This is a genomic window from Streptomyces sp. NPDC001410 (genome assembly GCF_042895235.1).
Lineage (GTDB): Bacteria > Actinomycetota > Actinomycetes > Streptomycetales > Streptomycetaceae > Streptomyces.
The window spans coordinates 1-57,671 of record NZ_JBIAWE010000002.1; the positions used below are offsets into that span (position 1 = coordinate 1).

General features: G+C 71.3%; 41 protein-coding genes and 2 rRNA genes (1 of these 43 running past the window's edge). 18 read left to right on the forward strand and 25 right to left on the reverse strand.

Annotation, left to right across the window (positions count from 1 at the left end; all coding sequences use genetic code 11):
- Together ACFY3C_RS03510 and rrf are read left to right on the forward strand one after the other, a co-directional pair.
- Positions 1 to 83, forward strand: a 23S ribosomal RNA gene (locus ACFY3C_RS03510); the annotation flags it as partial.
- Positions 84 to 153: 70 nt separating this feature from the next.
- Positions 154 to 270, forward strand: a 5S ribosomal RNA gene (rrf, locus tag ACFY3C_RS03515).
- Positions 271 to 385: 115 nt separating this feature from the next.
- On the opposite strand, the gene ACFY3C_RS03520 is transcribed toward rrf, so the two are convergent.
- Genes ACFY3C_RS03520 through ACFY3C_RS03540 form a run of 5 tightly spaced genes read right to left on the reverse strand, consistent with a single transcriptional unit; the run spans position 386 to position 6,059 of the window.
- The gene (locus ACFY3C_RS03520; protein WP_390769549.1) at positions 386 to 1,696 is read right to left on the reverse strand and encodes a DUF58 domain-containing protein; all 1,311 of its coding nucleotides are present in this window, start codon (positions 1,694 to 1,696) and stop codon (positions 386 to 388) included.
- Positions 1,696 to 2,685 (reverse strand): AAA family ATPase, encoded by a 990-nt coding sequence (locus ACFY3C_RS03525; RefSeq protein WP_386581115.1) that lies wholly within the window; start codon positions 2,683 to 2,685, stop codon positions 1,696 to 1,698. Before ACFY3C_RS03525 ends, ACFY3C_RS03520 begins: the two co-directional genes overlap by 1 nt.
- On the reverse strand, positions 2,685 to 3,881 hold the full coding sequence (locus tag ACFY3C_RS03530) for a DUF4350 domain-containing protein (RefSeq protein WP_390769550.1): 1,197 nt from the start codon (positions 3,879 to 3,881) through the stop codon (positions 2,685 to 2,687). The genes ACFY3C_RS03525 and ACFY3C_RS03530 overlap by 1 nt, the downstream gene beginning before the upstream one ends.
- Positions 3,878 to 4,660, reverse strand: coding sequence for a DUF4129 domain-containing protein (locus ACFY3C_RS03535; RefSeq protein WP_390769551.1), 783 nt, complete (start codon positions 4,658 to 4,660; stop codon positions 3,878 to 3,880). Before ACFY3C_RS03535 ends, ACFY3C_RS03530 begins: the two co-directional genes overlap by 4 nt.
- A 4-nt stretch (positions 4,661 to 4,664) precedes the next feature.
- Positions 4,665 to 6,059 carry a hypothetical protein gene (locus tag ACFY3C_RS03540; RefSeq protein ID WP_386581098.1) on the reverse strand — a complete coding sequence of 465 codons (1,395 nt, stop codon included), beginning with the start codon at positions 6,057 to 6,059 and terminating at the stop codon, positions 4,665 to 4,667.
- A gap of 140 nt (positions 6,060 to 6,199) precedes the next feature.
- Here ACFY3C_RS03540 and mtnA point away from each other — a divergent pair, with 140 nt between their 5' ends.
- From mtnA to ACFY3C_RS03575, 7 genes are all read left to right on the forward strand, one after another.
- Positions 6,200 to 7,333 carry an S-methyl-5-thioribose-1-phosphate isomerase gene (gene mtnA / locus ACFY3C_RS03545; protein WP_390769552.1) on the forward strand — a complete coding sequence of 378 codons (1,134 nt, stop codon included), beginning with the start codon at positions 6,200 to 6,202 and terminating at the stop codon, positions 7,331 to 7,333.
- A gap of 187 nt (positions 7,334 to 7,520) precedes the next feature.
- Positions 7,521 to 8,210 (forward strand): two-component system response regulator MtrA, encoded by a 690-nt coding sequence (mtrA, locus tag ACFY3C_RS03550; RefSeq protein ID WP_187279108.1) that lies wholly within the window; start codon positions 7,521 to 7,523, stop codon positions 8,208 to 8,210.
- A 1-nt stretch (position 8,211) separates the two neighbouring features.
- Positions 8,212 to 10,317: an MtrAB system histidine kinase MtrB gene (mtrB, locus tag ACFY3C_RS03555; RefSeq protein ID WP_390769553.1), complete on the forward strand. Its 2,106-nt coding sequence runs from the start codon at positions 8,212 to 8,214 to the stop codon at positions 10,315 to 10,317.
- Entirely contained in the window at positions 10,307 to 12,151 is a 1,845-nt protein-coding gene (locus ACFY3C_RS03560; protein WP_390769554.1) for an LpqB family beta-propeller domain-containing protein, read from the forward strand. The genes mtrB and ACFY3C_RS03560 overlap by 11 nt, the downstream gene beginning before the upstream one ends.
- Before the next feature lie 186 nt (positions 12,152 to 12,337).
- Entirely contained in the window at positions 12,338 to 13,207 is an 870-nt protein-coding gene (locus tag ACFY3C_RS03565) for a ComF family protein (protein ID WP_390769555.1), read from the forward strand.
- Between the two features lie 313 nt (positions 13,208 to 13,520).
- Positions 13,521 to 14,210 (forward strand): ribosome hibernation-promoting factor, HPF/YfiA family, encoded by a 690-nt coding sequence (gene hpf / locus ACFY3C_RS03570; RefSeq protein WP_386581113.1) that lies wholly within the window; start codon positions 13,521 to 13,523, stop codon positions 14,208 to 14,210.
- 203 nt (positions 14,211 to 14,413) lie between these two features.
- Entirely contained in the window at positions 14,414 to 15,160 is a 747-nt protein-coding gene (locus ACFY3C_RS03575) for a response regulator (protein ID WP_386581088.1), read from the forward strand.
- Between the two features lie 3 nt (positions 15,161 to 15,163).
- Here ACFY3C_RS03575 and ACFY3C_RS03580 read toward each other — a convergent pair whose 3' ends face one another.
- Both ACFY3C_RS03580 and ACFY3C_RS03585 read right to left on the reverse strand, forming a co-directional pair.
- Positions 15,164 to 16,366, reverse strand: a complete 1,203-nt coding sequence (locus ACFY3C_RS03580) for a winged helix-turn-helix domain-containing protein (protein WP_390769556.1) — start codon at positions 16,364 to 16,366, stop codon at positions 15,164 to 15,166.
- Between the two features lie 63 nt (positions 16,367 to 16,429).
- On the reverse strand, positions 16,430 to 17,002 hold the full coding sequence (locus ACFY3C_RS03585; RefSeq protein ID WP_386581084.1) for a GNAT family N-acetyltransferase: 573 nt from the start codon (positions 17,000 to 17,002) through the stop codon (positions 16,430 to 16,432).
- A gap of 253 nt (positions 17,003 to 17,255) precedes the next feature.
- Here ACFY3C_RS03585 and secA point away from each other — a divergent pair, with 253 nt between their 5' ends.
- On the forward strand, positions 17,256 to 20,066 hold the full coding sequence (gene secA, locus ACFY3C_RS03590) for a preprotein translocase subunit SecA (protein ID WP_390769557.1): 2,811 nt from the start codon (positions 17,256 to 17,258) through the stop codon (positions 20,064 to 20,066).
- A 126-nt stretch (positions 20,067 to 20,192) separates the two neighbouring features.
- Here secA and ACFY3C_RS03595 read toward each other — a convergent pair whose 3' ends face one another.
- Positions 20,193 to 20,675: an Rv3235 family protein gene (locus tag ACFY3C_RS03595; protein ID WP_390769558.1), complete on the reverse strand. Its 483-nt coding sequence runs from the start codon at positions 20,673 to 20,675 to the stop codon at positions 20,193 to 20,195.
- 291 nt (positions 20,676 to 20,966) lie between these two features.
- On the opposite strand from ACFY3C_RS03595, the gene ACFY3C_RS03600 reads away from it, so the two are divergent.
- The gene (locus ACFY3C_RS03600; protein WP_390769559.1) at positions 20,967 to 21,479 is read left to right on the forward strand and encodes a DUF6912 family protein; all 513 of its coding nucleotides are present in this window, start codon (positions 20,967 to 20,969) and stop codon (positions 21,477 to 21,479) included.
- A gap of 59 nt (positions 21,480 to 21,538) precedes the next feature.
- Positions 21,539 to 22,207 (forward strand): HAD family hydrolase, encoded by a 669-nt coding sequence (locus ACFY3C_RS03605; protein ID WP_386581076.1) that lies wholly within the window; start codon positions 21,539 to 21,541, stop codon positions 22,205 to 22,207.
- A 69-nt stretch (positions 22,208 to 22,276) separates the two neighbouring features.
- Here the strand turns inward: ACFY3C_RS03605 and ACFY3C_RS03610 are convergent, their stop codons facing one another.
- The gene (locus tag ACFY3C_RS03610) at positions 22,277 to 22,843 is read right to left on the reverse strand and encodes a DJ-1/PfpI family protein (protein ID WP_386581075.1); all 567 of its coding nucleotides are present in this window, start codon (positions 22,841 to 22,843) and stop codon (positions 22,277 to 22,279) included.
- A 588-nt stretch (positions 22,844 to 23,431) separates the two neighbouring features.
- Between ACFY3C_RS03610 and ACFY3C_RS03615 the strand changes: the two genes are divergently transcribed.
- The 3 genes from ACFY3C_RS03615 to ACFY3C_RS03625 all read left to right on the forward strand — a co-directional run bounded on the left by ACFY3C_RS03615 (position 23,432) and on the right by ACFY3C_RS03625 (position 30,456).
- Positions 23,432 to 28,393 (forward strand): NAD-glutamate dehydrogenase, encoded by a 4,962-nt coding sequence (locus ACFY3C_RS03615; RefSeq protein ID WP_390769560.1) that lies wholly within the window; start codon positions 23,432 to 23,434, stop codon positions 28,391 to 28,393.
- Positions 28,394 to 28,523: 130 nt separating this feature from the next.
- A complete protein-coding gene (locus ACFY3C_RS03620) occupies positions 28,524 to 29,000 on the forward strand; it encodes a GtrA family protein (RefSeq protein ID WP_386581072.1) in 477 nt (158 codons plus the stop codon).
- Positions 28,978 to 30,456 carry a hypothetical protein gene (locus tag ACFY3C_RS03625; protein ID WP_390769561.1) on the forward strand — a complete coding sequence of 493 codons (1,479 nt, stop codon included), beginning with the start codon at positions 28,978 to 28,980 and terminating at the stop codon, positions 30,454 to 30,456. Before ACFY3C_RS03620 ends, ACFY3C_RS03625 begins: the two co-directional genes overlap by 23 nt.
- 162 nt (positions 30,457 to 30,618) lie before the next feature.
- Here the strand turns inward: ACFY3C_RS03625 and ACFY3C_RS03630 are convergent, their stop codons facing one another.
- The 4 genes from ACFY3C_RS03630 to ACFY3C_RS03645 all read right to left on the reverse strand — a co-directional run bounded on the left by ACFY3C_RS03630 (position 30,619) and on the right by ACFY3C_RS03645 (position 36,347).
- Entirely contained in the window at positions 30,619 to 32,283 is a 1,665-nt protein-coding gene (locus ACFY3C_RS03630; protein ID WP_386581068.1) for a glycosyltransferase family 2 protein, read from the reverse strand.
- Positions 32,280 to 34,475, reverse strand: coding sequence for a CDP-glycerol glycerophosphotransferase family protein (locus tag ACFY3C_RS03635; RefSeq protein ID WP_390769562.1), 2,196 nt, complete (start codon positions 34,473 to 34,475; stop codon positions 32,280 to 32,282). The genes ACFY3C_RS03630 and ACFY3C_RS03635 overlap by 4 nt, the downstream gene beginning before the upstream one ends.
- Before the next feature lie 101 nt (positions 34,476 to 34,576).
- Positions 34,577 to 35,440 carry an ABC transporter ATP-binding protein gene (locus ACFY3C_RS03640; RefSeq protein ID WP_386581064.1) on the reverse strand — a complete coding sequence of 288 codons (864 nt, stop codon included), beginning with the start codon at positions 35,438 to 35,440 and terminating at the stop codon, positions 34,577 to 34,579.
- A complete protein-coding gene (locus ACFY3C_RS03645) occupies positions 35,433 to 36,347 on the reverse strand; it encodes an ABC transporter permease (RefSeq protein WP_386581062.1) in 915 nt (304 codons plus the stop codon). The genes ACFY3C_RS03640 and ACFY3C_RS03645 overlap by 8 nt, the downstream gene beginning before the upstream one ends.
- 201 nt (positions 36,348 to 36,548) lie before the next feature.
- Here ACFY3C_RS03645 and ACFY3C_RS03650 point away from each other — a divergent pair, with 201 nt between their 5' ends.
- Positions 36,549 to 37,175: a TetR/AcrR family transcriptional regulator gene (locus ACFY3C_RS03650; protein WP_386581060.1), complete on the forward strand. Its 627-nt coding sequence runs from the start codon at positions 36,549 to 36,551 to the stop codon at positions 37,173 to 37,175.
- 24 nt (positions 37,176 to 37,199) lie between these two features.
- Here ACFY3C_RS03650 and ACFY3C_RS03655 read toward each other — a convergent pair whose 3' ends face one another.
- The 4 genes from ACFY3C_RS03655 to ACFY3C_RS03670 all read right to left on the reverse strand — a co-directional run bounded on the left by ACFY3C_RS03655 (position 37,200) and on the right by ACFY3C_RS03670 (position 42,200).
- On the reverse strand, positions 37,200 to 38,144 hold the full coding sequence (locus tag ACFY3C_RS03655) for an ADP-ribosylglycohydrolase family protein (RefSeq protein ID WP_390769563.1): 945 nt from the start codon (positions 38,142 to 38,144) through the stop codon (positions 37,200 to 37,202).
- 9 nt (positions 38,145 to 38,153) lie between these two features.
- Positions 38,154 to 39,134: a UDP-glucose 4-epimerase GalE gene (gene galE, locus ACFY3C_RS03660; protein WP_390769564.1), complete on the reverse strand. Its 981-nt coding sequence runs from the start codon at positions 39,132 to 39,134 to the stop codon at positions 38,154 to 38,156.
- A 130-nt stretch (positions 39,135 to 39,264) separates the two neighbouring features.
- A complete protein-coding gene (locus ACFY3C_RS03665; RefSeq protein ID WP_390769565.1) occupies positions 39,265 to 40,884 on the reverse strand; it encodes a glycosyltransferase in 1,620 nt (539 codons plus the stop codon).
- A 44-nt stretch (positions 40,885 to 40,928) separates the two neighbouring features.
- Positions 40,929 to 42,200: a glycosyltransferase 87 family protein gene (locus tag ACFY3C_RS03670; protein ID WP_390769566.1), complete on the reverse strand. Its 1,272-nt coding sequence runs from the start codon at positions 42,198 to 42,200 to the stop codon at positions 40,929 to 40,931.
- 274 nt (positions 42,201 to 42,474) lie between these two features.
- Here ACFY3C_RS03670 and ACFY3C_RS03675 point away from each other — a divergent pair, with 274 nt between their 5' ends.
- Positions 42,475 to 44,100: a glycosyltransferase family 39 protein gene (locus ACFY3C_RS03675; protein ID WP_390769924.1), complete on the forward strand. Its 1,626-nt coding sequence runs from the start codon at positions 42,475 to 42,477 to the stop codon at positions 44,098 to 44,100.
- On the opposite strand, the gene ACFY3C_RS03680 is transcribed toward ACFY3C_RS03675, so the two are convergent.
- Complete coding sequence (locus ACFY3C_RS03680; RefSeq protein ID WP_390769567.1) at positions 44,048 to 44,560, reverse strand: MarR family winged helix-turn-helix transcriptional regulator; 513 nt, start codon at positions 44,558 to 44,560, stop codon at positions 44,048 to 44,050. The two genes, ACFY3C_RS03675 and ACFY3C_RS03680, sit on opposite strands and share 53 nt — an antisense overlap.
- Positions 44,561 to 44,658: 98 nt before the next feature.
- On the opposite strand from ACFY3C_RS03680, the gene ACFY3C_RS03685 reads away from it, so the two are divergent.
- Complete coding sequence (locus ACFY3C_RS03685) at positions 44,659 to 45,072, forward strand: organic hydroperoxide resistance protein (RefSeq protein ID WP_389175648.1); 414 nt, start codon at positions 44,659 to 44,661, stop codon at positions 45,070 to 45,072.
- Positions 45,073 to 45,116: 44 nt separating this feature from the next.
- On the opposite strand, the gene ACFY3C_RS03690 is transcribed toward ACFY3C_RS03685, so the two are convergent.
- The 7 genes from ACFY3C_RS03690 to ACFY3C_RS03720 form a co-directional block, all read right to left on the reverse strand.
- Entirely contained in the window at positions 45,117 to 47,342 is a 2,226-nt protein-coding gene (locus ACFY3C_RS03690) for a CDP-glycerol glycerophosphotransferase family protein (protein ID WP_390769568.1), read from the reverse strand.
- 6 nt (positions 47,343 to 47,348) lie between these two features.
- Positions 47,349 to 49,559 (reverse strand): CDP-glycerol glycerophosphotransferase family protein, encoded by a 2,211-nt coding sequence (locus tag ACFY3C_RS03695; protein ID WP_390769569.1) that lies wholly within the window; start codon positions 49,557 to 49,559, stop codon positions 47,349 to 47,351.
- Between the two features lie 125 nt (positions 49,560 to 49,684).
- Positions 49,685 to 51,949 (reverse strand): CDP-glycerol glycerophosphotransferase family protein, encoded by a 2,265-nt coding sequence (locus ACFY3C_RS03700; RefSeq protein WP_390769570.1) that lies wholly within the window; start codon positions 51,947 to 51,949, stop codon positions 49,685 to 49,687.
- A 154-nt stretch (positions 51,950 to 52,103) separates the two neighbouring features.
- A complete protein-coding gene (locus ACFY3C_RS03705; protein WP_386581107.1) occupies positions 52,104 to 52,994 on the reverse strand; it encodes a carbohydrate ABC transporter permease in 891 nt (296 codons plus the stop codon).
- Positions 52,995 to 53,026: 32 nt separating this feature from the next.
- On the reverse strand, positions 53,027 to 54,370 hold the full coding sequence (locus ACFY3C_RS03710) for a carbohydrate ABC transporter permease (RefSeq protein WP_390769571.1): 1,344 nt from the start codon (positions 54,368 to 54,370) through the stop codon (positions 53,027 to 53,029).
- Positions 54,371 to 54,377: 7 nt separating this feature from the next.
- A complete protein-coding gene (locus ACFY3C_RS03715) occupies positions 54,378 to 55,760 on the reverse strand; it encodes an ABC transporter substrate-binding protein (protein WP_386581047.1) in 1,383 nt (460 codons plus the stop codon).
- Positions 55,761 to 55,915: 155 nt separating this feature from the next.
- Positions 55,916 to 57,671, reverse strand: the 3' end of a protein-coding gene (locus tag ACFY3C_RS03720; RefSeq protein ID WP_390769572.1) for an FHA domain-containing protein. The gene runs 2,009 nt beyond the window's last position; only the last 1,756 of its 3,765 coding nucleotides appear in the window; the start codon falls outside the window, past its right edge; the stop codon is at positions 55,916 to 55,918.

Here is a 57,671-nt window from a genome sequence, read left to right on the forward strand (position 1 = left end):
AGACGACTGGGTTGATAGGCCAGATATGGAAGCCCGGTAACGGGTGGAGTTGACTGGTACTAATAGGCCGAGGGCTTGTCCATTGATGCTCGCGTTCACTGTGTTGGTTCTGAAACCACGAACAGCCGACGGTTGTTGATTGTTTCATAGTGTTTCGGTGGTCATAGCGTGAGGGAAACGCCCGGTTACATTCCGAACCCGGAAGCTAAGCCTCACAGCGCCGATGGTACTGCAGGGGGGACCCTGTGGGAGAGTAGGACGCCGCCGAACAAATTTTGGGAAAACCCCCGCATCTTCGGATGCGGGGGTTTTCTGCGTTCAGAGTCTATTGCCCCCGGTCTATTACCTCCGGCCTGTTACCCCCGAAGGGGCGGGCAGCGGCAGGTCAGAGCCGGCCTGTCGCCTTCAGAGCGAGATATGCATCAGCCAATGCCGGCGCCAGATCGTCCGGTGTCGCGTCCACGACCGTCACCCCATGACGACGGAGTTGTTCCGCCGTGCGCTGACGTTCGCTCTGCGCCTGCGCGGCCGCGGCAGCTTCGTACACCGCCTCGGCGTTTCCTCGGGCCTGGACCATCTGGGCGATGTGCGGATCGGCCACTGAGGCGACGAGGACCGTGTGGCGCTGGGTGAGCTGGGGGAGCACGGGCAGTAGACCCTGCTCCACCGGTGCCGCGTCGAGCGTCGTGAGCAGCACGATCAGGGAGCGTCGAGGAGCCGTACGAAGAGCAGTCGCCGTGAGGCCGCGGGCGTCGGTTTCGACGAGTTCCGGCTCCAGCGTTGCCATCGCGTTGACCAGGGACGGCAGGACATCGCCGGCGGGCCGGCCCTGGACCAGGGCGCGGATCCGACGGTCGTAGGCCAGCAGATCCACACGGTCGCCGGCGCGGGAGGCGAGCGCTGCGAGAAGCAGGGCCGCGTCCAGGGAGGCGTCCAGGCGTGGGATGTCGCCCATGCGGCCGGCCGAGGTGCGGCCGGTGTCGAGGACCAGGAGGATGTGGCGGTCGCGTTCGGGTCGCCAGGTGCGGACGGCCACGGTGGACTGGCGGGCGGTGGCACGCCAGTCGATCGAGCGGGTGTCGTCGCCGGGGACGTACTCGCGCAGGCTGTCGAATTCGGTGCCCTCACCGCGGGTCAGCACGCTGGTGCGGCCGTCGAGTTCACGCAATCGTGCGAGTTTCGACGGCAGGTGCTTGCGGCTGGTGAAGGGGGGCAGGACTCGTACCGTCCAGGGAACCTTGTGGGTGCCCTGGCGGGAGAAGAGACCGAGGGGGCCGTAGGAGCGGATCGTCACGCGGTCGGCCTGGCGGTCGCCGCGGCGGGTGGGGCGCAGTCGGGTCGTCACCCGCCGGCGTTCGCCGGCCGGAATGGTGACGCGGTGGCGCGAGCTCTCGACCTCGGTGCCGGGCTGCCAGCTGCTGGGCGGCCATGCGTCCCGCAGGCGCGCCCGCAGAGGGCGGCCGGTGGGATTCGTGATCGTGAGGGTGACGTCGGCGGTTTCGCCGAGGCGTGCGGAGGTGTCGCCGGAGCGGGACAGGACGAGCCGTCGTACGGGTGCCGCGAGTGCGAAGTCGCAGGCGCAGGCCAGGGCCAGGGGACCGTTGACCGCGAGGATGCCCGTCCAGCCGGGTTCCAGGATGCCGACGGGGATCGAGCCGAGGGCCGCGAGGAGGGCGGCGCGTCCGGTGAGCGCCATCAGCGGGGGACCGGGACGTGGGCGAGGATGGCGTTGATGACGGAGTCGGCGGTCACGCCTTCCATCTCGGCTTCGGGGCGCAGCTGGACGCGGTGGCGCAGGGTGGGCAGGGCGAGGGCCTTCACATCGTCGGGGATGACGTAGTCGCGGCCGGTCAGCCAGGCCCAGGCCCGCGAGGTGGCGAGCAGGGCGGTGGCGCCGCGCGGGGAGACGCCGAGGGTGAGGGACGGCGACTCGCGGGTGGCGCGGCAGATGTCCACCACGTAGGCCGTGATCTCGGGGGAGACGGTCGTCTTGGCGACGGCGGCGCGGGCCGCGTCGAGGTCGGCCCGACCGGCGACCGGGCGGATGCCGGCGGCGTGCAGGTCGCGCGGGTTGAAGCCCGAGGCGTGGCGGGTGAGGACGTCGATCTCGTCCTGGCGGGAGGGCAGAGGGACCGTCAGCTTGAGGAGAAAGCGGTCCAGTTGGGCCTCGGGGAGGGGGTAGGTGCCCTCGTACTCGACCGGGTTCTGGGTCGCGGCCACCAGGAACGGCTCGGGCAGCAGGCGCGGGGTGCCATCGACCGTGACCTGGCGTTCCTCCATGGCTTCCAGCAGCGAGGACTGGGTCTTCGGCGGGGTGCGGTTGATCTCGTCCGCCAGAAGGAGGTTGGTGAAGACCGGGCCGGGCTGGAAGGAGAACTCGGCGGTGTGGGTGTCGTAGACGAGGGAGCCGGTGACGTCGCTCGGCATCAGGTCGGGGGTGAACTGGACACGCTTGGTGTCGAGTTCGAGCGCGGATGCGAGTGCGCGGACGAGCAACGTTTTGGCGACTCCGGGGACTCCTTCAAGGAGAACGTGTCCGCGGCAGAGAAGGGCGACGACGAGGCCGGTCACGGCGGGGTCCTGGCCGACCACGGCTTTGGCGATCTCGGCGCGCAGGGCTTCCAGGGAGGCCCGGGCGGCAGCCGAGTCCCCGGTGTTCCCGGCGTTGTCAGTGGTCGGGTCCATCATGGACGGCGTACCTCTCTTTCGAGGGCGTCGAGTTGGTCGGTGAGTGCGATGAGCGCCGCGTCGTCGCCGGGCGGCGGTCCGAAGAGCAATGAGTGCAGGGCCTGTCCGTCGCCGTTGAGGTGGGCGGACAGAGCGGGGAGCAGAGCTTCGGGCGCGTGCGCCTGGGCGACGGGGACGCCGACGAGGGGGGCGAGGCGCGTGCGGGTGGTGGAGCGAAGAGCGGCGGCCGCGCGGTCGCGGGCGTTGGCCTTGCGGTAGAGGCGGGCGCGGCCTTCGGCGGTTTCGGAGGCGCGGATCGCGACGGGGAGTTTCTCGGGCACGAGGGGGCCGAACCGGCGTGCCCGCCAGAAGGCGGCGAGGGCCGCGGCGATGAACAGCTGCAGGGTGCCCCAGAGCCAGCCCGAGGGGAGCAGGTCGAGGAAGCTCTTCCGTTCGCCGGTGTCGGCGGCGGAGGCGTCGGAGAGCGAGGGGAGGTACCAGACCAGATGGGGGCGGGAGCCGAGGAGTTGGAGGGCGAGCGAGGCGTTGCCCTGTTCGTCGAGGCGCTTGTTGAGGAAGATGTCGGGCGCGCCGAGCACGACGGTGTCGCCGTCCCCGGAGGCCGCCGGAAGGCGGAGCAGGGTGGCGAGGCGTTGGCTGGGGTAGCAGGAGTCGGCGTAGAGGTGCGTGGTGGTGTAGCGGATGCCGCCGGTGTCGGCGCTGCCCGCGCGCCGGGCTTCGGGCAGGGTGCAGTGGGGGGTGAGCGTCGAGTCGAAGCTGGTGGCGGGGTCCGCGGTGACCCCGGGGGCGAGTCGCTCGACGGACGAGCTGCCGGCGGCGACGAGGAGGGTGCGGCCACCGGAGTTCGCCACGGCCGAGTGCAGCCTGGTCTGTTGACGGGGCGTCAGAAGGTCGGGTACGGCCACGAGAAGCGTGGTGTCCGGGCCGGCGGCGGCGCGTGCCGCGCCGAGCGAGGTGACCACACGCGTGGAGACGCCCCGGTCGGCGAGGAGTTCGGCGACGGCGCGGCTGCCGTAGGGGTCTGCGGAGCGCGGGTCGAGTTCGCCGTGACGGGTCTGGGAGCGGACGGCGGCCATCGCGACGCCGGCGATCAGGATCAGCACGACGGCGAGGACGACGCCTCGCCCACGAGTCCAGATCTGGCGGGCGGTGGGCGACGCCGACGTGGTCGGCAGCGTGGCCTCGGCGGTCATCCGGCGGCCCCCTGGCTGGTGTTGTGGGCCGTGCTGGTGGCGCTGTTGGCGAGGACCGGCCGGGTGCGTTCCAGGTCGCGGTCGAGTTCGGCGATCCGCTGGTACGACTGCTCGCTCGCTCTGCGCCCACCGTATGTGACGTCGTCGAACTCCCGGGCGGCGGAGCGCAGTCGGTCCGTGTGCGTGGGGAGAGTGCGGCCGGCCTCGGCGGCGGCTTCGTCGGCGGTGCGGCCGGGCCGGACGTCGAGCAGGGTTCGCTCCTCCAGGGAGCGGACGATGGCCCGCATGCGTTCCTGGACGGCCTGGTTCCAGTGGCCCTGGGCGGCGTGTGCCTCGCTGGCCGCGCGGTGTTCGGCGGCACTGCGGGGGCGCTCGTCGAACAGGGCCGCGGTGGAGACTGGTTGGCGGCGCGGAGTGCCCAGGCGCCACCACAGGGCGGCCAGCACGGCGACGACGAACAGGACGACGACGAGCAGGCCGAGCGTGCCGCCAGGTGTGGCGCCGGCGGCTGTGCTGAACAGCTTGTCCAGCCAGTCCCAGAAGGCGTTCAGGGCGCGCTGGAGCAGGCTGGGGTCGTTCTCGTGGTACATCCGCCTGGACAGCTCACGGCGCGCCGCCTCCCGGGCGGGATCGCGCGGGATGGTCACGGGTGGCTCGTCGCCCGAGCCGCCGGCCGCCAGGAGTGTGGTGTGTGCCGCGCCCAGCAGGCCTCGTACGGCCGATCCGGCGGCGCCCGGCAGGGCCGGGGCCGCCGTGAGAACTCCCCCCGTCAGGCTCACCGCATCAGCTCCCCGGGACGGGGCCGGGCGTGCCGGTGCCGTGGTCCTGGACGCCGGCGGCGCGGGCCAGTTCGAGGTCGAGGGCCTCGCGGCGGATGCGCTGGTCGATGTACAGGAGCACGGTGACGCCCGCGTTGATCGGGAGCGTGATCATGGTGCCGATCACCGAACCGATGCCGCTGATGATCAGGAAGCTCCAGCCGGGGCTCTGGGCCTGGGTGGCGAAGAGGCCCGTCATCCCGTCGCCGCTGACGGCGGCCGCCAGGAGGGTGAAGGGGATCACGACGAGCGACGAGACGATGTTGGCGATGAGCCCGGCGAGCAGCTGGATGCCGAGGACGCGCCACCAGGAGCCGCGGACCAGCTTCGCGGAGCGGCTCATCGACTTCACGATGCTCTGGCGCTCCAGCATCAGGGCGGGCGAGGCCAGGGAGAAGCGAACCGTCAGCCACACCGCGACGACGGCGGCGGCGAGGACGCCCAGGATGACGACCGCGATGCTGGCTCCCTCGTTTCCGCCGGCGACGGCGATGAGGATGCCGGGCAGTGCGCCGCAGAGCAGCACACCGACGGTGATGAGGCCCAGCAGGAGGAGCAGTCCGGCCAGCTTCGGCATCTGCGGGCGGGCGTCCCGCCAGGCCTCGCCGGTGCTGACCGGCTTGCCGAGGACGGCGCGGCTGGTGACCGTCGTGAGCAGGGCGGTCGCGACGATGGTGCCGACGACGGTGATCACGGCCACGAGACTGGTGCCGGCCATCACCGCGCCCACGGCCTGGAGTATCTCGCTCGGCGTGGCGCTGCGGTCGTTGAGGGCGCTGGTGGTCTCGCCGTCGTTCAGCAGGAAGCCCTGCAGGAGGATCACGCTCAGCTGGGTGAGGACCGAGACGGTGAGCGAGATGCCGAGGACCGTGCGCCAGTAGGTGCGCATGGTGGAGACGGCACCGTCGAGGATCTCGCCGACGCCGAGCGGGCGCAGCGGGATCACGCCGGGCTTGGCAGCGGGCGGGGGACCGCCCCAACCGCCGCCCCAGCCTCCGTAGCCGCCGGGGGTGCCGTAGCCGCCAGGAGGGCCGTAGCCGCCGGGAGGACCGCTGTACGAGCCGCCTCCGTGCCCGCCGGGCTGTCCGCCGCCGTACCCGCCGCCCCAGCCCGGGCCGGGCGGTGGAGGTGGCGGGGCCTGGCCGGGGCTCGGGGGACCCGTGGGCGCAGACCACTGGCCGGGCGGCGGCTGTTCCTTGGACCACTTCGGGCCTGGGCCCTGCGGGTCTGTGCCAGGCTGCGCGGCCGGCTCGGCGGGGCCGGGACGGTCGGTGGGCTCGGCGGGGCCGGACGCGCCGGGTTCCCGCCCGTCGGGCGACGGGGCGGATCCGGGCGAGGCCCAGCCCGGAGTGTCTGTCATCGATGCTCCTCTACGGTGCCCGTCCGCGGTCGCGACGGCAGGTTGGCAGACATCGTGCCATGGGGTGGTCATCGCGTGACCGGCCGCGGTAGGAGCTGGACGCCTTCAATTGTCCGCCGGATACGGGGCAGACTGACCGCATGGCTGATCAGTACGCGCAAACCGGCGAGGACAAGCGGCCGACCGAAATACCCGTGCTCCGATGGGAGGAACCACCCGAAGGTCCTGTACTGGTCCTTCTCGACCAGACGAGGCTGCCCGGCGAAGAGATCGAGCTGGTGTGCACGGACGCGCCCGCTCTGGTGGAGGCGATCCGTTCGCTCGCCGTGCGTGGGGCGCCGCTGCTCGGGATCGCGGGGGCGTACGGCGTCGCGCTCGCCGCCGCGCGGGGCTTCGACGTGGAGGAGGCCGCGCGGGCGCTCGAGGGTGCCCGGCCGACCGCGGTGAACCTCTCCGTCGGGGTGCACCGAGCCGAGTCCGCCTACCGCGCGGCGCTCGCGAGTACCGGCGACACCACCGCGGCGGCGACGGCGGCGCTGACCGCCGCGCGGACGCTGCACCGGGAGGACGCCGAGGCCAGCGCCCGGATGGCCGCCCACGGCCTGGCGCTGCTGGACGAACTACTGCCGGGCGGGGGGCAGCGGATCCTGACCCACTGCAACAGCGGATCGCTGGTGTCGGGCGGAGAAGGCACGGCGTTCGCGGTGGCTCTCGCAGCGCACCGTGCGGGGCGGCTGCGGCGGCTGTGGGTGGACGAGACGCGTCCGCTGCTGCAAGGCGCTCGTCTGACGGCGTACGAGGCGGCTCGCCACGGCATGGCGTACACCTTGCTCACCGACAACGCGGCCGGTTCCCTGTTCGCGGCGGGTGAGGTGGATGCGGTGCTGATCGGGGCGGACCGGATCGCGGCCGACGGTTCGGTGGCGAACAAGGTGGGGAGCTATCCGCTCGCGGTGCTCGCGCGGTACCACCATGTGCCGTTCATAGCGGTGGCGCCGGTGACGACGGTCGACCCGCAGACGCCGGACGGGGCGTCCATAGAGGTCGAGCAGCGCCCTGGTTTCGAGGTGACCGAGGTCACATTGCCGCAGGTGCCCGTGACGGGAGCGGGAGGCGGGATTCCGGTGGCACCCCTGGGGTCCCAGGCGTACAACCCGGCGTTCGACGTGACGCCGCCCGAGTTGGTGACGGCGATAGTCACCGAGGAGGGGGCCGTTTCTCCTGTGACGGCCGAGGCACTTGCGGAGCTGTGTGCCAGGTCGCGCCAACGGTGAACCGCCCGTCCAGCGCATCGACACCCCAACCCCCACAATCGATCTGGACAGCCCCGGCACGGCCCGCCGGTGATCATGGGGCGGTCCATGTCGGTGGACGAGGGCAGACAGTGACCGGCTCCTACGACTATCGTCACGAGGCCGTGACCTGCCTCACCAGGGCGCCTGTCGCTGTTATGAGAATGGGATGATGTCGTTTATGAAGGGACGAGTCCTTGTCGTCGACGACGACACCGCACTGGCCGAGATGCTCGGCATCGTGCTGCGTGGTGAAGGTTTTGAGCCGTCTTTCGTAGCCGACGGCGACAAGGCGCTGGCCGCTTTCCGTGAGTCCAAGCCCGACCTGGTACTGCTCGACCTGATGCTGCCCGGCCGGGACGGCATCGAGGTGTGCCGCCTGATCAGGGCGGAGTCCGGCGTGCCGATCGTGATGCTCACGGCCAAGAGCGACACCGTCGACGTCGTCGTGGGTCTGGAGTCGGGCGCCGACGACTACATCGTGAAGCCGTTCAAGCCGAAGGAGCTTGTGGCCCGGATCCGGGCGCGGCTCAGGAGGTCGGAGGAGCCGGCGCCGGAGCAGCTCACCATCGGTGACCTGGTCATCGACGTGGCCGGGCACTCGGTGAAGCGGGACGGGCAGTCGATCGCGCTGACCCCGCTGGAGTTCGACCTGCTGGTCGCGCTGGCCCGCAAGCCGTGGCAGGTGTTCACGCGTGAGGTGCTGCTCGAGCAGGTGTGGGGCTATCGTCACGCCGCCGACACGCGGCTCGTCAACGTGCACGTCCAGCGGCTGCGCTCCAAGGTCGAGAAGGACCCGGAGCGGCCGGAGATCGTGGTGACCGTCCGTGGTGTCGGTTACAAGGCCGGACCGAGCTGACATGTCCGGGGACAGGACCGCTTCGGCTCCCGGCCGGTCCGGGGCCCGTCCGGGGCGGCCTGTCGGCCGGAAGGCGGCGGGTTCGGGCTGGGGACGCTTCTTCGAGGGCGGGCTGCTGCAGGGCGGGGTCCAGGGCAGTCCGGTCGTCCGCCTGTTCATGCGCTGGGTGCGCCGTCCGCTGCTGCCCGTCATGCGGCTGTGGCGGCGCAACATCCAGCTGCGGGTCGTCGCCACGACGCTGCTGATGTCGCTGGGTGTCGTCCTGCTGCTGGGCTTCGTCGTGATCGGGCAGGTGCGCAACGGCCTGCTGGACGCGAAGGTGAAGGCGTCGCAGAGCCAGGCCACCGGCGGGTTCGCGGTGGCCAAGCAGAAGGCGGACGAGGCCGCCAGCGGCACGGGTACGGGTACCGGCAGTGGTGACGGCACCGAGACGGCCGACGGACGGCAGTCGCAGAACGTCATCCCGTGGATGAGCGATCTCGTGGAGTCGCTCTCCAGCGGCGGTGCCGGTGCCTTCGACGTCGTGACGCTCCCTGTGGGTGACGACAGCGGCGGCGGGCGCAGCCCGCGCGGCTCCGGAAAAGTCGACCCTTCCTCCAGCGTGCCCGCCGATCTGCGCGACCGGATCAACAGCAGTACGACGGCCGCCCAGAGCTACACCCGGATCGTCTACTCCAACGGCAAGGAGTCCCAGCCGGCGCTGGTCATCGGCAAGCAGGTCAACGACCCCAACGGTCACCCCTACGAGCTGTACTACCTCTTCCCGCTCACGCAGGAGGAGAAGTCGCTCAGCCTGGTCAAGGGCACGCTGGCGACCGCCGGGCTCTTCGTCGTCGTACTCCTGGGCGCCATCGCCTGGCTGGTGGTGCGGCAGGTCGTCACTCCGGTGCGGATGGCGGCCGGGATCGCGGAGCGGCTGTCCGCCGGGCGGCTGCAGGAGCGGATGAAGGTCACCGGCGAGGACGACATCGCCCGTCTGGGCGAGGCCTTCAACAAGATGGCGCAGAACCTCCAGCTGAAGATCCAGCAGCTGGAGGACCTGTCACGGATGCAGCGGCGGTTCGTCTCCGACGTGTCGCACGAGCTGCGTACGCCGCTGACGACCGTACGGATGGCCGCCGACGTCATCCACGAGGCCCGCGAGGACTTCGATCCGGTCACCGCGCGGTCGGCCGAGCTGCTCGCCGACCAGCTGGACCGGTTCGAGTCGCTGCTCGCGGACCTGCTGGAGATCAGCCGCTTCGACGCCGGTGCCGCGGCGCTGGAGGCCGAGCCGATAGACCTCAGGGAGGTCGTGCGGCGGGTCGTCGGCGGCGCCGAGCCGCTCGCCGAGCGCAAGGGCACGCACATACGTGTCGTCGGTGACCAGCAGCCCGTCGTAGCCGAGGCCGACGCCCGGCGGTTGGAGCGCGTACTGCGCAACCTCGTCGTCAACGCCGTCGAGCACGGTGAGGGCAAGGACGTCGTCGTCAAGCTGGCCTCCGCGGGCGGCGCGGTCGCCATCGCAGTGCGCGACTACGGCGTCGGACTCAAGCCCGGCGAGGCGACCCGCGTCTTCAGCCGCTTCTGGCGGGCCGACCCGGCACGCGCGCGTACCACCGGCGGTACGGGCCTCGGGCTGTCGATCGCCCTGGAGGACGCCCGGCTGCACGGCGGCTGGCTGCAGGCCTGGGGTGAGCCGGGCGGCGGCTCGCAGTTCCGGCTGACGCTGCCGCGGACCGCGGACGAACCGCTGCGCGGCTCTCCGATACCGCTGGAGCCCAAGGACTCGCGGCGCAACCGAGGGCTCGACGACGCCGGCCTGCCCCGCGGGGGCGAGGAGAAGCGGGCGACCGTTCCGGTGCAGCCGGGCGGCGGCCAGGTGCCGCCACTGCCCGCGCGCGCCCCGATCGCCCCGCGCCTGGCCTCCGTCACCCCGGCCGCCGACCCGACCGCGCTGCCCGGCAGCGGCAACGGCGCGCGTGTCGTTCCCCGGCCCGCCGGCGGCGCCCGGCGACCCGACGACAGGCCCGCGGCCGGTCCGGCATCCGACACACAAGCGGGCCGTCCGGATCCGGCCGGGCCCAAGGACTTGACCGAGCCAGGGGAGGCATTTCGTGGGCGCTGACCGCGAGGGGGGCGTCCGGCGCAGGCCGGGACGCGCGGTGGCCTACTCGGTCTGTGGGGCTGTTCTGCTGGCCGGGTGTGCCTCGATGCCCGACAGCGGGGACCTGCGGGACGTCGAGTCCACGCCGCGGCAGGACACCGGAGTGCGCGTGTTCGCCATGCCGCCCGCCGAGGACGCCGAGCCCGGCGAGATCATGCAGGGCTTCCTGGAGGCCCTGACCAGCGACGATCCGCAGTACGACACCGCCCGCAAGTACCTGACCGCCGATGCCGCGCGCACCTGGCGGCCGGAGAGGTCGGCCACCGTCCTCTTGAACGGACCGAGTGCCGTGCCCGGCCAGCAGCATCCCGGCGGCCGGGATGCGACCGACAGCGGCAGCCTCACCTACGTCCTGACCGGCAGCATGGTCGCCACGGTCGGCGCGCAGCAGGCGTACAAGCCCGCCGCCGGGTCCTACAGCGAGAAGGTGCACCTCACCAAGGACGCCAAGAGCGGGCAGTGGCGCATCGACGCGCTGCCCCAGGGCGTCGTGATGGGCAAGTCGGACTTCCAGCGCAACTACACGTCCGTCAACAAGTACTACTTCGCCTCCGCCACGACGGTCGGGGCGACCGGGCAGCCGGTGGCGGTCGCCGACCCGGTGTTCGTCCGCAGCAAGGTGGACCCGATGACCCAGATGGTGCGGTCGCTGCTGAGCGGGCCGACCAGGTGGCTCGGGCCGGTGGTCAGGTCCAGCTTCCCGACCGGTACGGCCCTGCAGGAGGGCGTGTCGGGGCTGGCGCCGGACGACCAGAACAGGCTGACGGTGCCGCTGAACTCGAAGGTCTCCCATGCCGGCGCCGCCAAGTGCACGGAGATGGCGACCCAGTTGCTGTTCACGCTGCGGAACCTGACGCCGACGCTGGAGTCGGTCGAGCTGCAGGGGCCCGGCCGGCACCGGCTGTGCGACCTCACCGAGGAGCGCGCCGAGTCCGTCGCCTGGCACGCATCGGCCTCGGCCCAGAGCCCCGAGTACCTGTACTTCCTCGACGGCAAGCACCGCCTGGTGCGGCTGCCCACCGGGAGCGCGGGGACCAGCGCCGTTCCGGTGCCGGGCCCGCTGGGGGAGGGCGAGAAGGAGCTGCAGTCGGTGGCCGTCTCGCGGGACGAACACACCGTGGCCGGGATCGGTGCCGACGGGAAGGCGCTGTACGTGACCTCGCTGGCGTCGGGCGGTTCGCTAGGGGAAGCGGTGGTCAGCAGCCAGGGGGCGACCGCGACCGACCGGCTGACCACACCGAGTTGGGACGCCCGCGGCGACCTGTGGGTGGCCGACCGCGACCCGCGCCATCCGAAGCTGTACGTCCTCGAGCAGGGCGTCGGCAAGCCGGTGGAGGTCACCATCCCGGACGGACGCATCCGCGACGTGCGGGTGGCCGCCGACGGCGTGCGGGTCGCGCTGGTCGTGGAGAAGGACGACAAGCAGCAGTCCCTGCTCATCGGCCGGATCGAGCGCGACGACAAGTCGGGGGCCCGTCCCGCGGTCCGCGAACTGCGCTCCGCCGCCCCCGATCTGGAGCAGGTCACGACCATGTCCTGGGCCGGGGACAGCCGGCTCGTCGTGGTCGGCCTGGAGCAGGGGGGCGTGCATCAGATGCGGTACGTCCAGGTCGACGGCTCCGCCCTGGACGGTCCGGCGCCCGCGGCCCTGTCGGGTGTGAAGGCGATCGCCGCGTCCGAGGACGAACGGGTGCCGATGGTGGCCTACTCGGAGGACGGGATCGTACGACTGCCGTCCGGGGCTCAGTGGCAGAAGGTGGACAAGGACGGGACAGCGCCGGTCTATCCGGGCTGAGAACCCCGTCCCACAGGGACGTCCGCCTCGCGTGGACGTCCCTCCTGCGCAGACGCCCGTTCCGCGGGCATGTCCATACGGCCCTCACTCGTGTGGGTGATGGTCGGTGGGCGTTGTTCCGGACTGTCCACAGGGCGTTTTCCACAGGGGTGGCCGGTCGTCCCGGGCGTTGGCACAGTGGTGGACATGCGGGGGTGGTGGCGGGACCTCACCGACCTGGTGCTGCCGGCCGACTGCGCGGGCTGCGGGGCACCTCGTACGGAGCTGTGCCTGCGGTGCCGCACCGCACTGGGCGGAGCCGCGCCGCGCCGGGTGCGGCCGGTGCCGGAGCCGCCGGGGCTGCCGGTGGTGCACGCGGCGGTTCCCTACGCGGGGGAGGTGCGGGCTCTCCTCCTCGCCCACAAGGAGCGCGGCGCGCTGGCGCTCGCAGGGGCTTTGGGAGCGGCCCTGGCAGGGGCTGTGCGGGCGTGTCCCGGGCCGGGTGGGCCCGGTGCAGGGCCCATGGGACGGCGGGGGCCCGGGAGCGTGCTGCTCGTCCCCGTGCCCTCCGCCCGGTGGGCCGTGCGGGCTCGTGGGCACGATCCGGTGCGGCGGATGGCGCTCGCGGCGGCCGGTGAGCTGCGGCGCACCGGGACACCGGCCCGGGTGGCCGCCGTGCTGCGGCAGCGGCGGGCGGTGGCGGACCAGGCGGAGCTCGACGCCAGGCAGCGCCTGGAGAACCTCGCCGGCGCGCTGGAGGTGACGGCAGGCGGGGAGCGGCTGCTCGCCGGGGGCCGCCTCGTGGTCGTCGACGACCTGATGACGACGGGAGCGAGCCTTGCGGAGGCGGCGCGGGCGTTGCGGGAGGCGCTCGTATCACGCCGCAATGGGGGAACGGCTGTGTACGCGGCCGGAACTCGGGAAGGAAGGGGGGAACGACGGATCGGAGCACGGCCGGACAGGAAGAACTGGGTGCATGGTGCACCGGAAATAGTGGCGCCGAACGTCATCGGAGAGGCGCTCCACGCAGCCGTGGTCGCCGCTCCGAGGGATTCCTTTGAAATAAACAGGAACTGAGCACCTACCTGCATCGTTGCAGGTAGTGAGAGGGTCAATTCACCTGAACGGAGGTACGCATCGGTAGAGGGTGACGACATCCGTCCGGGCGAGATATGTTCGGTTGTGAGGAAAGGCGCAGGCCACACCTCTCATATCCGAATGCTGTGCTGCGGGTTTTCCGCAATCACCCGCAGCACTGGGGTGGAGATCTTGCCCATGGGGGAGGAGGAGGCGAAGTCACCGAGTCCGAGGTTCCGGGGCTCACCGGGACCTGGTGCAAAAGGGAGATGCTCCGCCGATGGAGCGGAGCGATCCGGGAACGGAGTTCTGCGTGGACATCGTCGTCAAGGGCCGCAAGACCGAGGTGCCCGAGCGGTTCCGCAAGCACGTGGCCGAGAAGCTGAACCTGGAGAAGATCCAGAAGCTCGATGGCAAGGTGATCAGCCTCGACGTCGAGGTGTCCAAGGAGCCCAACCCCCGTCAGGCCGACCGATGTGACCGAGTGGAGATCACACTCAGGTCCCGCGGTCCGGTGATCCGGGCGGAGGCAGCGGCCAGCGATCCGTATGCGGCACTCGACATGGCGGCGGAGAAGCTGGACGCCCGGCTGCGCAAGCAGCACGACAAGCGGTTCTCGCGCCGCGGCGCCCGCCGGATCTCGGCGGCGGAGGTTCCCGACCACGTCCCGGGCGTGGCGACACTCAACGGCAACGGCCTCCCCGTCCACGAGGACGAGTCGGACGGAGTGCCGACCAAGAAGATCGGCTCGCTGGAGGTCAAGGGCGAAGGTCCCCTGATCGTCCGCGAGAAGACGCACGTCGCCTCCCCGATGAGCCTCGACCAGGCCCTCTACGAGATGGAACTGGTCGGCCACGACTTCTACTTGTTCGTCGACTCCGAGACCAAGGAACCGAGTGTCGTCTACCGGCGGCACGCCTACGACTACGGCGTCATCCACCTCAGCACCGAAGCGATGGTCGCTGAGGCGCCCCCGGCGGCAGGGGGCACGCTGGGTGGCTGACCCACCCGGCCGAAGCTGAGCGGTGCCCCTGGAAGCGCGCGTGCGCCCCCAGGGGCACCCGTGTGCGACCACTTCGCGCCCCGCTCGTCACCTCGGCGCCGTCCGGGCATGAAATCATGACCGCACCGGCCCAACCGGTGGGCCGCTGCCTTGGGTTGGCGATGGCACAGGACCACAGGCCACAGCCTTCAGGGGGAGGAACGATGGCGGACACCTTCGGACCGATGCGAGGCGATGACGCGGGCGACGATGTCATCGGCATGGGCCCGGACACGGGCTCTTCACGCCAGGAGCCGATCAGAGTCCTGGTCGTGGACGACCATGCGCTCTTCCGCCGTGGCCTGGAGATCGTGCTCGCGGCCGAGGAGGACATCCAGGTCGTCGGCGAGGCGGGCGACGGTGCCGAGGCCGTCGACAAGGCCGCGGACCTGCTGCCCGACATCGTGCTGATGGACGTACGCATGCCCAAGCGCGGCGGGATCGAGGCCTGCACCTCCATCAAGGAGGTCGCCCCCAGCGCGAAGATCATCATGCTGACGATCAGCGACGAGGAGGCCGACCTCTACGACGCGATCAAGGCGGGCGCGACCGGATACCTCCTCAAGGAGATCTCCACGGACGAGGTGGCCACCGCCATTCGTGCCGTGGCCGACGGGCAGTCGCAGATCAGCCCCTCCATGGCGTCCAAGCTCCTCACCGAGTTCAAGTCGATGATCCAGCGCACCGACGAACGCCGGCTGGTGCCCGCGCCGCGGCTGACCGATCGTGAGCTGGAGGTTCTCAAGCTCGTCGCCACCGGGATGAACAACCGGGACATCGCCAAGGAGCTGTTCATCTCCGAGAACACCGTGAAGAACCACGTCCGCAACATCCTGGAGAAGCTGCAGCTGCACTCCAGGATGGAAGCGGTGGTCTACGCGATGCGGGAGAAGATCCTCGAGATCCGCTAGCTCCTAGCCGAGCAGGCCGGCAAGTTCCCTGGCGAGGGGCTCGCGGAGCTCGGGTGCGTCCACCCGTTCCACCCGGACGTCCGTGCAGTTCACCCAGGTCGCCGCCTCGATGAGGGCCTGCGCCACCGCCGGGACCGCCTTCGGGCCGTCCAGAGTGACCTGCCTGGCCACCAGAGTGCTGCCCTCGCGGGCCGGGTCGACGCGCCCGACCAGCAGACCGCCCGCCAGCACCGGCATCGCGAAGTAGCCGTAGACCCGCTTCGGCTTGGGGACGTAGGCCTCCAGGCGGTGGGTGAAGCCGAAGATCCGCTCCGTGCGCGCCCGCTCCCAGATCAGCGAGTCGAACGGGGACAGCAGCGTGGTGCGGTGACGGCCGCGCGGCGGTGTGGCGAGGGCCGCCGGATCCGCCCAGGCAGGCCTGCCCCAGCCCTCCACCTCGACCGGCACCAGACCCGAGTCCGCGATCACCGCGTCGACCTGCTCGCCCTTGAGACGGTGGTAGTCCGCGATGTCCGCGCGCGTGCCGACGCCCAGGGACTCGCCGGCCAGCCGCACCAGGCGGCGCACGCACTCGGCGTCGTCCAGCTCGTCGTGCAGCAGTGCGTCCGGGATCGCGCGCTCGGCGAGGTCGTACACCCGCTTCCAGCCGCGGCGCTCGACGCACACCACCTCGCCGTACATCAGCGCGCGCTCCACGGCGACCTTGGTGCCCGACCAGTCCCACCAGTCGTTGGTCTTCTTCGCGCCGCCCAACTCCGTGGCCGTCAGTGGGCCTTCCGCGCGCAGCTGCTTGATGACCTGGTCGTAGGCGCCGTCGGGAAGCTGGTGGTTCCAGTGCGGGCGGTTGCGGTAGGCGCGGCGGCGGAAGGCGAAGTGCGGCCACTCCTCGACCGGCAGGATGCACGCCGCGTGCGACCAGTACTCGAAGGCATGCGGTCGTGCCGGAAGCGCGCCGATGGACGCAGGCTTCCAGTACGCCGACTCGACGGTCTTGCGGCCGACCGCGCCGAGGCGGGCGTACGGGATCAGCTCGTGCGAGCGGGCGAGGACCGAGATCGTGTCGAGCTGCACCGCGCCGAGATGGCGGAGCACCCCACGGACACCGGCCCGCCGGTCGGGCGCACCGAGGAAGCCCTGGGCCCGAAGAGCGATCCGACGGGCGTCGTCCGCGGTGAGGACGGTGGTGGGGGGCGGCAGGGTCGTCATGCGTCGGACGATAGGGGGTGGCACTGACAGCGCAGGATGACCTGCGGTTTCGTCCGGGCGGGGTCAGGTCCGGGCGGGCAGGTAGGGCGCCGTCGACGGCAGGCCCAGGTCCGACGGGAGCAGGGAGCCGAGCCAGCAGTCCCGGCGTACCCCCTTGTTGTTGATGGCCGAGCGCAGCGTGCCCTCGATGGTGAAACCGGCGCGCTCCGCCACCGCGCGCGAGGGGCCGTTTCCGACCTCCGCGCGCCATTCCAGGCGGTCGACGGACAGTGCGAGGAAGGCCCAGCGGGCGGCGGCGAGCGTGGCCTCGGTGATGTAGCCGCGGCCGCGGTGCTCCTCGACGGCCCAGAATCCGATCTCGCCGGTGCCCAGTGCGCGCATCATCACGCTGAGCATCCCCGCCAGTTCTCCTTCGGGGAGGAAGACGCCGAACGTGTACATCGAGTCGTTGGTCCAGCCGTCGGGCACCATCTGCTCGACGAAGCTCTCGGCGTGCTCGCGCAGATAGGGAGACGGGAACGTGGAGATCCAGCGCTGCATGTCCGGGTCCTGGGCGGCCTTGTACACCGCCTCGGTGTCGTCCGGGCCGACGGTGCGCAGCACGAGCCGGTCGGTGGAGAGGGTGACGGGTTCCATCGGCCGATTCTGCGCGGGCGGCACGCGCTGCGCCAGTGCTTTTCGCCGTGTGTGAGCGGGTGATCACATTTCGCGCAATTCCTTGTCGCGGGGCGGCACTATCCGCAGGGCCCGCCCGTTGTCCAGGGTGAAGCAGCCGTCGGGCCGCCGGGCCTCCCGGCGTAGCCAGGTCCTCGCATACGATGGCCGTTGCTCAGTACGTCAAAAGGAAAACCGACCGTCCCAGGCCCGACCGGCAAGGAGACCAGCCCCCGTGTCCGTCCTCTCGAAGATCATGCGTGCAGGCGAAGGCAAGATCCTGCGCAAGCTGCACCGCATCGCGGACCAGGTCAACTCCATCGAAGAGGACTTCGTCGACCTCTCCGACGCCGAGCTGCGTGCCCTCACCGAGGAGTACAAGCAGCGCTACGCCGATGGTGAGAGCCTGGACGACCTGCTCCCCGAGGCGTTCGCCACCGTCCGCGAGGCCGCCAAGCGCGTCCTCGGCCAGCGGCACTACGACGTGCAGCTGATGGGAGGCGCCGCCCTCCACCTCGGCTACGTGGCCGAGATGAAGACCGGTGAGGGCAAGACCCTCGTCGGCACGCTGCCCGCGTATCTGAACGCCCTCTCCGGCGACGGTGTCCACCTGATCACGGTCAACGACTACCTGGCCGAGCGCGACTCCGAGATGATGGGCCGCGTCCACAGGTTCCTGGGCCTGAGCGTCGGCTGCATCCTGGCCAACATGACGCCGGCCCAGCGCCGCGAGCAGTACGAGTGCGACATCACGTACGGCACGAACAACGAATTCGGCTTCGACTACCTCCGCGACAACATGGCGTGGTCCAAGGACGAGCTGGTCCAGCGCGGCCACAACTTCGCCATCGTCGACGAGGTCGACTCCATCCTGGTCGACGAGGCCCGTACGCCGCTGATCATCTCCGGCCCGGCCGACCAGGCCACCAAGTGGTACGGCGACTTCGCCAAGCTCGTCACGCGCCTGAAGAAGGGCGAGGCGGGCAACCCGCTCAAGGGCATGGAGGAGACCGGCGACTACGACGTCGACGAGAAGAAGCGCACGGTCGCCATCCACGAGGCCGGTGTCGGCAAGGTCGAGGACTGGCTGGGCATCGACAACCTCTACGAGTCGGTGAACACGCCTCTGGTGGGCTACCTGAACAACGCCATCAAGGCCAAGGAGCTCTTCAAGAAGGACAAGGACTACGTCGTCATCGACGGCGAGGTCATGATCGTCGACGAGCACACCGGCCGTATCCTCGCCGGCCGCCGCTACAACGAGGGCATGCACCAGGCGATCGAGGCGAAGGAAGGGGTGGACATCAAGGACGAGAACCAGACCCTCGCCACGATCACCCTGCAGAACTTCTTCCGCCTCTACGGCAAGCTCTCCGGCATGACCGGTACGGCCATGACCGAGGCCGCCGAGTTCCATCAGATCTACAAGCTCGGCGTGGTCCCGATCCCGACGAACAAGCCGATGATCCGCAAGGACCAGTCGGACCTGATCTACCGCACCGAGGTGGCCAAGTTCGAGGCGGTCGTCGACGACATCGCCGAGAAGCACGAGAAGGGCCAGCCGATCCTCGTCGGCACGACGTCCGTCGAGAAGTCGGAGTACCTCTCCCAGCAGCTCAGCAAGCGCGGCATCCAGCACGAGGTGCTGAACGCCAAGCACCACGAGCGCGAGGCCTCGATCGTCGCCCAGGCCGGCCGCAGGGGCGCCGTGACGGTGGCCACCAACATGGCCGGCCGTGGTACGGACATCAAGCTCGGCGGCAACCCCGAGGACCTCGCCGAGGCGGAGCTGCGCCAGCGCGGCCTCGACCCCGAGGAGCACATCGAGGAGTGGGCGCACGCCCTGCCCGCCGCCCTGGAGAAGGCCGAGCAGGCGGTCAAGGCCGAGAAGGAAGAGGTCGAGGAGCTCGGCGGCCTCTACGTGCTCGGTACCGAGCGGCACGAGTCGCGGCGTATCGACAACCAGCTGCGCGGTCGTTCCGGCCGTCAGGGCGACCCGGGCGAGTCCCGCTTCTACCTGTCGCTGGGCGACGACCTGATGCGCCTGTTCAAGGCCCAGATGGTCGAGCGCGTGATGGCGATGGCGAACGTGCCGGACGACGTGCCGATCGAGAACAAGATGGTCACGCGCGCGATCGCGTCCGCGCAGTCGCAGGTCGAGCAGCAGAACTTCGAGACGCGTAAGAACGTCCTGAAGTACGACGAGGTGCTCAACCGGCAGCGCGAGGTCATCTACGGCGAGCGCCGTCGCGTCCTGGAGGGCGAGGACCTGCACGAGCAGGTGCAGCACTTCACGAACGACACGATCGACGCGTACGTCGGCGCGGAGACCGCCGAGGGCTTCCCCGAGGACTGGGACCTGGACCGGCTGTGGGGTGCTTTCAAGCAGCTCTACCCGGTGAAGGTCACCGTCGAGGAGCTGGAGGAGGCGGCCGGTGACCGGGCCGGTCTGACCGCCGAGTTCATCTCCGAGTCCATCAAGGACGACATCCGGGAGCAGTACGAGGCGCGTGAGGCGCAGCTCGGCTCCGAGATCATGCGTGAGCTGGAGCGGCGGGTCGTGCTGTCGGTCCTCGACCGCAAGTGGCGTGAGCACCTCTACGAGATGGACTACCTCCAGGAGGGCATCGGCCTGCGCGCGATGGCGCAGAAGGACCCGCTGGTCGAGTACCAGCGCGAGGGCTTCGACATGTTCACCGCGATGATGGAGGGCATCAAGGAGGAGTCCGTCGGCTACCTGTTCAACCTGGAGGTCCAGGTCGAGCAGCAGGTCGAGGAGGTCCCGGTCGAGGAGGTCCAGCCGGTGGCCGAGGGCGTCCAGGACACGGTGCCGGCGCAGGCGGGCGCGCGTCCGGAGATCCGGGCCAAGGGGCTGGACGTTCCGCAGCGGCGGGATCTGCACTTCTCCGCGCCCACCGTGGACGGTGAGGGCGGCATCCTGGAGCGCGACCTGGAGGACGACGAGCCTGTGCGGTCCGAGTCGGACGGGCTGACCCGTGCGGAGCGTCGTCGGCAGGCGAAGGGCGGACGGCGCCGCAAGAAGTAACCTGCGGTGCTTCAGCCATTGGCTCAGGGCCGGGTCTCCTTTGGAGGCCCGGCCCTTGGCTTGTTGTGCGGCTGTGCGGGGGTGGGTTCCGCCCCAGCGGCACGATTGCCCGCAGCTGCGCAGGTGCTAGTCCTCGGGGGTGCGTGGAGGCCTGGGGCCCAGCTCTACCGCTGTGCAGCGCCAGCGGTGGTCCGGGCCCTGTTCGAGGCGGAAGGCCATGGCGCGGCGTTGGTCGCCGGCGGCGATGCGGGCGAAGACCTCGAGGGCGCCGGCGCGGGCCACGTAGTAGCCGATGTCGTCCACGACCGGGCGGGTTCCGTGGGTGCGCAGGGGGCCCCGTTCGGCGAGGCGGGCGAGGTCGTCGTAGGCGCGGCCCGCAGTGTGCCGGAGCATCCAGTGGACGGGCCGCTGACCGCTCAGGACGGCCAGCAGACGGTCGGCGAAGAGGTCGGTGGGGCGCGGCTGCGCCACGGCCGTCCCCGGCGACGTACGGGCCCTGCCGCGGGCGGGGTTGCGGGGTGGTGCGGTGCCGGGACGGCGGGAGTCGTGGCGGGTCGGCGGGCGGTGGCGCGGGCGAGGCTGGGGCTTGCGGCTCATGACCTTGTTCATCGGAGTCCCCGTTCGGTCGGCCCGGTTGATACCGGGCGGTAACTCGCTGGTGGGGATCTTGTACGGGGGCGGGGGTCGCCGTCGCAAGGAAGGTGGGGCGGGTGGCGAGGGGGCGGATATGTTCACCTATCCGGGTGGTGAGGGGGCAAGGAAATCCCGTGGCTGAGCGGCGGAACCGGGTGAGGTGCGGGGCGCCGGGTGGACGCGGCCGGGGGTGTGGGCGGGGACTCGAAAGGGGACGGGCGCACGTATCCTGAAGGCCCGTCGGTGACCAGGAAAGAGCGGCCAGCCATGCGCGTCTACGTCCCCCTGACCCTCCCCGGTCTCGCCGAGGCGCACAAGACGGGTGAGCTGGGGACCGGCCCGTTCGTCGTGTACGCCGTCACGCCCGCGCTGCGTGAGTGGTACCTCTCCGACGACATCGAGGAGCTGGAGTACGCGGCACTCAGCCGCGCCGCGCTGGCCTCGCTGCGGCTGCTGGCAGCCGACCCGGGTGCCGTACGGCGCCGGGTCGTGGTCGCCGTCGACGTGTCCGACGGCGCCGCCACGGCGGACCCGGACCGCGGGCTCGACCCGGCCGCGCTCGGCGAGGTGACGGTGGCCGGCACGGTGGCGCTCGCGAAGGCGGCGGCGGTGCATGTCGACGCCGACGACGCGGAGGAGGACGTGGCCGCGGCCGCTCAGGCGCTGGAGGCGGCCGACGGCGGGGACGACGACGCGCAGTTCGTCGTGGACGGGGCCGACGATCACGAGCTGCTGTGGTTCGCCACGCAGGAGATTCCCAACCTGGTGGGCGGGGCCTGAGCGGACCTCGGGCTGTCCGCCCGCCTTGATTGTCAGTGCGGGCGGGTACGGTTTTCGGCATGGGGATGCACGGAAGCGCGCACATCGTCTGGGACTGGAACGGGACCCTGTTCCATGACAATGACGCGATCATCGGGGCGACGAACGCGGCCTTCGCCGAGCTGGGGCTGGCGCCGATCACGCTGGACGAGTACCGGGCGCTGTACTGCGTGCCGGTGCCGAAGTTCTACGAGCGGCTGCTCGGGCGGCTGCCCACGGATGCCGAGTGGGAGCAGATGGACGGGGTCTTCCATCGGTACTACACGGAGCACCGGGTCCGCTGCGGGCTGACCACGGGGGCGGCCGAGCTGCTCGCGGGGTGGCGGTCGGCGGGGCACAGTCAGTCGCTGCTGAGCATGTACGGGCACGAGGACCTTGTGCCGCTCGTGCGAGGGTTCGGGATCGAGCCGCACTTCATACGGGTCGACGGGCGTACGGGGCCGTCCGGTGGCAGCAAGGCCGAGCACATGGTGCGGCACCTGGAGGCGCTGTCCGGGACGGTCGAGGTTGCGCGGACCGTGGTGATCGGTGATGCCGCGGATGATGCGGTTGCCGCCCGGCATGTGGGGGCGGGGGCTGTGCTGTACACCGGGGGCTCGCACAGTCGGGCCAGTCTGGAGGAGGTCGGGGTGCCGGTCGTGGACACGTTGGCCGAGGCTGTGGCGGAGGCGCAGCGGTTGGCGGCGTGAGCGGCGTTCGAGCGGTGCCCGGTGTCGGTGCGGGCCGGGGGCCGTGTACCGACCCCCGGCCCCCAGCGCTCAGTTAACCGGCGCCTTGGCCCTGAGTACCTTCAGGAACTCCCGCATCCACGCCGGATGGTCCGGCCAGGCGCGGGACGAGATCAGAGTGCCGTCCACCACCGCCTCGCTGTCCTCGAAGTGGGCACCGGCGGTCTGCATGTCCATTTCCAGGGCCGGGTACGCCGTGACGCGGCGGCCGCGGAGGGTGTCGATCGCAGCGGTGAGCAGGGGGCCGTGGCAGATCTGGGCGACGGGCTTGTCCGCGTCGAAGAAGGCCTTGAGGATCTTGCGTAGTTCGGGGTCGTTGCGCAGGTACTCGGGGGCGCGGCCGCCGGGGATGACGATCGCCGCGTACTGACCGGGGTCCACCTCGGAGAAGGCGAGGTCGGCGGGCCAGGTGTAGCCGGGCTTCTCGGTGTAGGTGTCGTAGCCGGGCTCGAAGTCGTGGACGACGAAGCGGAGCGTCTTGCGGGTGGGGGCCGCGATGTCGACGTCGTAGCCTTCCTCGCGCAGACGCTGGTAGGGGTAGAGGACTTCCAGGGACTCCGCTGCGTCGCCGGTGATGATGAGGATCTTCGCGGGCATGTCGGCTCCTCCCGGGCGGCACTGTCCCCTCCACGGGGGACGGGCACTGTTGCAGGCAACGTGCCTTCCCAGGGCGTGCTTGCCAAGAGGGCCCGTCGCTTTCAGGGTGCGTCCCGCGGCGTTCGGGCGCGACCGGATACGCCACCTGCCACCGCCCCGCCCCTGTGCAGAACGTCAAACTTCGGCCCCCTGTTTTGTACACATACGGCTCATGACGGGGCCCGGGTAAGGAGCGATAGCCTTGTGGCGTGATCAGCGCGATATCTCGCGGGGGCGAACCTGCTCCTGCCCTGCGCCCGGGTTGCACGGAACACCTCCGTGACCGGGCGGCGGTCGCTGGTCCTCGCGGGCGGGACGGGGGCGCCGAAGCCCCCACGACGCCGATGACGGCCCCGGAAACGGCGGTGCCGAGAGCAGCGTCACATCTGACGGGCGCGCCAACAATGGCCGAATGCCCCCCGCTCATCTCACCTCGCGGCATAGCGTCGGATCGGTCCGGAAACCCCGGGCCGTGGCGTCGAGCCGGAGGGGAAGAAACCGTTTTTCCTTCTACGTCACGCAACGGCGCGCGACAGGAGCCAGAGGACAATGCAGACCAAGCTGGACGAAGCCAAGGCCGAGCTGCTCGAACGGGCTGCCCGGGTAGCTGAGAACAGCCCGGTCGGGGGGCACCTACCGACCGGGACGACGGGCGAGGGCACCGCCGGCACTCCCGACACCGAGTCCGTGCTCGCGTTCCTCCAGCGCTACTACCTGCACACCGCCCCGGAAGACCTTTCGGACCGGGACCCGGTCGACGTCTTCGGCGCCGCGGTCTCCCACTACCGGCTGGCCGAGAACCGCCCGCAGGGCACCGCGAACGTCCGGGTGCACACCCCGACCGTGGAGGAGAACGGGTGGACCTGCAGCCACACCGTCGTGGAGGTCGTCACCGACGACATGCCCTTCCTCGTCGACTCGGTCACCAATGAGCTGACCCGGCAGGGACGCGGCATCCACGTCGTCATCCACCCGCAGATCGTCGTCCGGCGCGACCTCACCGGCAAGCTCATCGAGGTGCTGCCCACCGCGTCCACCGGCGCCGGGGACCTTCCGCACGACGCGCACATCGAGTCCTGGATCCACGTCGAGACCGACCGCGAGACCGACCGCGCCGATCTGAAGCAGATCACCGCCGACCTGCTGCGCATCCTGTCCGACGTCCGCGAGGCCGTCGAGGACTGGGAGAAGATGCGGGACGCGGCGGCGCGGATCGGCGACGAGCTGGAGAGCGAGCCCCGGCCGGGCGACCTTCCCGCGCCTGAGGTCGAGGAGGCCCGCGAGCTGCTGCGCTGGCTGTCCGCCGACCACTTCACCTTCCTCGGCTACCGCGAGTACCAGCTGCGCGACGACGACACCCTCGCCGCCGTGCCCGGCACCGGCCTCGGCATCCTGCGCTCCGACCCGCACCACGCCGAGGACGACCAGCACCCGGTCAGCCCCTCCTTCGAGCGGCTGCCGGCCGACGCCCGGGCCAAGGCCCGCGAGCACAAGCAGCTGGTGCTGACCAAGGCGAACAGCCGGTCCACCGTGCACCGGCCGTCGTACCTGGACTACGTCGGCGTGAAGAAGTTCGACACGGACGGCAACGTCATCGGCGAGCGCCGTTTCCTCGGCCTGTTCTCCTCCGCCGCCTACACCGAGTCCGTCCTCCGGGTCCCGGTCATCCGGCGCAAGGTCGACGAGGTCCTGCAGCGCGCCGGCTTCCTGCCCGAGAGCCACGACGGCCGCGACCTGCTCCAGATCCTGGAGACCTACCCGCGCGACGAGCTGTTCCAGACCCCCGCCGCCGAGCTGCAGGCCATCGCGACGAGCGTCCTGTACCTCCAGGAGCGCCGCCGGCTGCGGCTGTACCTGCGCCAGGACGAGTACGGCCGCTACTACTCGGCCCTCGTGTACCTCCCGCGCGACCGCTACACCACCGGCGTCCGGCTGCGGATCATCGACATCCTGAAGGAGGAGCTCGGCGGCATCAGCGTCGACTTCACCGCCTGGAACACCGAGTCGATCCTTTCCCGGCTGCACTTCGTCGTCCGGGTCCCGCCGGGCACCGAGCTGCCCGAGCTGTCGGAAGCCGACAAGGACCGTATCGAGGCCCGCCTGGTCGAGGCCGCCCGCTCCTGGGCGGACGGGTTCGCCGAGGCGCTGAACGCCGAGTGCGGCGAGGAGCGTGCGGCCGAGCTGCTGCGCCGCTACTACGGTGGCAACTCCTTCCCCGAGGGCTACAAGGCCGACCACACCCCGCGTGCGGCGGTCGCCGACCTGGTCCACCTGGAGCGGCTCACCGAGGAGAAGGGCAACGACTTCTCGCTCAGCCTGTACGAGCCGGTGGGCGCCGCCCCCGGTGAGCGCCGCTTCAAGATCTACCGCAAGGGCGACGCGGTCTCCCTGTCCGCCGTGCTGCCGGTCCTCAACCGGCTCGGCGTCGAGGTCGTGGACGAGCGGCCCTACGAGCTGCGCTGCGCGGACCGCACCGTCGCCTGGATCTACGACTTCGGCCTGCGCCTGCCCAAGGCGCTGGGCGGCACGTCCGGCGACTACCTCGGCGACGACGGCCGTGAGCGGTTCCAGGAGGCGTTCGCCGCGACCTGGACCGGCCAGGCGGAGAACGACGGCTTCAACGCCCTCGTGCTGAGCGCCGGGCTGAACTGGCGGCAGGCGACGGTGCTGCGCGCGTACGCCAAGTACCTGCGGCAGGCCGGCTCCACCTTCAGTCAGGACTACATGGAGGACACCCTCCGCAACAACGTCCACACCACCCGGCTCCTCGTCTCCCTGTTCGAGGCACGGATGTCCCCGGACCGGCAGAGGGCCGGCCTGGAGATCGTGGACGCCCTGCTGGAGGAGCTGGAGGCGGCCCTGGACCAGGTGGCGAGCCTGGACGAGGACCGCATCCTGCGCTCGTTCCTGACCGTCATCAAGGCGACCCTGCGCACGAACTTCTTCCAGGAGGCGCTCGGCGGCAGGCCGCACGAGTACGTGTCCATGAAGTTCGACCCGCAGGCCATCCCGGACCTGCCCGCGCCGCGCCCGGCGTACGAGATCTGGGTGTACTCGCCGCGCGTCGAGGGCGTGCACCTGCGCTTCGGCAAGGTCGCCCGAGGCGGCCTGCGCTGGTCGGACCGCCGTGAGGACTTCCGTACCGAGATCCTCGGCCTGGTCAAGGCGCAGATGGTGAAGAACACCGTCATCGTGCCGGTCGGCGCCAAGGGCGGCTTCGTCGCCAAGCAGCTGCCGGACCCGTCCGTCGACCGGGACGCCTGGCTGGCCGAGGGCATCGCCAGCTACAAGACGTTCATCTCGGCGCTGCTCGACATCACCGACAACATGGTGGCCGGCGAGGTCGTGCCGCCGCAGGACGTGGTCCGGCACGACGGCGACGACACCTACCTGGTGGTCGCGGCCGACAAGGGCACGGCGACGTTCTCCGACATCGCCAACGGGGTTGCCGAGAAGTACAACTTCTGGCTCGGCGACGCCTTCGCCTCCGGCGGCTCCGCCGGCTACGACCACAAGGGCATGGGCATCACCGCGCGCGGTGCCTGGGAGTCCGTGAAGCGGCACTTCCGCGAGCTGGGCGTGGACACGCAGACCGAGGACTTCACGGTCGTCGGCATCGGTGACATGTCCGGTGACGTGTTCGGCAACGGCATGCTGCTGAGCGAGCACATCCGCCTGGTCGCCGCCTTCGACCACCGGCACATCTTCATCGACCCGACGCCGGACGCGGCCACCTCCTACGCCGAGCGCCGCCGTCTGTTCGAGCTGCCCCGCTCCAGCTGGGAGGAGTACAACACCGAGCTGCTGTCGGCGGGCGGCGGGATCTTCCCGCGCACGGCCAAGGCGATCCCGCTCAACGCGCACATCCGTGAGGCCCTGGGCATCGAGGAGAAGGTCTCCAAGATGACCCCGGCCGACCTGATGAAGGCGATCCTGCACGCGCCGGTGGACCTGCTGTGGAACGGCGGCATCGGCACGTACGTGAAGTCGTCGGCGGAGTCCAACGCCGACGTCGGCGACAAGGCCAACGACGCCATCCGCGTCGACGGCGGCGACCTGCGCGTCAAGGTCGTCGGCGAGGGCGGCAACCTGGGCCTGACCCAGCTCGGCCGCATCGAGTTCGCGCGGCAGGGCGGCCGGATCAACACCGACGCGATCGACAACAGCGCCGGTGTGGACACCTCCGACCACGAGGTGAACATCAAGATCCTGCTGAACGGCCTGGTCGCGGACGGCGACATGACCGTCAAGCAGCGCAACAAGCTGCTCGCCGAGATGACCGACGAGGTCGGCGCCCTGGTGCTGCGCAACAACTACGCGCAGAACACGGCGCTCGCCAACGCCCTCGCCCAGTCCAAGGACATGCTGCACGCGCAGCAGCGGTTCATCCGCCACTTGGTCCGCGAGGGCGACCTCGACCGGGCGCTGGAGTTCCTGCCCACCGACCGGCAGATCCGCGAGCGCCTCGGTCAGGCCCAGGGCCTGACCGGTCCGGAGACGGCCGTCCTGCTGGCGTACACGAAGATCACGGTCGCCGACGAGCTGCTGCACACCTCGCTGCCGGACGACCCGTACCTGCGCACCCTGCTGCACGCCTACTTCCCGACGGCGCTGCGCGAGCGGTTCGCGGACGCGGTCGACAGCCACCCGCTGCGCCGCGAGATCACCACGACCGTGCTGGTCAACGACACGGTCAACACGGGCGGTACGACGTACCTGCACCGCCTGCGCGAGGAGACGGGTGCCTCGCTGGAGGAGATCGTCCGCGCCCAGACCGCGGCCCGCGTGATCTTCCGCTCGGCGCCGGTGTGGGACGCGGTGGAGGAGCTGGACAACAAGGTCGACGCGACCGTCCAGACCCGGATCCGGCTGCACTCGCGCCGCCTGGTCGAGCGCGGCACGCGCTGGCTGCTGAACAACCGGCCGCAGCCGCTGCAGCTCGCGGAGACCATCGAGTTCTTCAGCGAGCGGGTCGAGCAGGTCTGGCAGGAGCTGCCCAAGCTGCTGCGCGGCGCGGACCTGGAGTGGTACCAGCACGTGTACGACGAGCTGTCCGCGGCCGGTGTCCCGGACGAGCTGGCCACCCGCGTGGCCGGGTTCTCCTCCGCCTTCCCGGCGCTGGACATCGTCTCGGTGGCCGACCGCACGGGCAAGGAGCCGCTGGACGTCGCCGAGGTCTACTACGACCTCGCCGACCGGCTCAGCATCACGCAGCTGATGGACCGCATCATCGAGCTGCCCCGCGCCGACCGCTGGCAGTCGATGGCCCGCGCCTCCATCCGCGAGGACCTGTACGCGGCCCACTCGGCGCTCACGGCGGACGTCCTCGCGGCCGGCAACGGCTCGTCGAGCCCGGAGCAGCGCTACCAGGCCTGGGAGCAGAAGAACTCGGCGATCCTGGGCCGGGCGCGGTCCACCCTGGAGGAGATCCGCGGTTCGGAATCCTTCGACCTCGCCAACCTGTCGGTGGCGATGCGGACGATGCGGACGCTGCTGCGCACGCATTCGTAGCCGCACGGCGGTGAGAGCGCCCCGGGCCGGTGAGGCCCGGGGCGCTCTCTTCTTGCCGACCCTTAGGCAAAAACGTGCGGTGAATTTACCGCTTCCTGCTAATCGGTACGTTTCGGATAGGGTCTGGGCTGTGACAGTGAACCTCACCGAGACCCGCCCGGTGGCGACCGCGCCGGCTCCGGCCCGGCCCGTCACGCGCGTCGTGCTGGAAGTCGTGAAATTCGGGATCGTCGGCGGCAGCGGTGTCCTCGTCAATTTCCTGGTGTTCAACCTGCTGCTGCACGGCCTGCGTTGGCAGGCGATGACCGCGACGGTCCTGGCCAGCTGTATCGCGATGGCGACCAATTACCTGGGCTTCCGCTATTACGCCTATCGCGACCGGGCCTCGCGCACCCGCCGCCAGATCGTCCTGTTCTTCGTCTTCAGCGGTCTCGGCGTGGTGATGGAAAGCGGCCTGTTCTGGGTCGGTTATCACGGGCTCGGAATGCAGAGCGCGTTCGAATCGAATGCGGCGAAGGCGCTGTCGATCGTCCTCGCCTCCGCATTCCGTTTCCTTGTCTACCGCACCTGGGTGTTCCAGCAGGATGCGCGCCGCGTCGCCGTCTAGCACCGCGAGCGCGGTACGGGCGCTGCCGCAGGCCGCCGCCGCGCTGGTACTGGTGCTGATGCTCCTGGTGATCGTCCGTCTGCCCTGGGCGGGCGACCTCGGTATGCACGCGGCCACCGTGCAGCGGCTGCGGCACAGCCTGCTGAACCCCGGGAACCCGCTGGTCGACGCCGACACGCCGAGCCCCTACTACTCGCCCTGGATGCTGCTGCTGGGCTGCCTCGCCAGGATCACCAGCCTGTCGGTGTTCGACGTACTGCGGATCGGCGCGGTCGTCGGGTTCGGGCTGCTGGTCACCGGGGTGTGGCGGTACGTCCGCACGCTCAGCACCCACCGTGCGGCGCCCGCCCTGGCGATCCTGAGCCTGGTCTTCCTCTGGGGCCCCCTCCTCTTCAACTGGAGCGGCTTCCTCGGCCTCAACTCGCTCGCGCTGACGGTGTCGTACCCCAGCGTGTTCGCGCTCGGCCTGTCCTTCCACTTCTGGGCCTGGCTCACCCGGGCGCTGCGCGCCGAGACCCGCTGGCCGGTGTGGCTCGGGCTGGGCCTGCTGTGGGGGCTGATCCTGCTGTGCCACCAGTTCACCGGGGTGGTGGCGTCGCTGGGCGCGCTGGCGATGGTGATCGCGGCACGGCCGGGCCGTCCGGTGCTGCTGAGGCTCGGTGCCGCTCTGGCCCTCGGCATGGTGCTGCTGTGGCTCTGGCCGTATTACGACTTCTTCTCGCTCTTCTCCGCCGGCGCGGACCTGGAGGCGATCCACCGGCCGCTGTACGACCACCTGGCCGGGCGGTTCGGGCTGGTGCTGCTGGGGGTCGTGGCGCTGGGCCTGCGCTGGTGGCGGGACCGCTGGGATCCCCTCGTCCTCTTCTTCGTCCTCGGTGTGCTGGTGTTCGCCGCGGGCGGGCTGACCGGGCACTACTCGTGGGGCCGCGCCCTGCCGGCCGTACTGATCCCGGCTCAGCTGGCGGCCGCGCTGGAGGTCGTGTCGGCGGGGAAGCGGGCCATGCGGATGGGGTGGGCGTGTGCGCTCGGTGCCGCGCTGGTTGTGGGGGCGTGGGCGCAGGCGGGGACGCTCGGGTATGTGGTCGGGCGGGATGCGCTGCCGGGTGCGGTTGCGGCGAAGTACCGGACGCCGTGGGTGGGGTATCAGTGGATCACGCCCTGGGTGAAGTACGGGGACGTGGTCATGGCTCGTACGTTTCCGGCCCGGCAGATTCCCGCGTACGGGCCGTACACCGTGGCTCCTGGGTATCCCGATGTGTTCCTGCCGGATGCGGGGAGGCGGGATGCGGCGGTGGCGCGGTATTTCGCGGCGGGTACGTCTGGTGATGTGCGGCGGGACATAGTGCGGGAGTACGGGGTGCGGTGGGTCGTGGGCGGTAAGGGGGCTGCGGAGCCGTGGTTGCGGCAGGTGGCTACCGGGCCGGGTGGGCAGGTGCTGTACCAAGTCGCGGGCTGACCGGTGCTGTAGCTGGGCGGGGGTGGGTTTCGCTTGCCCGCGCTGGCGCGGTGCCGCTGCGCCCACCCTCCCCCAAGCTCTCGGCTTCGCTCGAGCAGGGGGACCCCCATCGCCCCTAGCGGCCCGACTGCCCGCAGCTACGCAGCTACGTAGGCTGCGCAGCTACCTCAGCACGCTTGCCGCGAGGCGGATGGCGTTCCTGACCTTTGGGCGGGCCATCTTCTGGACCATCGGGCGGATGACGCGAGCCGTGACTCCCACGGGGTGCCAGCGGATCTGGAGGCGGCCGGGGTTGCGGCCCTCCGGTTCGACGGTGACGTTGTGCGGGGTGGCGCCCGAGCGGTAGTCGATGCGGGCCGTGACGGCGGGGAAGTCCAGGGGGGCCAGGAGGAGGCCCGAGTGGGCCAGGCCCTGTTGTTCGAGGCGGAGCAGCGGGTGGCGTACTCCGGCGAAGCCCTGCACAGGGAGCTGTGCCGTCGACAGGTCCAGGCGGACACGGCCCTCGAAGATGCCCGGGCGGATCGGGTCCAGGCGGAACGGGACCGTCGTGCGGCGTCGGCCGGGGGCCAGCACCAGACTCGCGCGTTGCGGTCCCACCGGGAGCCGCAGGCCGGGGTCGTAGGTGCGGATCGCGAGAACGAGAGACGCGCCGGGGCCTGGGGTGAGTTCGGTGATCTCGTGGCGGAAGTGGGCGCTGGGGAAGGGGCGGGTGTCCAGCTCCAGGTCGGAGACGTCCAGTTCGTGGCGGGACCGGTCCGAGGTGGGGACGGTGTCGCCCCAGTACGTGGTGCCGGCGTCGTCGGCGGTCACGTGCCTCGGTGCCACGCCGTTGCCCAGGCCTCGCGCCGCCTGCTGGGCGTCGGACAGGCGGCCGTCGCGCAGGAGTTGGAGGACCACCCGTTCCGGGCGGGGCAGCCGGGCGAAGGCGCCTTCGGTCAGCGTGTCCAGGTACGGGTTCATGATCTCGGCGAAGGACTCCAGCCACTCGGCGTCCCGGTAGGGCAGGTCGCCCGCGTACATCCGGAAGTCGTGCTTGAGGAACTTGTAGTCCTTGTCCTCCCGAAGCGCCGCGTGCCCGCTCTCCACCAGGAAGTCGTCGATCAGGCGCTGTACGTGCACCCGGTCGCCGACGTTGGAGATCTTGTGCCGCTGGTTGGAGATGGACGCCGACGCGGCGGCCGCGAACGGCTCGATGTACCAGACGTACACCGGGTCCGGGATGATCGTGAACGCCCTCGCCAGGCAGTACGCCTGCGCCGAGAACAGCTGGTCCTCGTAGTGGATGCCCTCGGGGAAGCGGAGCCGGTGGCGGTCCAGGAACGCGCGGGCGTACATCTTGCTGGTGGAAAGGTGCTCGAACAGCAGTCGCGGGTCGGACTCGATGCCCTCCACGGTGCGGTGCTCGGCGACCAGGTGGGGCATCCAGGTCGTACGGCGCCCGTTGTCCACCCGGACCCGGCGGACCGCACCCATCGTGAAGTCCACCTCCCGCTCCCGGTGCGCGGCGAGCAGCAACTCGACTGCGCGCGGCGGGAGTTCGTCGTCGCTGTCGAGGAACATCAGGTACGGCGCCCGGGCGATCTCGATGGCCCGGTTGCGCGGGGCGCTGCAGCCGCCGCTGTTCTCCGGCAGGCGCAGGTAGCGGATGCGGTGGTCCTGGGCCGCCAACTCCCGTGCCACCGAAGGTGTCTCGTCGGTGGAGTGGTCGTCGCTGATGACGATCTCGATGTTGGCGTGGGTCTGGGCGCGAAGCGATGCGACCGCCCGGGGGAGACGGGCTGCGTCGTTGTAGACGATGACCGTCACCGTGACGTCGGGGGTCGTCATGCCGTGGCCTCCTCGGGGGTCGGGGCGGGGGTGCGTTCGTCGAGCGGGATCACCGGGGGCAGCGCATCCTCGGGTTCGCCGAGGAAGACCCGGCGTACGACCCGTTCGGCGGCGCGCCCGTCGTCGTACTCGCAGAACCGGCGCCGGAACGCGGCCCGCGCCTTCGCCGCGCCCTCGTCGCGCCAGGCGCCCGAGAGGAAGATCTCCGCGAGTTCCTCCTGGGTGCGGGCGACCTGGCCGGGCGCCTCGGCCATCAGGTCGAAGTAGACGCCCCGGGTGGTCCGGTACGTCTCCCAGTCGTCGGCGTAGACGACGATCGGGCGGTCCAGGTTGGCGTAGTCGAACATGATCGACGAGTAGTCCGTGACCAGCGCGTCGGCCGCCAGGCACAGCTCCTCGACGGGGTCGTAGGAGGACACGTCGATGATCCGGCCGGAGCGGCGCAGGCCGGTCAGCGGGGAGGCGGCGCCGCCGTAGAAGTAGTGGGCGCGGACCAGGAGGACCGTGTCCTCGCCGAGCCGGTCGGCGAGCGCGGCGAGGTCGAGGCGCGGGGTGAAGCCGGCCTCGTAGTCGCGGTGGGTGGGGGCGTAGAGGACGGCTGTCCTGCCGGGGGCGATGCCGAGGCGTTCGCGGGCGGCGCGGACGTCGGCGGCCGTGGCGGTGTAGAAGACGTCGTTGCGCGGATAGCCGTAGTCCAGGGAGGTGAAGCGGGCCGGGTAGGCGCGCTCCCACATGCGGGTGGAGTGGCCGTTGGCGCTGACGCTGTAGTCCCACTTGTCGATACGGGCCAGCAGCGCGGCGAAGTCCAGGCCCTTGGCGGCGGCCGGGTGTTCCATCTGGTCCAGGCCCATGCGCTTGAGCGGGGTGCCGTGGTGGGTCTGGAGGTGGATCGCGCCGGGGCGTTTGACCACCGCGTTGGGGAAGTTGACGTTGTTGGTCAGGTACTTGGCGGTGGCCAGGGTCTCCCAGTAGCGGCGGGTGCCGGGGATCACGTGGTCCGTGCCGGGCGGCAGGAGGGCCACGTTCTCCTTGTTGACCACCCACACCCTGTGGATGTGCGGGGCGAGTTCGGCGAGCTTGGCGGCGATGGCGGCCGGGTTGCACGAGACCCCGCGCTCCCAGTAGGCCGCGAACACCGCCAGGTCGGGGTCGATCGGGCGGCTGAGTGCCCTGCGGTACTGCTGGTCGCGGAGTTTCGCGCCCACCTGGCGCTTACGGCTTCGTACGGCCTTCCTGGCGGCGCGGCGGGTGCGGTTGGCGGCCTGGAAGGCGCGGTACTTGGTGTAGGCGCCCTCTTCGAGCAGGGCGTGCCGGACGCCCTCGATGCCGGCCGGGCGCTGGTGGCCCTCGGGGCGCCAGCGGACCGCCGCCAGGGAGGCCCGGCGGAAGAACTCGCGGGCCACCGCGTCGGGCAGGTTCTCGCCGGCGAAGGTGCGCACCAGGTCGCGGACCATCAGGTCGTACAGGACCGTGCGGGCGGCGCGGCGGTCCCGGGCGAGCGGGAGCAGGGACTCGTAGCGGTCGATGAGCGCGAAGCGGTCCTCAGGGGTGAGGGGCGGCAGGCTCTCGGGGCGCAGCACGCGGTTCTCGTACGCCGCCTGGTTCAGACAGGCGACGCGGCCGGCGTGCAGCAGGGCCGCGTGGGCGGCGTACGGCTCGTCGTCGGTGGTGAGCTGCTCCTCGTGCGCCCGCCAGAACGCGGTGCGCAGGGCGCGGGTGCCGAGCAGCGGGGTGAGGCGCAGCAGGTCGGCCGCGTCGTCCAGGGCGAGGTCGGCGCGGCCGGCGCCGGCGAGGAGGCGGCCGTCGCGGGAGGGGGTGGCGGCGGTCTGCCAGGTGGTGCTGACGTGGTCGAGGAGGAGGATGTCCACCGCATCGTCCAGCTCGGCGGTCCGCTCGGCGATCAGCCGGGGCGCGCCGGCCGGCAGGCCGTCCTTGGCGTGCACGAAGTGCAGCCAGCGGCCGGACGCCCGCGCGGCGCCCGCCGTCCGGGCCGCCGCGTCACCGGTGCCTTCCGGCAGGGGCACCACGACCGTCTCGGGAGCGTGGCCCTCGGCCGTCTCCCGCGCCCAGTCGCCGACCGCGGCGACGATCACCTCGGCGTCCGGGAGCGGGCGGGCTTCCAGCGAGTCGAGCAGTTCGGTCAGATGCCCCTGGGCGTTCGGCCCGTAGACGATGACGCTGAGTTGGGGCATCGCAGGGGACTCCTTCGGCTCGTCGTCTCAGGGGCACCTTTCATAACATACTGTCACTAGAGGGATGAAAGGGATAACCACGCCTGAGGTAAGAACAAGGCTCACGAAGGAAGAGGGACCTTGGGGGCCTCGGGTTTCGGTGCCGCCTTCTTCGGTGCCGGCTTCTTCGCCTTGTCGCTCTTGTCGCCGGTGAAGGCCTCGTACTCCTTCATGACGTCCTCGGTCGGGCCGTCCATGCGCAGCTCGCCGCGCTCCAGCCACAGGACCCGCTCGCAGGTGTCGCGGATCGACTTGTTGTTGTGGCTGACCAGGAAGACCGTACCCGCATGCTGGCGCAGCTCGCGGATCCGCTGCTCGGAGCGCTTCTGGAAGGAGCGGTCGCCGGTCGCGAGGGCCTCGTCGATCAGCAGGACGTCGTGGTCCTTGGCGGCGGCGATGGAGAAGCGCAGGCGGGCGGCCATGCCGGAGGAGTACGTCCGCATGGGCAGCGTGATGAAGTCCCCCTTCTCGTTGATCCCGGAGAACTCGACGATGTCCTCGTAGCGCTCCTTGACCTGCTCACGGGACATGCCCATGGCGAGACCGCCGAGGTGGACGTTGCGTTCGCCGGTGAGGTCGTTCATCAGGGCCGCGTTGACGCCCAGCAGGGAGGGCTGGCCGTTGGTGTAGATGTGGCCGTTCTCCACCGGGAGAAGCCCGGCGACGGCCTTGAGCAGCGTGGACTTGCCGGAGCCGTTCGTGCCGATCAGTCCGATCGCCTCGCCCTTGTAGGCGACGAACGACACCTTCTTCACCGCGTGCACCCGGCGTACGCCGGCCGCCTTCTCGGCCTGCTTGCGGCGCAGGATGCGGTTGAGGGCGGCGGTGGCGGTGCCGCGGCCCGCGCCGGTGCCGTTGACCCGGTAGACGATGTCGACGCGGTCGGCGACGACGGTGGGGATGTTCTCTGCGGTCTGCTCAGCCACGGCCGTACGTCTCCTCAGCCTTCCAGAAGTAGATGAAGCCGCCGACGCCGACGAGCAGCGCCCAGCCGGTGGCCGCCGCCCACACGTGCGGGGGCAGCGACTTGGCGTGGAAGCTGTCGATCAGCGCGTACCGCATCAGGTCGATGTAGACCGCGGCCGGGTTGGTCTCCAGCAGGACCGTGACGATGTGCGGCAGGTGGTCCTTCTTGGTGAGCTTGTCGATGCTCCACATCACGCCGGACACATACATCCAGGTGCGCAGCACGAACGGCATCAGCTGGGCGATGTCCGGGGTCTTGGCGCCCGCCCGGGCCATGATCATCGACATGCCCGCGTTGAACGTGAACTGCAGGACCAGTGCGGGGATCGCGAGCAGCCACGACGCGGCGACCGGTACGCCGAAGCAGAGCAGGATGACGACCAGCGCCGCCATCGAGAAGAGCAGCTGTTGGAGCTGCTGGATGCAGAAGGAGATCGGCAGGGCGGCGCGCGGGAAGTGCAGGGCGCGGACCAGGCCGAGGTTGCCGGCGATCGCGCGGGTGCCCGCCATGATCGAGCTCTGTGTGAACGTCCAGATGAACACGCCCGTGACCAGGAACGGGATGTAGTCCGGGACGCCGTGCTTGGTGCCGAGCAGCACGCCGAAGATGAAGTAGTAGACCGCCGCGTTCAGCAGCGGGGTCATGACCTGCCAGACCTGGCCGAGCTTCGCCTGGCTGTACTGGGCGGTGAGCTTGGCGGTGGCGAAGGCGGTGATGAAGTGGCGCCGGTCCCACAGCTGGCGCACGTACTCCGGCAGGGTGGGGCGGGCGCCACTGACCGAGAGGCCGTGCCGGGCGGCCAGCGCCGAGAGGTCGTCGTCGGCCGGGACCTGGGTGGGGGGCGGTGTGTGGAGGACCTGGCTCACATCCGCTGCTTTCGCTCGGGGGAGGGGGGTGCGTCCGGCTGCCGCCGGGCCTGAGTGGTCCTCGTCCGCCATCCGCCGTTTCCTTACGCTTCTCTTCACGTTCTCTTACGTCGGGACGGGACCGTATCGTCGCAACGTGAGCCTAGAACCATCGACCGTCGGAACGCAACCGTTTCGTCGTAACGCCCTATGCTGGTTCGCATGACGACGAACGCCGACGAGGCCCCGAAGCGCGTGCGCCGCCGGACACCCGCCGGGGCTGCCGTGCTCCGGGAGGACGTGACCGAGGCCATCCGCGCTGCGGTCTTCGAGGAACTCGCGGCGGTCGGGTACGCCCGGATGTCCATCGAGGGCATCGCGCGGCGGGCCGGCGTCGGCAAGACGGCGGTGTACCGCCGCTGGCGCTCCAAGCTGCACCTGGTGCTGGACGTGGTGTCGGCGATGGCGGTACTGGGCCTGCCGGTCCCCGACACGGGCTCCCTGGAGGGCGACCTGCGACTTCTGTACGAAGTGACGTCCCGCGCCCTGCGCCACCCCGTCGCCTCGCAGATCATCCCCGACCTCCAGGCGGAGGCGGCCCGCAACCCCGAGATCGCGGAAGCCATGCAGAAGGCGCTGCGGGACGGCCAGGACGGGGTCGCCAGCAAGATCGTGGCGGCGGCGGAGGCCCGAGGAGAACTCCGGACCGGGCTCGACCCCGACCTCGCCCTGGACCTGATCTCCGGCCCCCTGTACTGGCGCTCGGTGGTGATCCGCTCCCCGAAGCTGCCGAAGGGCTATCTGGAGAACCTGGCGCGGGCTACGGCGGGGGCGCTCAGGGCGTTGTGACCTCAAACGACCGCAGGCTGCCCGCTATGCCAACCGCTGGGCCAGGTCGGCCAGTTCCCGTGCCCGCAGTACCCGGTCACCGAACCCCGGCAGCGGTACGTGCAGCAGCTCTGTCCAGCGTTTCGGCACCGCGTCGATCCCGTACACCGCTCCCGCCAGCGCCCCGGTGACCGCCGCCACCGTGTCCGTGTCGCCGCCCAGGTCGATCGCCGCGCGTACCGCCTCCTCGTACGACGTCGTCGTGCGCAGGGCCCAGACCGCCGAGCCCAGGCAGGGCCAGACCGCGCCGTTGAACTCGGTGGCCCGGTCCGGGTGCCAGTCGGGGGCGAGGACCGTCCTGTAGCGGGCCCGGTGGTCGGGGTGGAGCGCCGCCAGGGCGTCCGGTACGGCGACGAGCGGATCCTCTCCGGTCAGGGCGACGCGGATCAGCTCGTGCAGGACGGCCGTGCCCTCCCAGGCCGCGGGGTCGCCGTGGGTGAGGGCGGAGAGGTGGCGGGCGGCGTCCACGGTGGCCGCACGGCCGTGGCGTGCGAAGCGGAGGGCTGAAGGCGTCGCCCGCATCAGCGCCCCGTTCCCGGCCGCCCGTTGGTTCGTCCGGAAGTGCAGGGCCGCGGCCGTGTCCCAGGGAGCGCCGCTGGTCAGCACCGCCTCCGTCTGGAGGCCGATGTCCTTCGGGTCGGCGGCCGCCCAGCGCTGGAAGCGCCGGAACACGTCCGGGAGGTCCAGGCCCCCGCGCTCCAGCAGCGACTCGGCGGTCAGTACGGCCATCTGCGTGTCGTCGGTCGCCTCGCCGGGGTCCCAGCCGCCGCCCCCGCACAGCTCGCCGCCGTGTCCGGGGTGCGGGAAACGGGCCGAGAAGGCGCCTTCGGGGCCGAACTCGAAGGGCGCTCCGAGGGCGTCGCCCACGGCGGAGCCGAGCAGGGCGCCGAGGGCGCGTTCGGTGCGTTCGGTGCGCGAGGGGGCGGTCACCCCCGGAGCCTATGACCGCGCCGCCTCCGGGTGCAGTCGTACCCAGCCCTCCCAGGCCGAGGTGATCATGTCCTCGACGTCGTACTTGGCCTGCCAGCCGAGTTCGGTGGCGATGCGGTCGGCGGAGGCGACTACGCGGGCGGGGTCGCCGGGGCGGCGTGGGGTGACGATCGGGGGGCGGTCGTAGCCGGTGGCCGCGCTGATGCGGTCGATCATCTCGCGGACCGAAACACCCTCCCCGCGGCCGATGTTGAGGGTCAGGTCGCGGCCGGGGGTGGAGCGCAGGGCGCGGGCGACCGTCACATGGGCCTCGGCCAGGTCGACCACGTGGATGTAGTCGCGGACGCAGGTGCCGTCGGGGGTCGGGTAGTCGTCGCCGAAGATGCGCGGCGCCGCGCCCTCGGTCAGCTTCTCGAAGACCATGGGGACGAGGTTGAAGACGCCCGTGTCCGCCAGGGCGGGGGTGGCCGCGCCGGCCACGTTGAAGTAGCGCAGGGACGCGGTCGCCAGGCCCGTCGCCCGGCCCGTCGCGCGGACCAGCCACTCGCCGGCCAGCTTGGTCTCGCCGTAGGGGGAGAGGGGCAGGCAGGGGGTCTCCTCCGTGACCAGGTCCACGTCCGGCATGCCGTAGACGGCGGCCGAGGAGGAGAAGACGAAGGACGGGACGTCCGCCTGTGTCACGGCCTCCAGCAGGACGCGCAGGCCCTCCACGTTCTCCCGGTAGTAGAGCAGCGGGAGGCCCACGGACTCGCCCACCTGCTTCTTCGCCGCCAGATGGACGACCCCGGTCACCTCGTGGTCGGCGAGGGTGCGCGCCAGCTTCTCGCCGTCCAGGATCGAGCCCCGCACCAGCGGGACCTCGTCCGGCACGCGCCCGGCGACGCCGCTCGACAGGTCGTCGTAGACCACGGTCCGCTCGCCCGCCTCGGCCATCGCGCGTACGACGTGCGCCCCGATGTATCCGGCGCCGCCGGTGATCAGCCAGGTCATGTACGGCCTCCCCTCGTCAGCCGGCCTGTGGTGACGTGGCCGGTGGCTGTCGGTCGTGTGGGTCCCCAGTGAGGTCCCGTGGGTCCCAGTGAGGTCCGGTCCCGTGATTCTCGGTGAAGTCCTGTGGGTCTCAGTGAAGCAGGCGGCGGAGTCGTCCGCGGGCCACCCTCATGACACCCCGTATCCCGGTCGCCACGCGCAGTGCCAGTGCGCCGGAGTGGGTGGCGTACGGCTGGACCAGCAGCACGGCGTGCCGGGCGCTCGGGACGACGTGCCGGCGCAGTCGGCCGGCGCCCGCGAGGGCGTGCGCCGTCATGCTCCGGGACGCCCCGTCCGCGAAGCGCACGGTCAGGCGCAGGTCCCAGGTGCCCGCGCCGAGCCCGGCAAGGTCGACCGGTACCTCGGCCGACCAGCCGTCCGTGCCGGAGGGGTCGGAGGGTGTGAATGTGGTCCTCGTGTGCTGGGCCGTGTGCCCGTCCTCCCTCGACTGCCACTCCACCTCCACCTCCTGCGGCCCGGCCTCGGCCGTCCGTCCGTACAGCTCGTGCAGCCGCAGGCGCAGCCGGGTGCCACGCGCGCGCGGGCGCAGTTCCGCGGCCACGGTGAGGGGCAGGAGGCGGGTGGGGCGGGTGAGGAGGGGGGTGAGGGCGACCTGGGGGAGGTCGGCGGACCAGACGGGTGTGCCGTCGGGGGTGCGGGCGTAGGGCGGGAGCAACCGGGCCGGGCGCGCGGCCAACTCTTTGAGCCGGGGCAGGTCGCACGGCTCGGCGGACTCCAGGACGACCCGCGCCAGCAGCCGGCCGGGCGCCGACGGGTTCACCTCCCAGTCGGCGGCGTCGTAGCGCGCGAGGTACTCCCGGGTGTGCGTCCACCACGCGCGCTGGTAGTCCGCGTCGCGCAACCCCAGTTCGCGTGCGTACATACGCAGTTCGTGGTCGAGGAACTTCGACCGTGCCGCCCGCGCCAGCTCCTTCTGCCCGGCGCTCAGCAGGATGTCGTACGCCATCGTGCACGCCTCCGTACGCGCCTTCCAGTTGTCGATCCGCCCCCGGTCCAGGGAGAGCGACAACTGCTCGGCCGACCGGCGCACGTGCCACACGTACACGCGGTCCGGTACGAGCACGATGCGCGGCGCGGCGGCGAGCACGTGCGCGGTGAACACGAAGTCCTCGTAGAGGAAGCGCCCCTCGGGGAAGCGGATGCCGTGCTCGCGCAGGAAGGCGGTCCGGTACAGCTTGTTGACGCACAGTGTGTCCTGGACCAGACGGGGGCGCTGGGAGGGGCGCGCGAGGACGGTGTGCGCCGCGTAGAGGCGCGCCTGCCAGGGCTGTTCCCGCCCCGAGGGCAGCTCCCGGCGCACGCACAGCCCGCTCGCGACCTCGGCGCGCGCCTCTGCGGCGGCCGCCAGCAGCGCGTCCACCGCGCCGTGCGGCAGCACGTCGTCGCTGTCCAGGAACATCACGTACGGCATCGTCACCGCGTCGATCCCGGTGTTGCGTGGGCTGCCGCAGCCGCCGCTGTTGGTCTCCCGGCGTACCACCCGCAGTCTGGGCTCACCGGCGGCCAGGCGGGCCAGCAGTTCGCCGCTGCCGTCCGTCGAGCAGTCGTCCACGGCGACGACCTCACCGACGGCGGCGCCCTGGTCGAGCGCCGAGCGGACGGCGTCGACCACATGGTCGGCGTCGTTGTAGCCGATGACGACGACACCGACCTGAGGCGTAGGGCGCGGGTCTCGCGGGTCTGGATGCATGGGGTCCACGGGCCGGGAGCGTAGAAATACTCGGTAATAGCCCGTTAAGAGACGCTTAGGGCTCGGTGTGGAAGACGGTCGGAATCCGGTCGGGGTTGGGTCACGGGCGCGGGTTTTCCGGACGGCGGCCGCGCGGAGCGCCACAGCCGGACGAAGGACACCACCGCGGCGGCGGCGAGCAGCCCGTTGCGGGCCAGAATCAGCAGGCAGCCGGTCCAGCTGCCCGCGACCACGTCGCGGTAGAACATCGGGAACACCACGGAGCTGAGCGCGCTCGCCGCGAGGATCAGCACGGCCACCGGGCGCTGGCTGGTGTGCCGCGAGGTCAGACACACGGCGGCGAGGCCGATCAGCCAGATCATGTACTGGGGGCTGATGACCCGGCTGGTGACGGTGAAAAGCAGCACTGTGGCGAGCGCGGCGTCGTACGGCGTGGCCGGGCTCCAGTGCCGCGCCCGCACCCTCCACAGCACCAGCAGCCCGAAGGCGGCCGCGGTGAGCACGAGGGAGGCGGTGGCGACGGCGGGCACGTGGGGGCCGACCATCTCGATCGCGCCGTACTGGTAGCGGGCCCGGCCGGACCAGCCGGCGTGCCGCGCCAGGTTGAGCGCCGTACCGCCGAACGACTCGATCTGCACACCCCGGCCGCCCTGCTCCCGCAGGAAGGCCAGCGGATTGTTGAACGAAAGGGTGAGGAGCGCGAGGCAGGCGCCACCGGCGGCCACCGCCCACCCCCACGCCCGCCGCGTCATCGGCCCCCGGGGCGTGCCCAGCAGCACCAGGCCCGGCCACACCTTCACCAGCGCGCCCAGTGCGGCGAAAACACCGCCCGCGCGGGGGGAGCGTCCCAACGTCAGCAGGGAGATGACGGCGAGCGCGGTCACCTGTACGTCGTACCGGGCGAGCGGCAGGTGCAGCAGCAGCGGCAGACCGCAGGTCCACAGGGTCGCGCCGAACAGGGACCGCCCGGGGCGGGTGCCCGCGTGGACCAGGGCCGCCGCGATCAGCGCGTCGGCGGCCAGCGTCAGCACCACGAACGCCTGAAAGTACGTCAACCACGGGAGCAGGCCCGGCGCCAGCAGCACCGCGCCGGCGCCGGGCGGGTACTGCCAGGTGCTGTCGTGCGCCGGGAACGCGCCGTGCGACAGGACGCCGTACCAGTGGAAGTACAGCCGCCACACCTCGCGCGGCACCGAACCTCCGCCCAGCAGGGGCGAGCTGTCGTGCGTGAGCAGCCACGACATCAGGGCACGGGTGGCGAGCCATACGGCGGTGAGGGCGAGGACCGGGCCGGGGGTGACACGGAGACGGTTCATCACGTGGGAGCCTAATCTGCGCGGATGGTGTATCCATGCCGATACGCCGTCAATGACCGGCAAAGGTTGGCTAATCGCAAAAGATCGGGCCATGGTGAACGTCGGGCCTCTTGTGAAACCGCAGTCGCGCAGGGCGGCTGCAGCAGCTGTCGTACCGGCTGATGCTCCGGATGTACCGGGTGCACTGGATGCACCTGGTGCAACGACTCGCGCGGCGAGAAGTGCGCGGAACGCGCTCGCCGTGTGTGTGTCCGTGTCCCTGCCCGCGCTGGTCATGCTCGGGCTCGGGCTCTGGGGGCTGGACCGTGGCGGGATGTGGCGGGACGAGGCCGTCACCTTCCAGGTCGCACGCCGCACGGTGCCGCAGATCTGGCGGCTGCTGCACGGGGTGGACGCGGTGCACGGCCTGTACTACCTGCTCATGCATCCCGTCCTCGGCGTCCGTCCCGGCGAGGTCGTCCTCAGGCTCCCGTCCGTGTGCGCGGCGGCGCTGACCGCGGGTCTCGTGGCCGGGCTCGGCGCGCGGCTGGTGCGGCCGCGTGTCGGGCTGTGGGCCGGGCTGCTGTACGCGATCACGCCGATGGCCGGGCACTACGCACAGGAGGGCCGCTCGTACGCCCTGGTCGCGGCCGGTGCCACCGGGGCGACGCTGCTGTTCGTCCGGGCCGTGCAGGGGGGTTCCTGGCGGGCGTACGGCGTCGTGCTCGGCCTCACCTGCTGGCTGCACGAGTTCGCCGTCCTGCTGCTGCTCGCCCACGCGGTGTCGCTGGCGCTGGCCCGGGTGGGGGCGCGGGTGTGGCGGGGGTGGGGGTGCGCGGCGGGTGCGGTGGGGGTCGCGCTGGTGCCGATGGTGCTGGTGTCGCGGGCTCAGTCGGCGCAGGTGGCGTGGTTGCGGGAGCCGACGTGGGAGACGGCGGGAGGGCTGCTGCGGGTGTTTCTGGGGCCGACGGACGGGGTGTACTGGGCCTGTCTGGGGTTGGCTGTGGTGGGGCTCGTGGGGTTGGTGGGGCGGCGCGGGGAGGTGACCTGTGCGGGGGTCGCTCTGCCGTTGGCTGTGCTGCCGCCGGCCGTGTTGATGCTGGTGTCGCAGGTTTCGCCGCTGTACGTCGACCGGTACGTGCTGTACGCCCTGTCGGGGGCGCCGTTGCTGGTGGCGGCGGGGGCTGAGCGGGTGGCCGGGGTTGTCGGGCGCCTGCGGCCGGGTGGTCGCCGTGTGCCCACCCTCCCCCACTCTCGGCTTCGCTCGAGCGGGGGGACCCCCATCGCCCTGCGGAACGACTGCCCGCACGACGACGGTGAGTCGGGTGGGTCGAAAAGGCCCCCTCAGCCGCCGCCGCTCTCGAAGACCGGCCTCCTCCCCGGCTCCGCCCTCCTCCCCCTGACCGGCGTCCTCCTGATCGCCCTGGCGCTGTCCCACCAACTCCCCCTCCTCAGAGACGACCGCGACCCGGGCCGCCGCCCCGACGACCTGGCCGTCGTGGCGCGCGTCGCCGGGCGGGAAGTGGGGGACGGGGATTCCGTGCTCTTCCTGCCGGCGCAGACGCGGAACGCGGCTCTCGCCTATCCGGGGGCGTTCCGAGGCGTGCGGGACGTGGCGTTGGCGGAGTCGGGCGCCGGGTCGGGGAGTCTGTACGGGCGGGAGGTCGGGGCGGAGAGTCTGCTGCGGCGGGTGGCCGGGCTCGATCGGGTGTGGGTCGTCGCCGACCGGGATCTGCTCGCGGGGCGCTGGAGGCCGCGCAGTCCCGTCGAGCGAGCGAAACTCGCCGTGCTGGCGGAGCAGTTCGTGCCCGGTGAGGAGTCGGTGCAGGGCGATGTGACCGTGCGGCTCTACGTCCGCCGGTCGGTCGTCAGCGGGAGCTCTCGGCCTCTTCCAGTGCCGCCGCGTCCAGCGCGGTGGTGAGCTGGTCGAGGCGTTCGCGCAGCTCGCCGATCTCCGCCAGGTCGAAGCCCGTCGCCGCCATGATGCGGCGCGGCACCTGAAGGGCTTGCTCGCGCAGCGCCACGCCCTCCTCGGTCAGCCGCACCTGCACCGACCGCTCGTCCTGCGCGCTGCGCTCGCGCCGGACGAGGCCGGCCCCCTCCAGCCGCTTGATCAGCGGGGACAGCGTGCCGGAGTCCAGCCGCAGATGCTCGCCGAGCTTCTTGACCGGCAGGTCGCCCTGCTCCCACAGCACCAGCATCACCAGGTACTGCGGGTAGGTGAGCCCGAGGTCCTTGAGGATCACGCGATAGACGCTGTTGAAGGCGCGGGACGCCGCGTGCAGCGAGAAGCAGATCTGGCGGTCCAGGCGGAGCCAGTCCGCCTCGGGGGCGGGAATCTGGGAGGCGGTCATGCCTCCAGCGTAGCTCTTGTGAGCCATTTAGTTGTGCACAACTAAGTTGTGTGCTCTACTTGTGGTCGTGAGGGCGGCCGGACAGGAGCCGCCGGATCACATGACTTCGAGAGGGATGGTCTTCCATGGACGCGCTCTACACCGCTGTCGCCACCGCCACCCACGGTCGCGAGGGCCGTGCCGTCTCCTCCGACGGCAAGATCGACCTCGCCCTGGCCATGCCGGTGGAGCTGGGCGGCAACGGCCAGGGCACCAACCCGGAGCAGCTCTTCGCCGCCGGTTACGCCGCCTGCTTCGGCAGCGCGCTCGGCCTCGTCGGCCGCCAGGCGAAGGTGGACGTCAGCGACGCCGCCGTCACCGCCGAGGTCGGCATCGGCAAGCAGGGCGAGGGCTTCGGCCTGAAGGTGACGCTGCGCATCGAGCTGCCCGCGACCGTGGACGAGGCGACCGGCCGCAAGCTGGTCGAGACCGCCCACCAGGTGTGCCCCTACTCCAACGCCACCCGTGGCAACATCGAGGTCGACCTCGTCATCGAGTAAGACCCGGGGCCGACCCGGCACCACCTGAGGTGACCTGCCTGTCCTCACGTCGAGGCCAGCAGGTCACCTCCGACGTTCTGGCCCGGGATCCGCACGGGAGCGCCCTCGGGCATCGGCTCGCCCAGCAGCAGCGTCCGTACGACCCGTTCGGCGGCCCGGCCGTCGTCGAACTCGCAGAACCGCTCCCGGAAGTCCGCCCGCAGCCGCGCCGCCTCCTCGTCCCGCCAGGACCCGGAGGCGAACAGCCAGGCCAGCTCCCGGTAGGAGTGGGACACATGACCCGGCGCCTCGGCGGTGATGTCGAGATAGGCGCCCCGGCTCGCGGTGTACGCGGCCCAGTCGTCGGCGTGGACGACGATCGGCCGGTCCAGGTTGGCGTAGTCGAACATCAGGGCCGAGTAGTCGGTGACCAGTACGTCGGAGGCGAGCATCACCTCCTCGACGTGCGGCTCGTCCGTCGCGTCGACCAGGATCCCGCGCCGGGCCAGCTCGGTCAGGCCCATCCCGCGCGCGGGACCGGTCGCCAGCGTCGGGTGCAGCCGGACCACGAGGGTGCAGTCCTTGCCCAGGTCGGCCGCGAACCGGGCCAGGTCGATCCGGTCCACGTGGCCGCCCCGCCGGTAGTCCCGGCGCGTCGGCGCGTACAGCACCACCTGGTGGTCCTCGGGGATGCCGTGCCGCAGCCGGAACGCGGCGCCGGCTTCCCCGGCTCCGTCCGCCGCGCCGACCAACACGTCGTTGCGCGGGCTGCCGGTGTGCACCGAGGTGAAGTGGCAGGGGTAGGCACGCTCCCACACCAGCTCGGAGTGGCGGTTGGCGACCAGGCTGTAGTCCCAGCGGTCGGCCCGCCGCAGCATCTGCGGCACGTCGAACCCGAGCCGGGCCCCGGGCTTGTCCAGCAGGTCCGCGCCCATGTACTTCAGCGGGGTGCCCTGGTGGGTGTGGAGGTGCACACTGCCGGGCCGCTTGGCCAGTGAGCCGGGCCAGTTGACGTCGTTGACGAAGAACTTCGCCCGCGCCGTGACCTCCAGATAGCGCCGGGAGCCCACGAGCACGTGCTCCACGTCGGGCGGCAGCTGCGCGGCGGCCTCCTCGTCGCGGACCACCCACACCCCGCGCAGCTGCGGGGCGATCTCCCGTGCCTTCAGGTACACGGCGGCCGGATCGCCCAGCACGCCCCGGTGCGAGGACGCCGAGTACACCACCAGGTGCGGGTCCAGCGGGCGGTGCGCGTGCAGCCCGGCCCAGCCGCGGCGGGCCCGCAGCGCGCCCGCCCGGCGCAGCTGCTCCGTCCACCGCCCGGCCTCGCGCCCCGCCCGCGCGGCCTGCCGCCTCAGCCGGTACGCCGGGTAGCCGCCCTCCAGCAGGGCGACCTCACCGTCCACCAGGGCGCCCTCGGGCCGGTGGCGGCGGAACATCTCGGCCGTCCGCCGGAAGAACTCGGCCTTGTCCGCGGGCGGCAGCCGGTCCGGCTTGGCGAGGATGTCCAGACAGTGCTCGCCCATCTTGCGGTGCAGATACGGCCGCCAGCCCGCCAGTTCCTCGTGCGCGTCCACGAAGGCGAAGACCCGCTCGTACTGGTCGTGGATGTCGAAGTGCTTGCGGCTGGTGGTGGACAGGATGTTGCCCTGCCGGCGCTGCCGGTAGTTCAGACAGATCCGGTCCAGGGCGGCGATCCGCCGGGCACTGAGCATGACCGGGAAGGTCCAGGGGGTGTCCTCGTAGTACCCGGGCGGGAACGCGAAGCCGTGCTCCTCGACGAAGTCGCGCCGGTAGACCTTGTTCCACACCACCATCAGCAGGTCCAGGATCTCCGGCCGGTCGGTGACCGTGAAGGTGTCCGGGCCGGCGTCGGCGAGCACCTGCGCGAGCACGTTGCGCCGTGTACCGCCCCACCAGTAGGTGCGCGCGTAGTCGAAGACCAGCACATCGGGGTCACCGGAGTCCGCCAGCCGGTCGGCGACGGCGCGCAGCGCGCCCGGCGTGAGGGTGTCGTCGCTGTCCAGGAAGAACAGGTAGTCGCCGGTGGCGTGCGGCATACCCGCGTTGCGGGCCCGGCCGAGGCCGACGTTCTCCGGCAGGTGCAGCACCTTCACGCGCGGGTCGCGGTCGGCGTACTCGTCCAGGATCGCGCCGCAGCCGTCGGGGGAGCAGTCGTCCACGGCGATCAGTTCGAGGTCGCTGAAGGACTGCAGCAGCACCGAGTCCAGGCACTCGCGCAGGAAGCCCTGCACCTTGAAACAGGGGACGATGACACTGAAGCGGGGCACGGCGGGTCAGCTCCTCACGAGGATCGCGGCGGCGGGGGCGGGGATGCGCTCCGCGAGCGGGATCACCGGCGGGATCGCCTCCGGTGGCTCGCCGAGCAGCACCCGCCGTACGACGCGTTCGGCGGCCAGCCCGTCGTCGAACTGGCAGAACCGCCCACGGAACGCGGCCCGTTGCGCCTTCGCCTCCGGGCCCGCGTAGGAGCCGTCGCGGAAGACACGGGCCAGCTCCTCGACCGTGCGGGCGACCGGGCCCGGCGGCTCGGTCAGCAGGTCGAGGTAGACGCCCCGTGTCTCCTGGTAGACCTCCCAGTCGTCGGCGTACACGACGATCGGCCGGTCCAGGTTGGCGTAGTCGAACATGATCGAGGAGTAGTCGGTGACCAGCGCGTCGGCCGCCAGGCACACGTCCTCCGAGGAGCGGTGCGCGGAGACATCGATGATCCGGCCGATCCGCCCGGAGCTTCGGGTGCGGCCCCCGTCGTAGAAGTAGTGGGCGCGCAGCAGCACGACCACGTCCTCGCCGGCCGCCTCGCAGAACGCCTCCAGGTCCAGGCCGGTCTCGAAACCGGTGTGGTGGTCGCGGTGGGTCGGCGCGTACAGCACGGCCGTGCTGCCCTCGGGCACGCCCAGCTCGCGCCGGACCCGGGCGACGTCGTCGGCGGTCGCCGTGTAGTAGACGTCGTTGCGCGGATAGCCGTACTCCAGGTGCTCGTACGAACCGGGGAAGGCGCGCTCCCACATCTGGGTGGAGTGGCGGTTCGACGAGAGGTTGAAGTCCCAGCGGTCCACCCGGCCCAGCAGCCTGGTGAAGCTGCCGGACTGCGCGGCCACCACCGGGTACGTCGACTGGTCCACGCCCATCGTCTTCAGCGGGGTGCCGTGCTGGGTCTGCAGATGGACGCTGCCCGGCCGTTTGACGACGCCCTCGGCGAAGTTGGCGTTGTTCACCAGGTACTTGGCGCGGGCCAGCACCTCCCAGTAGCGGCGGGAGCCGATCACCGCGTACTCGACGTCCTTCGGCATCGTATGCGCCTGGTCGGCCTCGACCAGGAAAACCGAGCGGATGTGCGGGGCGAGTTCACGGGCCTTGGCGTGGATCGCGGCCGGGTTGCAGGCGTAGCCGCGGCCCCAGTAGGCGCAGTACACGGCCAGGTCGGGGTCGAGGGAGCGGCGCAGGTCGCGGGCGTAGCGCAGCCGGGTGCGCAGCATGTGCGGGCGCGGCACGGTCTCGGCCGCCCTGGCCGTCGCCTGGTTGGCACCGCGCAGCGCGCGGAACGCGGTGTACGCGCCGGCCGCCAGCAGCCGGTGCTGCACGCCGAGGCTGCCACCCGGGGCGTGGTATCCGGCGGGCCGGTGCCGCCGGTAGAGCCGACCGGCCCGGCGGAAGAACGCCCGGTGTCCGGAGGGCAGCCGCTGCGGCCGGGACGCCGTCTTCAGCACATGCCCGAAGAGCTGCTCGAACAGTGCATGGGTCCGCTCGGCGGACAGCCCGCTGTCGGCCGCCCGGGTCAGTACCAGCTCCACCTGGTCCAGCAGGGCGTGCTGGTGCGGTCCGGGCAGGTTGAGCCTGCTGCCCTGCCGGCGCAGCCGGTGCCGTACGACGACCCGGCGCAGCACCGCGATCCGCCCGGCGGCGATCGTGGTCAGCCCGCCCCAGCCCAGGTCGGTGAAGTGGCTCTCGGGAAAGGCGAGTCGGTGCTCGGTGAGGAAGGTGCGGCGGTAGGCGGCGCTCCACGCCGGCAGCTGCACGCCCGTCAGCTCGGGGAACACGTCCGGAGCGAAGGCTCCCTTCGGCGCCCCGGCCAGCAGCGGGGCCGCCGGATTGCTCGGCTCGCCCTCCCACCAGGGCGTCCGCTCGTGCTCGACATGGAGCACGTCGACACCGGCGGTCTCGGTCAGCCGCGCGTCCAGCGCCGCCAGCGCGCCCGGCAGCAGCAGGTCGTCGCCGTCGAGGAACAGCACGTACGCGCCGGTCGCCGCCCGCACCCCGGCGTTGCGGGCCCCGCTCAGACCGGCGGCCGGCGGCGAGTTGACCGGTGTCACCCGGGAGTCCCGCTCGGCGTATGCGGCGGCCACCGCGGCGGCCGGGGCGTCGGGAGCGTCGCAGACCGGGATCAGCTCCAGGTCGCCGAAGGACTGGCCGAGGACCGAGTCCAGCGCCTGGGACAGCCGACCAGCGACCCCGTGGGACGGGACGATGATGCTGAAGCGGGGCATTCTGTACTTTCTGTTGTCTTGCGGAAGCGGCTGGGCCGTCCGACCGGACGCCAGGTGGACGGCCGGACCGGAGTGGGCCGTGTCGTGCCGAGGGGCATGGGAACTCCCGGTAGGACCAACGCTGTTCAGCGGCTCTCGGTGACGGGGAGGGGGCCGGAAGGTTGCGGCACGGTGGCGAGCGGGGAGCGGTCCAGCGCCGCCGCGGCCGAGGGCACGGGCTTGCGCTCGGCGAGCGGCACGATCGCCGGCCGCCCCGCCGGCTCGCCCAGCACGACATGCCGTACGACGCGCGCGGCGGCGCGTCCGTCGTCGTACGGGCAGAACCGCTCCCGGAACGCCGCCCGCAGCTGCGTCGAGCGCGAGCCGCGCCAGTGGCCGGTGGCGAAGATGTCGATCAGCTCGTCCTCGCTGCGGGCCACCGCGCCCGGCGGGAAGTCGCGCAGGTCGAAGTAGGTGCCCCGGGCCGCGTCGTACGCGTCCCAGTCCTCGGTGTGGACGACGATCGGCCGGTCCAGGTTGGCGTAGTCGAACATCAGCGACGAGTAGTCGGTGATCAGCGCGTCCGAGGCGAGGCAGAGGGACGCGATGTCCGGGTGGTCGCCGACGTCGACGACCCGGGCGGCGCCCTCGGCGAGCGGGCCGGGGTGCCAGTAGTGGGCGCGGGCCAGGATCACGAAGCGCGGGCCCAGCCGGCGCACAATCCGGTCCAGGTCGAGGGCGGGGCGCTGGGTGCGCTGGTAGTCGCGGTGGGTGGGGGCGTACAGCAGCGCGACCGTGCCCTTGGGGATGCCGAGCGACTCGCGGATCCGGGCCACGTCGGCCGACGTCGCCCGCTGGAACACGTCGTTGCGCGGATAGCCGTACTCCAGCGTGGTGTAGCGGCCGGGGTAGACGCGCTCCCAGGTCAGGGTGGTGTGGCGGTTCGCGGACAGCACGTAGTCCCACTTGTCGACGCCCCGCAGAAGCTCCTCGAAGTCCATGTCACCGGCGGCCGCCGGGCGTTCCTGGAGGTCGAGGCCCATGTGCTTGAGGGGGGTGCCGTGCTGGGTCTGGACGAAGACCTGACCGGGGCGCTTCCTCAGCCGGCGGTCGAAGTTGACGTTGTTCACCAGGTACTTGGAGCGGGCCAGCGCCGTCCAGTACGCGAAGCTGCCCGGGCGCAGCCGGAGCGGGCCCGGCGGGACGGTGTGCTGGTGCTCGGGGCGGGCGATCCAGGCGGTGCGGATGTGCGGGGCGTGGGTGCGGAACGCCTTCTCCAGGGCGCCCGGATTGCAGCCGTGGCCCCGGTTCCAGTAGGCGGCGAAGACGGCCCGGTCGGCGCGCAGCGGGAGGCGCAGCTGGACGCGGTAGTGCAGCTGGAGGACGGCCGCGCGGACGGCCCGGGCGAGCTTGACGGTGGCCTTGAGGGCACGGCGGCGGGCGGACATCGCCAGCTGGAGCGCGCGGTAGGTGCGGTGCAGGCCGAAGCGGACGAGGCCGTGACGCAGCCGGGTGCGCAGCGGGACGGAGGCGCCCCGGGCCTTGTAACGGCGGTAGTGTGCGCGGGCCTTGCGCAGGAACTCGCCCCGGGTGCCGTGCGGGAGCCGGTCCCGCTTGGTGAACACGGTGGAGAAGTGGTCGACCATGCGGCGGAACAACACACCTCGCCACCGGTCGAGTTCGGGCCGCTCGTCGATGAACGCGAACACCCGGTCGTACTGCACGAAGATGTCGAAGTGCTTGCGGCTGGTGGTGCGCAGGATGCTGCCCTGCCGCCGCTGCCGGTAGTGCACGCACACCCGGTCCAGGGTGGCGATCGACTCCGCCGCCATCAGGACCGGGAAGGTCCAGGGCGTGTCCTCGTAGTAGCCGGTGGGGAACCGGAAGTCCTGCTTCTCGACGAACTCCCGCCGGTACGCCTTGTTCCAGGCGACCATCAGCACCCGCAGCAGCCCCGGGCGGTCCTGGAGACGGAAGGGCGCCGGGCCCTGCTCGGTGAGGTGGGCGGCGACCTTGTTGCGCTCCACCGTGCCGTTCCAGTAGGTGCGCGCGTAGTCGAAGACCAGGACGTCCGGCTCGCCGGTCTCCTTGATCCGGTCGGCGATCGAGCGCAGCGCGTCCGGTGTGAGCGTGTCGTCGCTGTCCAGGAAGACCAGATAGTCGCCCGTCGCCCGGACCATACCGGCGTTGCGGGCGCGGCCCAGGCCCTGGTTCTCGGCCAGGTGTACGGCCTTCACACGCGCGTCGCGGGCGGCGTACTCGTCGATGAGGGCGCCGCAGGCGTCGGGCGAGCAGTCGTCCACGGCGATCAGTTCGAGGTCGGGATACGACTGGGAGAGCACCGAGTCCAGGCACTCGGAGAGGTACGCCTGGACCTTGTACGCGGGGACAATGACACTGAACCTGGGCAAGGGACATCCATGGGTCGGTCGGCGCGGGCGTTCTGCCCGGGAACGGCCGGTGGAGTCATTTGGTTACGGTTCGTACGGCATATGGGGGACGCCGGGTGAACGGAGAGGGGCGGGCCTCTGAAGACCCGCCCCTCGAAAAGTGGCCCTTTTGCTGCTACTTGACCGCGCCCGCCATGACCCCGGACACGAACTGCCGCTGGAACGCGAAGAACACGACCAGCGGGATCACCATCGAGATGAACGCGCCCGGCGCCAGCACGTCGATGTTGTTGCCGAACTGCCGTACCTGCGTCTGCAGGGCGACCGTGATCGGCTGCGAACTCGACTTGGTGAACACCAGCGCGACCAGCATGTCGTTCCACACCCACAGGAACTGGAAGATGCCGAGGCTCGCGATCGCGGGCCCGCCGAGCGGCATCACCACCCGCGCGAACAGACGCAGTTCACCGGCGCCGTCGAGGCGGGCCGCCTCCAGCAGCTCCCGTGGGATCTCCGCGAAGAAGTTCCGCAGCAGGAACACCGCGAACGGCAGGCCGAAACCCACGTGGAACAGGATCACCCCGAAGATGGTCCCGAACAGGCCGATGTTGCCGAACAGTTCGGCGATCGGGATCAGTGCCACCTGCACGGGGACGACGAGCAGGCTGACCACGCCGAGGAACCACCAGTCCCGGCCCGGGAACTCCATCCACGCGAACGCGTAGCCCGCGAGCGAGCCGATCACCACGACCAGGATCGTCGCCGGGACCGTGATCAGCACGGTGTTCACCAGGGAGCCGGTGATGTCGCCGTTCTCCAGCAGCTTCTGGTAGCTCTCGAAGGTCAGCTGGGACGGCTGGGTGAACACCTTCCACCAGCCGCTCGCGCTCATGTCCTCCGGCGTGCGCAGGGAGGAGATGAGCAGACCGATGGTCGGCACCAGCCAGAACAGGCCGACGAGGATGAGGAACACACGGACCAGCCCGCCGCTGAGCCGCTCGGCGATCCTCGAACCGAGCGACTGCCGGGCCTTCACGGTCATGTCGGCGGGGGCCACCTTTCCCATGCTTCCGGCAGCGGTGCTTCCGGGAGCGGTCGTCATCGCCGCACCTCCCGCCTGAGCCGACGGATGTTGAACAGCATCACCGGGATCACCAGGAGCAGCAGGAACACCGCGATCGCGCTCGCGATGCCCGGCTGGCCCTCCGCGAAGCCCTTGCGGTACAGCTCCAGGGCCAGCACGTTCGCGTCGTCCTGGGAGGAGCCCGGCGCGATGATGTAGACGAGGTCGAACACCTTGAGCACGTTGATCATCAGCGTGACGGTGACGACCGCCAGGACCGGAGCGAGCAGCGGCACGGTGACCCGGCGGAACACCTGCCACTCGTTGGCACCGTCCACGCGCGCGGCCTCCAGCAGCTCCCGGGGCACGCCCGCGAGCCCGGCCGCGATCAGCACCATCGCGAAGCCCGCCCACATCCACACGTACGACCCGATGATGGCCGGGGTGACCAGCGACGGGCCGAGCCAGTCGACGCCGTTGTACGGCTCCCTGAAGTTGTTCGCGGGAAGCCTCAGCCGGGCGCCGTCGGCCTGCGCGGGCAGCGTGAAGGTGCCGTCGCCGGCCGCCTCGGCGGACGCCACCACCTTGCCGTCCTTCACCGCCTCGATCCGCATCCCGGCGTAGCCCAGCTCGGACGGGTCGGGCACGCCCAGCTTCCCGACGCCCTTGCCGCGGGTGAAGTCCTGCCAGGTGGTGCCGGTGATCTTCCCCGGCTCCGGCTTCGCCGCCACGGCCTTCTTCGCGCCGTCGGGCATCTGGTCGGGGGCGACGCCGACCAGCGGGAGCGTGATGGTCTGCCCGGTGTGCACCGGGGCCGAGGTGATGAAGCCGCCCTGGTCCGGTTCGAGCGGCGACTCACGGCTCGGGTGTGCCTTCGGGAACGCCGACGACTGGGCGAAGGTGTCGTGCACGCCCACCCACACCGCGTTGGCGACACCCTTGTCCGGGTCCTGGTCGTACACCAGCCGGAAGATGATCCCGGCCGCCAGCATCGAGATCGCCATCGGCATGAAGACGACCAGCTTGAACGCCGTGCCCCAGCGCACCCGTTCGGTCAGCACCGCGAAGACCAGACCGAGGGCCGTGGAGACGGTCGGCGCGAACACCACCCAGATGATGTTGTTCTTCAGGGCGGTGCGGATGCCGTCGTCGGTGAACAGCGCCTTGTAGTTGTCGATGCCGGCGAAGCCGTCGCCCGAGGCGTCGTAGAAGCTGCGGACGAGCGAGTACCCGATCGGGTAGACCACGAGCGCGCCCAGCAGCACCAGCGCGGGCAGCAGGAACAGGGCTGCCACCGCCTTGCGGGTGCCGGTCACGCTCCTGCGGCGCTTCGGTGCGGCGGGGCCCGGTGGGGTCCCGGCCGCCGCTGCCGACGCCATCGCCGGATCAGCTCCCGTTCCCGTAGGCCGCCGCCGCGTCCTTCTCCAGCTTCGCCTGGGCGCCCGCCACGTCCTTCGGGTTCTTCAGGAAGTCCTGCAGGTCCTTCCACTCGCCCTTGCCCGGGGTGCCGCCGAAGGCCTGCGGGGCCTGGTCGGACATGTCGAAGCGGAAGTCGTCGCCGGACGCGATCAGCGCCTTGGCGATCTTCTGCTGCACCGGGTTCGGGTAGGCCGAGTCCGGCACGTTCTTGTTCGGCGAGAGGTAGCCGCCGAGCTTGGCCTGGATGGTCGCCGCGTCCGGGGAGGCCAGGAAGGTGGCCAGCGCCTGCGCCGCCTTGGAGTCCTTCAGGATGACGGCCGCGTCACCGCCGGAGACCACCGGCGCGGTCGAGCCGACCGCCGGGAACGGGAACACCTTCGCGTCCGTGCCCACCTTCGCCTTGGTGTCACCGATGTTGACCTGGACGAAGTCGCCCTCGTAGACCATCGCCGCCTTCGGCTGGTCCCCGCCGGTGAAGGTCTGCGTGACGGAGTTCGGGAACTCGGTCTGCAGGGCGCCGTCCGCGCCGCCCGCCACATAGTCCTTCTTGCCCCAGATCTGGGCCAGCGTGGTCAGGGCCTGCTTCACCGAGGGATCGGTCCACTTGATCTTGTGCTGGGCGAGCTGGTCGTACTTCTGAGGCCCGGCCTGGGACAGATAGACGTTCTCGAACCAGTCGGTCAGCGTCCAGCCGTCGGCGCCGCCGACCGAGAACGGGGTGACACCGGAGTCGTACACCGCCTGCGCGGCGGTCAGCAGCTCCTGCCAGGTCTTCGGCTCCTTGGCGCCCGCGTTCTCGAAGGCCTTGGCGTTGTACCAGATCAGCGACTTGTTGGCGGCCTTGTAGTAGACGCCGTACTGCTTGCCGTCGACCTTGCCGATGTCCTGCCAGCCCTGCGAGTAGTTCTTCTGCAGCTCCTTGAGCGCGTCCGGGCCGAGCGGCTTGGCCCACTTCTTGTCCACGGCCTGCTTGATCGCGCCCGGCTGCGGCAGCAGGGCCACGTCCGGCGGCTGACCGCCCGCGATCTTCGAACCGAGGAAGTTGATGATCGGGTCCTGGGCGGGCACGAACGTCACCTTCGCGCCCGTGCGCTTCTCGAACTCCGCCAGGACCTTCTTGAAGTTCGCCTGTTCGGTGCCGGTCCAGACGGCGGCGACCTCCAGGCTCGCGCCGTTCAGTTTCGGCAGGGTGACGCCGGAGCCGCTCGCGGTGGCCCCGCCGCTCGTGTCGCCGCTGCCCTTCTTGTCGTCGCCGCCGGAGCAGGCGGTGAGCGCGAGGGCTCCCGCGAGCAGCGCGGCGACCGTGGTGACGGCCCTGTGTGTCCGGATGGTGTTGCTGTTGCCACGCATCACTTCCCCGTTCGTCGTTCTCCGCTGAACGTCAGAACACTGTTCCGTGCGGTCCGGTCTACGCCGGGCCGCACAAGGGCGGCAAGAGCGCCTGCGCCGTCCGGCGGGTCATCGTGACCGGCTCGTGATCAGGGAAGTATGCGCACGGATTCCGGCTACAGCAGCGAGGGCACCTCCGCCGCGGCGACCTCCCGGGCCGCCCGCTCCACCGCGCTCGCCAGCAGGGCCAGGTCGGTGGGGCCGTTGCCCAGTTCGCGCACGGGACGGCGGGCCGGCGGATCGCCCATCCGCTGCCACTCCAGCGGGACGACCGTGGGCCGCTGGGTCGCGGTGCGCGGGATACGGCCCGTCACCCGGCCGCCCTGGAAACCGACGGTCCGCCCGTCCGCGTACGCCAGCCTGCCGCGCCCCGGCGCCGGCTCCTCGGGCCCGGCCGCCGGTGCGTCCAGCGTGACCCGCAGGGTGGCCTGCCGGGCCGGCTCCGACTCCGCCGTACGACCGCCCGTCCCGGCCGCGGCCACCAGGTGCACGCCGAGCCGCTCGCCCTCCCGGGCCACCGCCTCCAGGGCCCGCATCACCGATCCGGCGGCGGGCCGGCCCGGCGAGCCGAGCGCGGGGGAGACCAGCGCGTCCAGGTCGTCGACGACCACGAGGAGCCGGGGCAGCGGCGGCGCGGGCTCCGTGCGCTTGCGTGCGGCGCCGGGCCGCAGCCGCAGCGTGGAGCTGGGCGGCGCCTCTATGTCCCCGGCCCCGGAGGCCGCCGGGCGCCCGCCCGGGGTGCGCTGCGCGACGATACGGCCGGACACCTCGCGTCCCGCGTGCCACTGGGCGAAGTCCGTCCGGCCCAGCAACTCCGCGCGCCGCTTCAGCTCGGCGCTCAGCGACTGCGCGAACTCCCGCATGCGGACAGGGTCGTTGGCGATGAGGTGGGTCGTCACATGGGGTATGTCCGTGCAGACGCGCAGCCCCTCACCGCGCCCCGCGCCCGCGCCGACGCCGTCCCGGCCGTCGATCAGCACCATGCCCAGCCGGTCGGGCCGCTCCGCGGCGGCCAGCGAGGCGACCAGGGCCCGCAGCAGCTCGGTACGGCCGCTGCCGGCCGGCCCCTCGATCAGCAGATGCGGCCCGTCGGCCACCAGGTCGGCGGTGAGCGGGCCGTGCGGCCCGGCACCGAGCACCGCCCGGGCCCGGCCGCCCAGCGACTCCGTGTCGTCCGCCGCGTCCGCCCAGCGGGCCATCAGCGAGGCCGGGGTGGCCCGGGCCAGACCCAGCTCGTCCAGCAGCCGCGCCGACTGCGGCAGCGGTACGGCCACGCGCGCGTGCCGCTCGCCGACGGGGCCGTCGGGCCTGAGCGGCGCCAGCGCCCGCGCGAACCGCTCCGCCCAGGCGGGGGAGACGGCGTCGACGGTGGCATCGGTCCCCGGGCCCACGGGCCCGGTGGGCGCGACACGCATCAGGTGCAGCGCACCGGCGACATCGCCGCTGAGCAGGGCCACGGCCCCGCAGTGCCGGAAGGTGGGCGTGACCGCGCAGGCCGCCTCGTACGTCTGCGCCACGGGCGAGGCGGGCGTGGTGGCCGCGGTCTCGGCGAGGCAGACGACATGGATCCCGGCCCGCGGACCGGCAACGGCCAGCCGCGCCAGGGCTTCCTGCAGAGAGGCGCCGCCGGGGTCCCCGTCCACGACGACGACGGTGAACGGCCCCGGGAAGCCACCGAATCCGTCCAGTGCGGTGCCTTCCCTGGCCCAGGAGGGGCGGCGGGCGGAGGTGGTGGAGCTGTGCGGGGGGACGGAGGCCGGGTCCGGGGCGGTGCGGTGGGCCGTCCCGGGTGCCGCTGCCGGTGCGGCGGGCGAGGCCTGTCCGGCAGGGCCGGTGGACGGGGCGACGGCTCCTGTCGCCGGGGCCGGCTGG

Coding starts and splice junctions, on each gene's coding strand:
- ACFY3C_RS03520 (WP_390769549.1), bottom strand. CDS start 1,696: ATGGCGCTCACCGGACGCGCCGCCCTCCTCGCGGCCCTCGGCTCGATC.
- ACFY3C_RS03695 (WP_390769569.1), bottom strand. CDS start 49,559: ATGCCCCGCTTCAGCATCATCGTCCCGTCCCACGGGGTCGCTGGTCGG.
- ACFY3C_RS03670 (WP_390769566.1), bottom strand. CDS start 42,200: ATGAACCGTCTCCGTGTCACCCCCGGCCCGGTCCTCGCCCTCACCGCC.
- ACFY3C_RS03525 (WP_386581115.1), bottom strand. CDS start 2,685: ATGGACCCGACCACTGACAACGCCGGGAACACCGGGGACTCGGCTGCC.
- ACFY3C_RS03565 (WP_390769555.1), top strand. CDS start 12,338: ATGCGGGGGTGGTGGCGGGACCTCACCGACCTGGTGCTGCCGGCCGAC.
- ACFY3C_RS03665 (WP_390769565.1), bottom strand. CDS start 40,884: ATGCATCCAGACCCGCGAGACCCGCGCCCTACGCCTCAGGTCGGTGTC.
- ACFY3C_RS03605 (WP_386581076.1), top strand. CDS start 21,539: ATGGGGATGCACGGAAGCGCGCACATCGTCTGGGACTGGAACGGGACC.
- ACFY3C_RS03595 (WP_390769558.1), bottom strand. CDS start 20,675: ATGAACAAGGTCATGAGCCGCAAGCCCCAGCCTCGCCCGCGCCACCGC.
- ACFY3C_RS03715 (WP_386581047.1), bottom strand. CDS start 55,760: ATGCGTGGCAACAGCAACACCATCCGGACACACAGGGCCGTCACCACG.
- mtrB (WP_390769553.1), top strand. CDS start 8,212: ATGTCCGGGGACAGGACCGCTTCGGCTCCCGGCCGGTCCGGGGCCCGT.
- ACFY3C_RS03540 (WP_386581098.1), bottom strand. CDS start 6,059: ATGACAGACACTCCGGGCTGGGCCTCGCCCGGATCCGCCCCGTCGCCC.
- ACFY3C_RS03685 (WP_389175648.1), top strand. CDS start 44,659: ATGGACGCGCTCTACACCGCTGTCGCCACCGCCACCCACGGTCGCGAG.
- ACFY3C_RS03575 (WP_386581088.1), top strand. CDS start 14,414: ATGGCGGACACCTTCGGACCGATGCGAGGCGATGACGCGGGCGACGAT.
- ACFY3C_RS03630 (WP_386581068.1), bottom strand. CDS start 32,283: ATGACGACCCCCGACGTCACGGTGACGGTCATCGTCTACAACGACGCA.
- ACFY3C_RS03600 (WP_390769559.1), top strand. CDS start 20,967: ATGCGCGTCTACGTCCCCCTGACCCTCCCCGGTCTCGCCGAGGCGCAC.
- ACFY3C_RS03615 (WP_390769560.1), top strand. CDS start 23,432: ATGCAGACCAAGCTGGACGAAGCCAAGGCCGAGCTGCTCGAACGGGCT.
- ACFY3C_RS03585 (WP_386581084.1), bottom strand. CDS start 17,002: ATGGAACCCGTCACCCTCTCCACCGACCGGCTCGTGCTGCGCACCGTC.
- ACFY3C_RS03580 (WP_390769556.1), bottom strand. CDS start 16,366: ATGACGACCCTGCCGCCCCCCACCACCGTCCTCACCGCGGACGACGCC.
- galE (WP_390769564.1), bottom strand. CDS start 39,134: ATGACCTGGCTGATCACCGGCGGCGCCGGATACATCGGGGCGCACGTC.
- ACFY3C_RS03675 (WP_390769924.1), top strand. CDS start 42,475: ATGCTCGGGCTCGGGCTCTGGGGGCTGGACCGTGGCGGGATGTGGCGG.
- ACFY3C_RS03625 (WP_390769561.1), top strand. CDS start 28,978: ATGCGCGCCGCGTCGCCGTCTAGCACCGCGAGCGCGGTACGGGCGCTG.
- mtrA (WP_187279108.1), top strand. CDS start 7,521: ATGATGTCGTTTATGAAGGGACGAGTCCTTGTCGTCGACGACGACACC.
- ACFY3C_RS03530 (WP_390769550.1), bottom strand. CDS start 3,881: ATGACCGCCGAGGCCACGCTGCCGACCACGTCGGCGTCGCCCACCGCC.
- ACFY3C_RS03680 (WP_390769567.1), bottom strand. CDS start 44,560: ATGGCTCACAAGAGCTACGCTGGAGGCATGACCGCCTCCCAGATTCCC.
- mtnA (WP_390769552.1), top strand. CDS start 6,200: ATGGCTGATCAGTACGCGCAAACCGGCGAGGACAAGCGGCCGACCGAA.
- ACFY3C_RS03710 (WP_390769571.1), bottom strand. CDS start 54,370: ATGGCGTCGGCAGCGGCGGCCGGGACCCCACCGGGCCCCGCCGCACCG.
- ACFY3C_RS03635 (WP_390769562.1), bottom strand. CDS start 34,475: ATGCCCCAACTCAGCGTCATCGTCTACGGGCCGAACGCCCAGGGGCAT.
- ACFY3C_RS03650 (WP_386581060.1), top strand. CDS start 36,549: ATGACGACGAACGCCGACGAGGCCCCGAAGCGCGTGCGCCGCCGGACA.
- ACFY3C_RS03610 (WP_386581075.1), bottom strand. CDS start 22,843: ATGCCCGCGAAGATCCTCATCATCACCGGCGACGCAGCGGAGTCCCTG.
- ACFY3C_RS03705 (WP_386581107.1), bottom strand. CDS start 52,994: ATGGGAAAGGTGGCCCCCGCCGACATGACCGTGAAGGCCCGGCAGTCG.